This window comes from Agrobacterium salinitolerans (assembly GCF_002008225.1).
GTDB classification, from domain to species: Bacteria; Pseudomonadota; Alphaproteobacteria; order Rhizobiales; family Rhizobiaceae; genus Agrobacterium; species Agrobacterium salinitolerans.
This window is the reverse complement of the sequence record NZ_MRDH01000013.1, coordinates 57,672-115,342: the sequence shown is the minus strand read 5'-3', so window position 1 is coordinate 115,342 and position 57,671 is coordinate 57,672. Positions and strand designations below refer to the sequence as shown.

The 57,671-nt window shown below is 59.4% G+C and carries 51 protein-coding genes and 1 tRNA gene; 39 read left to right on the top strand and 13 right to left on the bottom strand.

Going from position 1 to position 57,671, the window contains the following annotated elements; translation table 11 throughout:
* Positions 1-275 precede the first annotated feature (275 nt).
* From BS627_RS11700 to BS627_RS11620, 17 genes are all read left to right on the top strand, one after another.
* Positions 276-947 (top strand): response regulator transcription factor, encoded by a 672-nt coding sequence (locus BS627_RS11700; RefSeq protein ID WP_046800597.1) that lies wholly within the window; start codon positions 276-278, stop codon positions 945-947.
* A 105-nt stretch (positions 948-1,052) separates the two neighbouring features.
* Positions 1,053-2,333 carry a flagellar hook protein FlgE gene (locus BS627_RS11695; protein ID WP_077983396.1) on the top strand — a complete coding sequence of 427 codons (1,281 nt, stop codon included), beginning with the start codon at positions 1,053-1,055 and terminating at the stop codon, positions 2,331-2,333.
* Between the two features lie 22 nt (positions 2,334-2,355).
* Entirely contained in the window at positions 2,356-3,834 is a 1,479-nt protein-coding gene (flgK, locus tag BS627_RS11690) for a flagellar hook-associated protein FlgK (protein WP_077983395.1), read from the top strand.
* A gap of 3 nt (positions 3,835-3,837) precedes the next feature.
* Positions 3,838-4,941 (top strand): flagellar hook-associated family protein, encoded by a 1,104-nt coding sequence (locus BS627_RS11685; protein WP_077983394.1) that lies wholly within the window; start codon positions 3,838-3,840, stop codon positions 4,939-4,941.
* A 34-nt stretch (positions 4,942-4,975) separates the two neighbouring features.
* Positions 4,976-5,320, top strand: a complete 345-nt coding sequence (gene flaF, locus BS627_RS11680) for a flagellar biosynthesis regulator FlaF (protein WP_063949721.1) — start codon at positions 4,976-4,978, stop codon at positions 5,318-5,320.
* Positions 5,317-5,766, top strand: coding sequence for a flagellar biosynthesis repressor FlbT (gene flbT, locus BS627_RS11675; protein WP_004432543.1), 450 nt, complete (start codon positions 5,317-5,319; stop codon positions 5,764-5,766). Before flaF ends, flbT begins: the two co-directional genes overlap by 4 nt.
* On the top strand, positions 5,757-6,227 hold the full coding sequence (flgD, locus tag BS627_RS11670) for a flagellar hook assembly protein FlgD (protein WP_077983393.1): 471 nt from the start codon (positions 5,757-5,759) through the stop codon (positions 6,225-6,227). The genes flbT and flgD overlap by 10 nt, the downstream gene beginning before the upstream one ends.
* A gap of 48 nt (positions 6,228-6,275) precedes the next feature.
* Positions 6,276-6,542 carry a flagellar biosynthesis protein FliQ gene (gene fliQ / locus BS627_RS11665; RefSeq protein ID WP_077983392.1) on the top strand — a complete coding sequence of 89 codons (267 nt, stop codon included), beginning with the start codon at positions 6,276-6,278 and terminating at the stop codon, positions 6,540-6,542.
* Between the two features lie 158 nt (positions 6,543-6,700).
* Positions 6,701-8,788 (top strand): flagellar biosynthesis protein FlhA, encoded by a 2,088-nt coding sequence (gene flhA, locus BS627_RS11660; protein WP_077983433.1) that lies wholly within the window; start codon positions 6,701-6,703, stop codon positions 8,786-8,788.
* Positions 8,785-9,540 (top strand): flagellar biosynthetic protein FliR, encoded by a 756-nt coding sequence (gene fliR / locus BS627_RS11655; RefSeq protein ID WP_077983391.1) that lies wholly within the window; start codon positions 8,785-8,787, stop codon positions 9,538-9,540. Before flhA ends, fliR begins: the two co-directional genes overlap by 4 nt.
* 15 nt (positions 9,541-9,555) lie before the next feature.
* Positions 9,556-9,975 (top strand): hypothetical protein, encoded by a 420-nt coding sequence (locus BS627_RS11650; protein ID WP_077983390.1) that lies wholly within the window; start codon positions 9,556-9,558, stop codon positions 9,973-9,975.
* A 114-nt stretch (positions 9,976-10,089) separates the two neighbouring features.
* Positions 10,090-10,647 carry a rod-binding protein gene (locus BS627_RS11645; protein ID WP_003503348.1) on the top strand — a complete coding sequence of 186 codons (558 nt, stop codon included), beginning with the start codon at positions 10,090-10,092 and terminating at the stop codon, positions 10,645-10,647.
* A gap of 29 nt (positions 10,648-10,676) precedes the next feature.
* A complete protein-coding gene (locus BS627_RS11640) occupies positions 10,677-11,045 on the top strand; it encodes a hypothetical protein (RefSeq protein WP_077983432.1) in 369 nt (122 codons plus the stop codon).
* Positions 11,045-11,578, top strand: a complete 534-nt coding sequence (locus tag BS627_RS11635) for a flagellar basal body-associated FliL family protein (protein ID WP_077983389.1) — start codon at positions 11,045-11,047, stop codon at positions 11,576-11,578. Before BS627_RS11640 ends, BS627_RS11635 begins: the two co-directional genes overlap by 1 nt.
* Before the next feature lie 202 nt (positions 11,579-11,780).
* Positions 11,781-12,455, top strand: a complete 675-nt coding sequence (locus tag BS627_RS11630; protein ID WP_077983388.1) for a WecB/TagA/CpsF family glycosyltransferase — start codon at positions 11,781-11,783, stop codon at positions 12,453-12,455.
* Positions 12,456-12,569: 114 nt separating this feature from the next.
* Positions 12,570-14,345 carry a GumC domain-containing protein gene (locus BS627_RS11625; protein ID WP_077983431.1) on the top strand — a complete coding sequence of 592 codons (1,776 nt, stop codon included), beginning with the start codon at positions 12,570-12,572 and terminating at the stop codon, positions 14,343-14,345.
* Positions 14,346-14,422: 77 nt separating this feature from the next.
* Complete coding sequence (locus BS627_RS11620) at positions 14,423-15,322, top strand: bifunctional methylenetetrahydrofolate dehydrogenase/methenyltetrahydrofolate cyclohydrolase (protein WP_077983387.1); 900 nt, start codon at positions 14,423-14,425, stop codon at positions 15,320-15,322.
* An 18-nt stretch (positions 15,323-15,340) separates the two neighbouring features.
* On the opposite strand, the gene BS627_RS11615 is transcribed toward BS627_RS11620, so the two are convergent.
* Entirely contained in the window at positions 15,341-16,366 is a 1,026-nt protein-coding gene (locus tag BS627_RS11615; protein ID WP_077983430.1) for a LacI family DNA-binding transcriptional regulator, read from the bottom strand.
* A 274-nt stretch (positions 16,367-16,640) separates the two neighbouring features.
* On the opposite strand from BS627_RS11615, the gene BS627_RS11610 reads away from it, so the two are divergent.
* The 8 genes from BS627_RS11610 to BS627_RS11575 all read left to right on the top strand — a co-directional run bounded on the left by BS627_RS11610 (position 16,641) and on the right by BS627_RS11575 (position 24,364).
* On the top strand, positions 16,641-18,002 hold the full coding sequence (locus BS627_RS11610; protein WP_077983386.1) for an ABC transporter substrate-binding protein: 1,362 nt from the start codon (positions 16,641-16,643) through the stop codon (positions 18,000-18,002).
* Positions 18,003-18,104: 102 nt separating this feature from the next.
* Complete coding sequence (locus BS627_RS11605; protein WP_077983385.1) at positions 18,105-19,118, top strand: carbohydrate ABC transporter permease; 1,014 nt, start codon at positions 18,105-18,107, stop codon at positions 19,116-19,118.
* Position 19,119: 1 nt separating this feature from the next.
* Entirely contained in the window at positions 19,120-20,280 is a 1,161-nt protein-coding gene (locus BS627_RS11600) for a carbohydrate ABC transporter permease (RefSeq protein WP_077983384.1), read from the top strand.
* 37 nt (positions 20,281-20,317) lie between these two features.
* Positions 20,318-21,973 (top strand): beta-galactosidase BglA, encoded by a 1,656-nt coding sequence (gene bglA / locus BS627_RS11595; RefSeq protein WP_077983383.1) that lies wholly within the window; start codon positions 20,318-20,320, stop codon positions 21,971-21,973.
* Between the two features lie 20 nt (positions 21,974-21,993).
* Positions 21,994-23,082 (top strand): ABC transporter ATP-binding protein, encoded by a 1,089-nt coding sequence (locus BS627_RS11590; RefSeq protein ID WP_077983382.1) that lies wholly within the window; start codon positions 21,994-21,996, stop codon positions 23,080-23,082.
* A gap of 237 nt (positions 23,083-23,319) precedes the next feature.
* Entirely contained in the window at positions 23,320-23,676 is a 357-nt protein-coding gene (locus tag BS627_RS11585; RefSeq protein ID WP_162520486.1) for a hypothetical protein, read from the top strand.
* Positions 23,677-23,801: 125 nt separating this feature from the next.
* Positions 23,802-24,065, top strand: a complete 264-nt coding sequence (locus BS627_RS11580; RefSeq protein ID WP_077983381.1) for a type II toxin-antitoxin system ParD family antitoxin — start codon at positions 23,802-23,804, stop codon at positions 24,063-24,065.
* Positions 24,062-24,364, top strand: a complete 303-nt coding sequence (locus BS627_RS11575) for a type II toxin-antitoxin system RelE/ParE family toxin (protein ID WP_077983380.1) — start codon at positions 24,062-24,064, stop codon at positions 24,362-24,364. The genes BS627_RS11580 and BS627_RS11575 overlap by 4 nt, the downstream gene beginning before the upstream one ends.
* Before the next feature lie 84 nt (positions 24,365-24,448).
* On the opposite strand, the gene BS627_RS11570 is transcribed toward BS627_RS11575, so the two are convergent.
* The 7 genes from BS627_RS11570 to BS627_RS11540 form a co-directional block, all read right to left on the bottom strand.
* Positions 24,449-25,813, bottom strand: coding sequence for a metallophosphoesterase (locus tag BS627_RS11570; RefSeq protein ID WP_077983379.1), 1,365 nt, complete (start codon positions 25,811-25,813; stop codon positions 24,449-24,451).
* Positions 25,814-26,010: 197 nt separating this feature from the next.
* Positions 26,011-27,831 carry a phosphogluconate dehydratase gene (gene edd / locus BS627_RS11565; protein ID WP_077983378.1) on the bottom strand — a complete coding sequence of 607 codons (1,821 nt, stop codon included), beginning with the start codon at positions 27,829-27,831 and terminating at the stop codon, positions 26,011-26,013.
* Between the two features lie 125 nt (positions 27,832-27,956).
* Complete coding sequence (gene pgl / locus BS627_RS11560; protein ID WP_077983428.1) at positions 27,957-28,655, bottom strand: 6-phosphogluconolactonase; 699 nt, start codon at positions 28,653-28,655, stop codon at positions 27,957-27,959.
* A 10-nt stretch (positions 28,656-28,665) separates the two neighbouring features.
* The gene (gene zwf / locus BS627_RS11555; protein WP_077983427.1) at positions 28,666-30,141 is read right to left on the bottom strand and encodes a glucose-6-phosphate dehydrogenase; all 1,476 of its coding nucleotides are present in this window, start codon (positions 30,139-30,141) and stop codon (positions 28,666-28,668) included.
* A 78-nt stretch (positions 30,142-30,219) separates the two neighbouring features.
* The gene (locus BS627_RS11550) at positions 30,220-30,606 is read right to left on the bottom strand and encodes a hypothetical protein (protein ID WP_077983376.1); all 387 of its coding nucleotides are present in this window, start codon (positions 30,604-30,606) and stop codon (positions 30,220-30,222) included.
* A gap of 27 nt (positions 30,607-30,633) precedes the next feature.
* On the bottom strand, positions 30,634-31,920 hold the full coding sequence (locus BS627_RS11545; protein WP_077983375.1) for an NAD(P)/FAD-dependent oxidoreductase: 1,287 nt from the start codon (positions 31,918-31,920) through the stop codon (positions 30,634-30,636).
* Positions 31,921-31,932: 12 nt separating this feature from the next.
* On the bottom strand, positions 31,933-33,372 hold the full coding sequence (locus BS627_RS11540; RefSeq protein WP_077983374.1) for a glutamine synthetase family protein: 1,440 nt from the start codon (positions 33,370-33,372) through the stop codon (positions 31,933-31,935).
* Positions 33,373-33,495: 123 nt separating this feature from the next.
* On the opposite strand from BS627_RS11540, the gene BS627_RS11535 reads away from it, so the two are divergent.
* The 3 genes from BS627_RS11535 to BS627_RS11525 all read left to right on the top strand — a co-directional run bounded on the left by BS627_RS11535 (position 33,496) and on the right by BS627_RS11525 (position 36,098).
* Positions 33,496-34,680, top strand: a complete 1,185-nt coding sequence (locus BS627_RS11535; protein ID WP_077983373.1) for a BaiN/RdsA family NAD(P)/FAD-dependent oxidoreductase — start codon at positions 33,496-33,498, stop codon at positions 34,678-34,680.
* A 155-nt stretch (positions 34,681-34,835) separates the two neighbouring features.
* The gene (locus tag BS627_RS24955) at positions 34,836-34,970 is read left to right on the top strand and encodes a hypothetical protein (protein WP_276327083.1); all 135 of its coding nucleotides are present in this window, start codon (positions 34,836-34,838) and stop codon (positions 34,968-34,970) included.
* Between the two features lie 255 nt (positions 34,971-35,225).
* Positions 35,226-36,098 (top strand): LysR family transcriptional regulator, encoded by an 873-nt coding sequence (locus BS627_RS11525; RefSeq protein WP_077983371.1) that lies wholly within the window; start codon positions 35,226-35,228, stop codon positions 36,096-36,098.
* A 15-nt stretch (positions 36,099-36,113) separates the two neighbouring features.
* Here BS627_RS11525 and BS627_RS11520 read toward each other — a convergent pair whose 3' ends face one another.
* Complete coding sequence (locus BS627_RS11520; RefSeq protein ID WP_003493954.1) at positions 36,114-36,371, bottom strand: SMc00767 family acetate metabolism repressor; 258 nt, start codon at positions 36,369-36,371, stop codon at positions 36,114-36,116.
* 84 nt (positions 36,372-36,455) lie between these two features.
* Positions 36,456-37,745 carry an isocitrate lyase gene (aceA, locus tag BS627_RS11515; protein ID WP_077983370.1) on the bottom strand — a complete coding sequence of 430 codons (1,290 nt, stop codon included), beginning with the start codon at positions 37,743-37,745 and terminating at the stop codon, positions 36,456-36,458.
* A 253-nt stretch (positions 37,746-37,998) separates the two neighbouring features.
* Between aceA and BS627_RS11510 the strand changes: the two genes are divergently transcribed.
* The 5 genes from BS627_RS11510 to BS627_RS11490 all read left to right on the top strand — a co-directional run bounded on the left by BS627_RS11510 (position 37,999) and on the right by BS627_RS11490 (position 43,799).
* Positions 37,999-39,414 (top strand): helix-turn-helix domain-containing protein, encoded by a 1,416-nt coding sequence (locus BS627_RS11510; RefSeq protein WP_077983369.1) that lies wholly within the window; start codon positions 37,999-38,001, stop codon positions 39,412-39,414.
* A gap of 152 nt (positions 39,415-39,566) precedes the next feature.
* Positions 39,567-40,664, top strand: coding sequence for a polyamine ABC transporter substrate-binding protein (locus BS627_RS11505; protein WP_077983368.1), 1,098 nt, complete (start codon positions 39,567-39,569; stop codon positions 40,662-40,664).
* Between the two features lie 240 nt (positions 40,665-40,904).
* Positions 40,905-42,062, top strand: coding sequence for an ABC transporter ATP-binding protein (locus tag BS627_RS11500; RefSeq protein ID WP_077983367.1), 1,158 nt, complete (start codon positions 40,905-40,907; stop codon positions 42,060-42,062).
* 11 nt (positions 42,063-42,073) lie between these two features.
* A complete protein-coding gene (locus BS627_RS11495; RefSeq protein ID WP_077983366.1) occupies positions 42,074-42,982 on the top strand; it encodes an ABC transporter permease subunit in 909 nt (302 codons plus the stop codon).
* A 4-nt stretch (positions 42,983-42,986) separates the two neighbouring features.
* On the top strand, positions 42,987-43,799 hold the full coding sequence (locus BS627_RS11490) for an ABC transporter permease (protein ID WP_004432617.1): 813 nt from the start codon (positions 42,987-42,989) through the stop codon (positions 43,797-43,799).
* A gap of 310 nt (positions 43,800-44,109) precedes the next feature.
* Here the strand turns inward: BS627_RS11490 and BS627_RS11485 are convergent, their stop codons facing one another.
* On the bottom strand, positions 44,110-45,774 hold the full coding sequence (locus BS627_RS11485; protein WP_165691230.1) for an ABC transporter permease: 1,665 nt from the start codon (positions 45,772-45,774) through the stop codon (positions 44,110-44,112).
* A gap of 78 nt (positions 45,775-45,852) precedes the next feature.
* The gene (locus tag BS627_RS11480) at positions 45,853-49,626 is read right to left on the bottom strand and encodes an ATP-binding protein (protein WP_077983365.1); all 3,774 of its coding nucleotides are present in this window, start codon (positions 49,624-49,626) and stop codon (positions 45,853-45,855) included.
* Between the two features lie 315 nt (positions 49,627-49,941).
* Here BS627_RS11480 and BS627_RS11475 point away from each other — a divergent pair.
* The 3 genes from BS627_RS11475 to BS627_RS11465 all read left to right on the top strand — a co-directional run bounded on the left by BS627_RS11475 (position 49,942) and on the right by BS627_RS11465 (position 52,646).
* Positions 49,942-50,018: transfer RNA gene (locus BS627_RS11475), tRNA-His, on the top strand.
* Between the two features lie 277 nt (positions 50,019-50,295).
* Complete coding sequence (locus tag BS627_RS11470) at positions 50,296-51,909, top strand: Ppx/GppA phosphatase family protein (RefSeq protein WP_165691229.1); 1,614 nt, start codon at positions 50,296-50,298, stop codon at positions 51,907-51,909.
* Complete coding sequence (locus tag BS627_RS11465) at positions 51,906-52,646, top strand: RlmE family RNA methyltransferase (RefSeq protein ID WP_077983363.1); 741 nt, start codon at positions 51,906-51,908, stop codon at positions 52,644-52,646. Before BS627_RS11470 ends, BS627_RS11465 begins: the two co-directional genes overlap by 4 nt.
* 107 nt (positions 52,647-52,753) lie before the next feature.
* On the opposite strand, the gene BS627_RS11460 is transcribed toward BS627_RS11465, so the two are convergent.
* Complete coding sequence (locus tag BS627_RS11460; protein ID WP_077983362.1) at positions 52,754-54,151, bottom strand: MDR family MFS transporter; 1,398 nt, start codon at positions 54,149-54,151, stop codon at positions 52,754-52,756.
* A 210-nt stretch (positions 54,152-54,361) separates the two neighbouring features.
* On the opposite strand from BS627_RS11460, the gene BS627_RS11455 reads away from it, so the two are divergent.
* From BS627_RS11455 to BS627_RS11440, 3 genes are all read left to right on the top strand, one after another.
* Positions 54,362-55,363, top strand: a complete 1,002-nt coding sequence (locus tag BS627_RS11455) for an MBL fold metallo-hydrolase (protein ID WP_165691228.1) — start codon at positions 54,362-54,364, stop codon at positions 55,361-55,363.
* A gap of 284 nt (positions 55,364-55,647) precedes the next feature.
* Entirely contained in the window at positions 55,648-57,153 is a 1,506-nt protein-coding gene (gene guaB, locus BS627_RS11445; RefSeq protein WP_077983358.1) for an IMP dehydrogenase, read from the top strand.
* A 112-nt stretch (positions 57,154-57,265) separates the two neighbouring features.
* Positions 57,266-57,667, top strand: coding sequence for an MAPEG family protein (locus tag BS627_RS11440; protein ID WP_165691233.1), 402 nt, complete (start codon positions 57,266-57,268; stop codon positions 57,665-57,667).
* The last annotated feature ends 4 nt before the right edge of the window (positions 57,668-57,671 follow it).

Genomic DNA, 57,671 nt, shown 5'->3' with positions numbered 1-57,671 from the left:
AAATTGCCTTCAGACGTTGCGGGACTCGTATTTCGAAATGTGGCGATAGATTGATCGAAAAAAGGCGCTTCAAGCGATTTTTTCGGAATTTTGAAATTTCTACACAAAAATTTTGTGCCATATATGGTTAATACCCACTATATATAGATCAAATCGGCACAAAATGGTTAATCAATTATTAATATCTATCGATGATTTTCTACAGTTGTTCGTGAATCCCCCGATTCGTACCAATGCCACATTGGAAAACACCACACTGATTCGGAGGCGGACGAATGATCGTAGTGGTTGATGAGCGCGAGCTCGTTAAAGACGGCTATACATCTCTATTTGGGCGTGAGGGCATTCCCTCGACCGGGTTCGATCCGGTCGAATTCGGGGAGTGGGTCTCGACGGCGGCGGAAAGCGATCTTGCGGCTGTTGAAGCCTTCCTGATCGGCCAGGGCGACCGGAGCTTTTCTTTGCCGAAGGCGATCAGGGATCGCACGACGGCCCCGGTGATCGCGGTCAGCGACCAGCCCTCGCTGGAATCGACGCTGGCGCTTTTCGACAGCGGCGTTGACGATGTCGTGCGCAAGCCGGTGCACCCCCGTGAGATCCTTGCGCGTGCAGCGGCGATCCGTCGCCGATTGCAGGTCATCTCGAATTTCACCGATGCGGGACCGATCCGGGTTTTCTCTGATGGCCGCGACCCGGAGGTGGGTGGTGAAGTGTTCCCCTTGCCGCGCCGTGAGCGCCGCATCCTCGAATACTTGATCGCCAATCGCGGACGCCGCGTTTCCAAGACGCAGATTTTCAATGCCATCTACGGCATCTTCGATGACGACGTCGAAGAGAACGTCGTCGAAAGCCATATCAGCAAGCTGCGCAAGAAGCTGCGCAAGAAGCTTGGCTACGATCCGGTCGATTCCAAGCGGTTCCTCGGCTACAGCATCGACTGGCAGTGATTTTCATTGACCCGCGTGGTCTTTTTCAAACGCGGTATTTCAGACAGCTTCACGCAAGCCAAACGCTTTACCTTCTCCCTGAAAGATGACCACGAGGGTTTTTGAATGAGTATTTTCGGCACTATGCGAACCGGTGTGTCCGGCATGAATGCACAGGCGAACAAGCTGGGCACCGTGGGCGATAACATCGCCAATGCGAGCACCACCGGTTACAAGCGCGCATCGACGTCATTCTCTTCGCTCGTTCTGCCCTCCTCGTCGGGCAGCTATGCGTCCGGCGGCGTGCAGTCCAACGTTCGCTACAGCATTTCGGAGCAGGGCAACCTCTCCTACACCACCTCGAGCACCGACCTTGCCGTTCAGGGCAACGGCTTTTTCGTGGTTCAGGACGGCGCAGGTACGCCCTATCTCACGCGTGCCGGCTCTTTCGTGAAGAACTCGGAAGGCTATCTGGAAAACGCGGCTGGTTTTCAGCTGATGGGTTATCCTTACGGTTCCAATCCGCCGGCGGCTGTCGTTAACGGCTTTACGGGTCTTGAGGCCATCAACGTCAATAATTTCGGCCTGACGGCATCGCCCTCCACGCAGGGCAGTTTCCCGGCCAATCTTAACCGTGACGATACGGCTGTGGCGGCTGCGTCGCTTCCAAGCACCAACTCCGCGACTGCGACGTTCGGCAACAAGACTTCGTTGACGGCATTCGATAGCGGCGGTGCGAAGGTACTTTACGATTTCTATTACACGAAGACCGCAGACAATACCTGGGAAGTTGCGGTTTATCGTCAGGATCAGTCGACGAATGGCGGATTCCCCTACACGGCAACTGCGCCTGCGACGCTTGTCCAGGAAACTGTGACCCTCACTTTCGATCCCGCCACCAACAAGCTCACGACCACGTCGCCCACGTCAATCACGATTAATGACAGCAACAGCGGTGTGGCGCAGGCGATCAACATTGATCTGTCTGAAATGACGCAATTCTCGACCAAGTTTACGCCTGGCACCGCAATTCTGGACGGCAACGGCCCAAGCCAGATCAAGGATGTGGAAATCGGCAAGGATGGCGTGGTAACGGCGGTCTATCAGGATGGTGGTCGCCGCAACATTTACCAGCTGGCGCTGGCCACGGTACCGAGCGTCGACAATCTCAGCCCGCAGAACGGCAACGTCTATCTGCCGAGCAACGAGTCGGGCGTCGTCACCATTGGCTTCCCGCAATCGGGCAGCTTCGGTTACATCCAAAAGGGTGCGCTGGAAGGCTCGAACGTCGATATCGCCAGCGAACTCACCGACATGATTGAATCCCAGCGTATCTACACAGCGAATTCGAAAGTCTTCCAGACTGGATCGGATTTGATGGACGTCCTGATCAATCTGAAGAGATAATACTTCTCACGAGGACAGATGAATGTCGCTCACGTCAGCAATGAATACTGCGCAATCGATTTTCAATAACACAGGTAAGCAGACCGACGTTACTTCGAAAAACATTGCCAATGTCGGTAATGCGAATTACGTCAAGCGAACCGCCATTCTTGGCACGACCATGGCCGGAGCGAGTATCGTCTCCAATGGCCGTGCCCAGAATGAAAGTCTTTTCAGGCAGACGATTTCCACTTCTTCTCTCGCTTCCGGCCAGAATACGGTTCTGACCGGTCTTGAGGAAATGAAGAGCATTTTCGGCGGCAACGATTATGAGAGTTCGCCGGCCACCTATATGAAGGAACTGCTGAAGAGCCTGGACGCTTACGCCGCCAAGCCGAGCGATGCCGCTCTGGCCGCAACGGCGGTCACCTCGGCTATTGATGTCGCCAGTTCCCTGAACAAGGCCTCGAGCGAATTGCAGTCGATGCGTCTGCGCGCCGACAAGGAAATCGCCCTTCAGGTCGACAAGTTGAACGGGCTGCTTGCAAAGTTCGAGGAAGCCAATAACGAGGTCAAGGCGCAGACGGCGATCGGCGGCGATCCAAGTGACGCACTCGACCAGCGCGAGACGCTTCTCAAGGATATTTCCTCCATTATCGGCATCAATGTCGTCAATCGTCCCAACAACGATGTAGCGCTTTATACGACGGATGGCGCGACGCTGTTCGAAATCGTGCCGCGCAGCGTCACTTTCAAAACGCAGCCGGGCTATGATGCGACGACCACGGGCAACGCAATCTATGTCGATGGCGTAGCGCTGAAGGCTGGCAGCGGCAGCAACACGACGGCGGAGGGGTCGCTTCAGGGCCTGATGCAGGTTCGTGACGATCTGGCTCCGACGATGCAGAGCCAGCTCGATGAAATCGCCCGAGGCCTCATTACCATGTTTGCGGAAAAGCCGGCGGATTCCACCAGCGGCCTGCCGGACATGCCGGGTCTCTTCACTTACGGCTCGCCGGCGGCGACCACCATTCCGGCAGACGGGATTGTCTCTCCTGGGCTCGCAGCGAGCATTACCGTCAACCCGGCGTTAATTATTTCCAAAGGTGGCAATCCGGAATTGTTGCGTGACGGCGGTATCAACGGTACCGATTACGTGATCAATACCGCAACCTCGGGGGGAACCGGCTTCTCCGAGCTGATCCGCAGCTATGTTACTGCTTTTGACGCGCCCATGAATTTTGCCGCGTCGACGCGTATCGATACGAATACCAGCATCCTGAAATACGGCACCAACTCGATGGGGTGGCTTGAACAGGAACGTTCCGGTGCGACTTCGGCGAACGAAGCGAAAAGCGCGCTTTATGAGCGCTCCGCCACGTCCTATTCGAACAACACGGCGGTCAGCCTGGATGAGGAGCTCTCGCTGCTCATGGATATCGAGCAATCCTACAAGGCCGCGACCAAACTGGTGACGACCGTTGATGAAATGCTCAAGTCCCTGATGGACATGGTGAGGTAAACGATGAAAACGTCATTCATTTCATCGCTGGCGATGCAGAACAGCATGCGCAGCACCATCCTCAAGGCTCAGCTTGAGATGACCAATCTCAATACCGAGTTGACGACGGGCAAGCATGCCGATCTTGGCGTGACACTGGGCGCCAACACCGCCCGCAGCCTCGATCTCAATCGCGATATCGACCGCATTACCTCGCTGGTCAGCGTCAATTCGATTGCAACACAACGCCTCAAATCCTCGCAGACGGCGCTGGACGGTATGGCGAAGGCCGCGCAGGAGATTCAGAAGGTTCTGGTCCCCAATACCAGCAGTGAAGCACCGACGCTGTCGACGGTTGCCCAGACCATCTCGAATGCGTTCAACAACTTCACCAGCTTCGCCAATACGGCGGTCAATGGCGAATATCTGTTCTCCGGCATCAATACGGATGTGAAGCCCGTCGATGACTATTTCGCAGATGGATCTCCGCTGAAGGAAGCCTATGAGACGGAACTGAACGCGTTCATGGCGGCGCAGACGCCGCCGGTGGGTGATTTCGCCAGCCTGTCGAAAACACAGGTCGAAGCCTTCATGACGCATATCGAAGGCGTGTTCAATGGTACGACCACGGTCACGAACCCGCCACACAGCAGCCTGACGGCCGGCCAGAACTATGATTTCTGGACGACCTTCGGTTCGAAGGCGAGCGACACCAACATGACGAGCCGCATCAGCCAGAACGAGGTTGTCGAAACGTCGAGCAACAGCAACTCGCAGGGCATGCGTTATTTCGCCTTGACCGCGATGACGTCAATGACCTTCCTCGACGCGAAGGTGGACAGCGGCGTCCGCGAAATGGTGGCGATGAAGTCGGTGACCAATATCGGCACCGCCATCAACGGTCTGAACCAGCAGCAAAGCCAGCTCGGTCTTTCCGAAAGCCGTGTCTCGAAAGCCAATGATTCGCTGGAGGCCCAGAAAAAGATCATCGAAACGCATCTCTTGGATATCGAGGGGATCGATACCTATGAGGCGAAGACACGCCTCGACCTGCTGCAGCAGCAGATTGAAATCGCATACAGCCTCACGTCGCGTCTGCAAAAAATGAGTCTGGTCAACTACCTCTGATGATCAGGGGTGGCGGCAGATAAAGGATACATGAATGTACCAGTTTTCCTACGCCGAAATCATGGAGGATGGTGTCGCCAACGCGAAAGATCGCGAGCGGCAGGCGTTGACCAAATCGATCGAACTTCTGGTGGAGGCGAGGGACTCCTCCTCGCAGCGGCCGACGATTGAGGCACTTTTTTACACTCGCCGTGTCTGGATACGCTTCATTGAAGATCTCAAACAGCCGGACAACCAGCTTGCCATCGAGCTCAGAGCCAATCTGATCTCCATCGCGATCTGGATTTTGAAAGAGTGCGAACTGATCCGGAAACGTCAGTCGACGAATTTCCAGGGCATAATTGACGTGACAACCATCATCAGGGATGGACTGAAATGAAAAGTACACTTCGGATTTCGCTGAAATCGGGCGAAAAGATCTTCATCAACGGCGCAGTTCTGCGTGTGGATCGCAAGGTAGCGCTCGAATTCCTGAACGATGTCACGTTCCTGCTCGAAAACCACGTTCTGCAGCCCGATCAGGCGACGACGCCGCTCAGACAGCTGTATTTCATCGCGCAGATGATCCTCATCAACCCGGAAGGGCGCGAGCAGTCCACCAACATGTTCCGCAAGTCGGTCAGCATGCTCTTGAACTGCTTCCAGCACGACGAGGTTCTGGCGGAACTGAAGCGGATCGACGGGCTTGTCGCATCCGGCAAGGCTTTCGAAGCGCTGAAAGCCATTCGCGGTCTCTACCCGATCGAGGAGAAAATCCTCAACAATCAGGAAATGACCCCCGCAACGATCGAACAGATTCGCAAGGAGATCGCACCATGGCGGTAGATGCAGTCAATTCGGCAGCGGCAAACCCCTGGGCGAATGCCGGCGCCAGCAGCAGCGACAAGAACGCGGCTTCGCTGAACTATGACAGCTTCCTGAAGCTCCTCATCGCGCAGATGAAGAACCAGGATCCGACCAGCCCGATGGACGCCGGCGAGCAGATGTCGCAGCTGGCAAGCTTCTCGCAGGTCGAGCAGACGATCAAGACCAACACCCATCTGAAGAGCATGCTGCAGGCGGAAGCCCTGACGCGCGCCTCCGATCTGGTTGGCAAGACGGTCAAGAGCGCCGACGACACCGTCACCGGCGTGGTGAAGGAAGTCGAGGTCTATTCGGACGGTGTTGTGGCCATCACCGAAGCTGGTGACAAGGTGCTGCTGCAGGCTGGCGTGACCTTCTCCAATGGCCCGATTACGAGTACATCTGATAGCGGAACCGATTCGGATAGCGCGACTGGTTCCTGACATTGAAGAGGCGGTATGACGCCGCCTTTATGAAACAAGGATGCGACGATGAACGAGGCCGATGCGCTTGATATCATGCAGGCGGCAGTCTGGACCGTTCTCGTCGCGGCCGGTCCGGCGGTTCTCGCCGCCATGATCGTCGGTGTCGTCATCGCCTTTATTCAGGCCCTGACCCAGGTTCAGGAAATGACGCTGACCTTCGTTCCCAAAATCGTAACGATCATGATCGTTCTCGGCGTCGCCGCCCCCTTTGTGGGCGCGCAGATATCGCTCTTTTCCAATCTCGTCTTTTCCCGCATCCAGTCCGGCTTCTGACCTCCGTTCGATCCCGATGCCACCCTCGCGCAAGCTTCAGCGGCTAGGGATAGGCGCGAAGCATCGGTCCGGATTGTGTGCGCTTTTCGAAAACCGGTGCTTCGGAACCGTGCGGCGGCTTTTCCGTCGCCCTTCTCATGAAGAGACAGGACGAAATCATGGCGCAACCACCAGTCATTTCCTTACCGAAGGTCAGTCCGAGCGCGCGTGATATCGGCTTCGCCCTCGGCATTGTGGCGATCCTCTGCGTCCTCTTCCTGCCCATTCCGGTCATGCTGGTCGATATTGGCCTTGCCTTTTCGATCGCGCTCTCGGTCCTTATCCTCATGGTGGCGCTCTGGATCCAGCGGCCCCTGGACTTCTCGTCTTTCCCGACCGTGCTGCTGATAGCGACCATGATTCGCCTGTCGCTGAACATCGCGACAACGCGCGTCATTCTCTCGCACGGCAGCGAGGGGCCGACGGCGGCCGGCGGCGTCATTGCGGGTTTCTCCAGTCTCGTCATGTCCGGCGATTTCGTGATCGGTCTGATCGTTTTCATGATCCTGATCACGGTCAACTTCATCGTCATTACCAAGGGTGCGACGCGTATCGCGGAAGTCGGCGCGCGCTTCACCCTCGACGCCATCCCCGGCAAGCAGATGTCGATCGACGCGGATCTCTCCGCCGGCATCATCGATGAAAAGGAAGCCCAGCGCCGCCGCCGCGAACTGGAAGAAGAAAGCTCCTTCTTCGGCTCGATGGACGGCGCCTCCAAGTTCGTTCGTGGCGACGCCATCGCCGGCCTCATCGTCACCGCGATCAATATCTTCGGCGGTATCATCATCGGTTATTTCCGCCACGGCATGCCCATCGGCGAAGCGGCCGACGTCTTCGTCAAACTTTCGGTCGGCGACGGTATTGTCTCGCAGATTCCGGCCCTGATCGTATCGCTCGCCGCCGGCCTTCTGGTCTCGCGCGGCGGCACCGCCGGCTCGACGGACCAGGCCGTTATCAATCAGCTGAGCGGCTATCCGCGTGCGTTGATGGTTTCAGCCATGCTGATGGGCCTGCTGGCCATCATTCCAGGCCTGCCGTTCCTGCCCTTCATCTTCCTTGGCGGCATCATGGCTTTTGGCAGCTGGTATATTCCACGCCAGGCCGAAGCCGAAAGCGCCCTTCGTCGGCAGGAAGAGGAGAACAAGGTTCTCCAGAACACCGAGGCGGAGAAGGATTCCGTCAAGCAGGTACTGAAGACCGCCGAGATCGAGCTCGCGCTTGGCAAGCAGGTTTCCACCCGCCTTCTTGGCGCGCATCAGGAACTGGCTTTCCGTGTCGGCAAGATGCGCAAGAAATTCGCGAGCCAGTATGGTTTCGTCGTGCCGGAGATCAAGGTCTCCGACGACATCATGATCCAGGAAAAAGCTTACCAGATCCGCGTCCATGGCACGACGATCGCCTCCAGCAACCTGCGTGTGGGGGATGTCCTCGTGGTGACTGGGGCAGGGCGCAAGCCGAGCATTCCCGGCGACGAAATCCGCGAACCCGCTTTCGGCATGCCTGCGGTCTCGATCCTCGAAACCTTCACCGAAGATCTCAAGCGCGAAGGCTTCCATCCGATCGATAACGTCTCCGTGGTGCTGACCCATCTGAGCGAGGTCATCCGCAACAACCTGCCGCAGCTTCTGTCTTACAAGGATGTCAAAATCCTCATCGACAGGCTCGACCCCGAATACAAAAAGCTGGCCGACGAGATCTGCTCGTCACACATGTCCTATTCCGGCCTGCAGGCGGTTCTGAAGCTGCTGCTCGCCGAACGCGTGTCGATCCGCAACCTGCATCTCATTCTCGAAGCGGTTGCAGAACTCGCGCCGCATGTGCGCAAGACGGAACAGATCGTCGAACATGTTCGGGTGCGCATGTCGCAGCAGCTCTGCGGCGATCTGGCCGACAATGGCGTGCTGCGCGTCCTGCGCCTCGGCAACAAATGGGACATGGTCTTCCATCAGGCGCTCAAGCGCGACCAGAAGGGCGAAATTGTCGAATTCGATATCGATCCCCGCCATCTCGAGGAGTTTTCCGAGCAGGCGTCGAAAGTTATCCGTGAATTCATGGATCGCGGCCTGCCCTTTGTCCTTGTAACCTCGCCGGAAACGCGGTCCTATGTGCGCATGATTATCGAGCGACTCTTTGCGACCCTGCCGGTTCTTTCGCATGTGGAACTGGCCAAGGGTCTCGAGATCAAGATTCTGGGCGCCATTTCATGATAACCGACCCGCAGGGGACAATCATTGCATTGTTCCTTGCCATCTGCCGTATCGGCGCATGCTTCATGACCATGCCGGGCTTTTCAAGCTCGCGCATTTCGCCGCAGATTCGCATGCTTCTGTGCGTTGCTGTGTCCATGGCGCTCCTGCCCGTGCTATGGGACACGATCTATCCGAAAGTTTCCGGCGCAAGCCAGGGCACGGTCGTCGGCCTCATCTTCACCGAGGTCGTCATCGGTTCGATGTATGGCCTGATCGCGCGGTTCTACACGCTCGGCTTCCAGTTTACCGGCGCGGTCATCGGCGCTTCCATTGGCCTCAGTGCGCCGGGTGGCGCCGATGTCATTGAAGACGTGCAGGAAAACCAGATATCCAATTTCATCACTTTCGGCGGCCTGCTGGTTCTGTTCATATTCGATTTCCACCATATCGTCCTCAAGGCGCTGGTGGATTCCTATACTGCCACACCGGTCGGCGCGCTGATCAGCGGCCAGAAAATGCTGATTACGCTGACCGACACGCTCAGGGCTTCCTTTTCCATCATGCTGCGCCTTGCCAGCCCCTTCGTGATCTATGGCTTGATGTTTAACGTCGCGGTCGGCCTCATCAACAAGCTCGCGCCGCAGATTCCGGTCTTCTTTATATCGACGCCCTTCGTTCTCGCGGGGGGTATTTTCATGCTGTACCTGTCGGTCGCAGCCCTTATCCGTCAGTTCGTGGATGGTTTCGGCCCCGTCTTTATCGGCTTTTGATCGGGAGAAGACGTTATGGCTTCGGACAAACGCTCGGAAAAACTCAAACGTCTGGTAACGGTTCAGCGGCACATGGAAAAAATGGCCGAGGTGGAGCTGGCCGATACCACCCGCGTGCGCAGCGAAGTGGCGCAATCCATGGAGAGCGTGCTGGAGGCCATGAGTTCCATGGAGCCGGTGCATCAGACATTCTCCCGGCACTATTCGGACCGCTACGGCCGTCTCGTCGTCCAGGACCGCCAGCTTGAGGGCGTTCAGCAATTTCAGGAAAACAAAGTTCTGAAGGAAAAGACCAAGGCAGACCGGCTGGAGGACAGGATGCACCTCGCGCGCGATCTTGAGCAGCGCGAGGCCGACGATAATGCAATCTATGATTTGTTAGAAATTACGAATGTTTCCCAGACACCAGCCTCCAGCAAGGTTGGCGATCCATAATCTGTCCCATTGTTGCATCGCGGGCGTTCTTGAGGACGTTTCCGGCGATGTTTCTTGATTGAGCGAATGCGTCGGCTTTTGCGCCGAGCATTCGTCAGCTCGGGAGATCTGGACGTGGCGATATCGGTGATAAGCGATCTGGTGATGGATGTGGTTCGCGCTGCGGACCCCCAGGAAGTTCAGGTCGCGCAGGAAAAACTCAAGGCGAACAAGGCGGCTTTTGCCGCAACCAGCCTTGCCGATGCCGGCAAGGGTTTCGGTGCCGCGGTCGATATGCTGGATGGCGCTTCCTCGAAGGCTGGCCTCGGCGACACCAATATTCGCGCGGCCCGCACCGAAATCCCGGAAACCTACCGCAAATATGAAGCCTCGGTACTCCAGACCTTCGTGGCCAACATGCTGCCGAAAGACAGCGAGGAAGTTTACGGCAAGGGCAATGCCGGCGAGATCTGGAAAAGCATGATGGCCGAACAGTTTGCTGACACGATCTCCAGGAATGGCGGCGTCGGCATTGCGGAGCAGGCTTACAAGGATGCGCTGCGGAAGGCCGAGAGCAAAGGCATTACCGACGTATCGATGAATGAAAAAGACCACAATGCTGCAATTCGGATGGTGGCGGAGTTCGAGCGGCAGGTCCTCGGCGTTTCCAATGAGAAAACGGACGAGGCTTGAGAATGAAAAACCCTAACGAGGAGACAAGCATGGACCTTATGTCGAACGACCACCGTATCCAATCCGTTCTCGGCCGCCTTGAGATGATCATCGACAATGAGAACGACAATATCGGTAAAGACCCCAAGTTCGACTTCAAGGTATCCAACGCGCACAAGAGCCGTTGCCTCTATGAGCTGACGATGCTGTTTCGCGATACGCCGCGCGAGGAAATCGCCGCCGGTTACATGGAACAGGTCAGGGGCATCAAGTCCAAGCTCGCCACCAATGCCAGCCGCGTCGAGGCGCATCTGAATGCGGTTCGCGCCGTTGCGGATTTGCTCAAGAACGCGCTCCAGGAAGCCGATACGGACGGCACCTATTCGCAGGAACAGTTCATGTACGGCGCAGCCTCCTGATGTTGAAGCTTCTTGTCACCGGCGTCTGGGTTTGCGCCGTCACGCTCGGCGCGGTGTATTTCTCCGTCCAGTTGGCGACGGCGCCCGCACCGGATGAGGCGGGGGCAAAAAAGGCCAATCTGCAACTGGTCAAGGGCGAAAGCATCACCATCCCCGTCATCAATGACGGCGGGGTGAACGGCTATTTCCTCAGCCGTATTTCGCTGCGCGTCGACAAGACCAAGATGGCGAAGATCGAGCTGCCGGCAACGCAGTTGATGACGGACGAACTGTTCACGCTGCTTGCGGGTTCTTCCATGGTCAATATCGCCAATATCTCCACCTTCGATCCCGAAGCCTTCAAGCAGCGCATCCGCGAGGGGCTGAACAAAAGGCTCGATGACGAGGTGGTCGAGGATGTGCTGATCGAACAGCTGGATTATCTGTCGAAAGCCGATATCCGCGAGCAGGACGGCAATGGCACGCCCCGTTCGGTCAAGCTCGTCGAGGGCGAGAAGGCCGAAGCCGGCAAAGAAGCGACGCCAAGCCACTGACGACCGGGGGGCGAGGGGCGTCGGCCAGATAGGGGATGTGGAGCATCCTTCTGGTTAATTGTCTCTTGCCGCATCCCCAGGCATTCGAGAGATTGCTTTCAGGCTAAATTCAACCAGTACCTGTATAACAAACCCATGAACCACCATCCCGCAGGCCATGCGTCGGATCGGTGGCGACGGCTTTGGCATTTGGGGGTTGGCAATGAGTTTCGCGTCAGGTCTCGCGCGGTCGGGATCGCAACGGAATATCCACGGACTGCGCGTCTGTGATCTCGATTGGAATGGGGCGCTGGAATTGATCAGCGGCAGGGCGTCTGCCTGTGAGGGGCATACGATGCTGTCCTTTCTCACCATCGAAAAGGTGAAGCTTTCGCTTAAGGACAACGCCTACCGGCAGATTCTTGAGAGCTGTCTGCTCTTGCCGCAGGGAAAGGCAATGAGGGCCGCTGCGCGCAACGAGAATGGCGAGCCTTTGTCTGCACCCATCGACGGCGTCGCCTTCACCATGGCGCTTCTGACCTATATGGCCGTGCCGAAGCGTATCGGTGTGGCGGGAGATGATTCGGCGCAGATCGGCGAGGTTCTCGCCAGGTTGCGGGCGCATGCGCCCTGGCACGATTTCGTCATGCTGAACCGCGATGCTTCGGCTGTTAAGGTGGATGTTCTGCTCGCGGGAATGTTGAAGGAAAACCAGGAAACATGGCTGCACCGCACCGTCAGCAGCGAGAATGCGCGGGTCACGATTGCGGTTGGGCAACTGTTCAAGGTCCTGTCTTCGGAAGTGGCCGGCATGCCGGAAATTTTCCGCAAGCTTCACATGAGCTGGCTCTACAGCCTTTGCGCCGAACCCTGGCACATCGCGCTCGGCAAGAGCTGAGGCCGTTCTTGCAGGCGCTGCGTTAACCATTTGTTTGCCACGATCCTTTAACCTCTCGTAAGGTTTTAACAGTCGCCCGTGGCGGGCGGCGCCGAGGGCGGCAGACGGCTTCAGATGGTTGATGACAATCCGGACATGATGGCGATCCGCCTTGACGAGGATGATGTCGCTACGCCCGTATCGCAATGGCGCAGACATTGCCGTCGGCTCATGACGTCCGGTTGCATCGCCGCCGCCGCCGTTGTCGGTGCTGCCCTTCCGCTTCTGCTCGTCGATTCGGGCTTTCGCGGTTATGTTTCGCAAGCCCGGATCGAGGTTATCCAGACCGCTTACGATGCCCCGGATGCCGTCCGCTTTCTGGCGATGGCGCGTCGTACGCTGCTTTCACCCTCCGGGCTCGACCGTATAACCGCCGATCTTAAGCTGAAGTTGGCCGATATGGTCGGCGTTCGCAATCAGGGCGAGCTTGGCCTGCTTTTCGACCTTCTGACCGGCGCGGATGCGCGCCCGTTATCCGAGCGGGAGGCGCTGAACGGTGCGGTGGGCGAAGCGATCCGGCTGGAACTGACCCCGGATGAAAACACGCTGATCGTGACCGGCAAGGCCGCGACGCCGGACGCCGCCATGCGACTGACCGATCATCTTTCGATGCGCGTCATCGCGGATGGCAAGGCCGGCACTATGACGCCCGCCATGCGCGAGACGGAAAGGGCGCGGGCAAGGCTCGATGAGGCGGAAGCGGCGCTGAACGGTTTCCAGATGCGCCACGGTGACGCGGTGATGGCCGAGGCGCAGCAACTTGAGCAGCAGCTGCGCGACGTAAACGACAGTTTGGCGCGTAGCACCCGGCAGCAACTGTCCATCCAGGCCGATCTGACAGCGGCTTCGGCCCTGAAGCCGAATGATGTATTTGCGAAGCCTTTGCCGGGCGGTACGGGTTTTTCGGTACTTGAGGATGTCAGGCAGAAGTATTCGACCGCCAGCATGGCGCTTGCTGCGGTTTCGGTCGATTACGGCCCGAAACATCCCCGCCGCATCGCCGCCCAGAATGCGGTGGATGCCGTACAGGCGCTTGCCGCCCCCGCCTTGCGGCAATTGCTGGAAGGCCTGCGGGCGGATGAAAAGCGCATCTCTCAGGAGATCGCGGCCGCCAATGGCGAGCAAAAGAAGTATCTCGACCGTCTTAATGAGCTGGGTGTCGCCCCCGGCGAGTTTTCCAGATTGCAGGGGGAACTGGACACGGCGCGAAATGCCTATCTGGAGGCAAGCGAACGCCGCGACCTCTCCGCATCCGCCACGCCCGCGCTCGAAACCCGTTTGACCAAGAAGGCCGCACCGGGCGAGTTGACCCGCGACCTGCCGCAGGCCGCCATGTTGGCGGGCGGCGGTGCATTGATCGGCCTGCTGGGCAGTCTCTATCTCCTGAGCTATCGTCGTCACGACGAGGAAGAGGAGGGTGCATTGCTCATCGAAGAGGGCGCGGAACATCCATCCTCCGTCGAGCCGTCGATTGAGTCTCTGCAGATTTCCGAATTCGAACCGATCGAACCGGCTGTGTTCGAGGATCTGCAGAATCTTGCCGCAGGGGACAAAATCGAGCCGGAGGAAGACGGCTTTGCCGACTATTACGGCGAGGCCGTCAATGACGACGACGACATGCCGCTGGACGAGCGCGTGCGGCAGGTGCTGATGGGCAACCGCACGGTCAGGAGTGCTGATCCGGCCCCTTACGGACTTCCGCCGCTTCTGGCTGACGCCCTTGCCGGGCACGTCGATCATGCCCAGGCCGAAGCAGAGGAACTGATGGAATTGCGACGCGAACTGGCGTTCCTGAGGGAGTGTCTTACCGATTACGCCGATCGCCGCGAAGACTACCGCAAAACAGCCTGAAAACGCCGCATTTTAGCTTGCATTCCTGTGGCGGGGGCACCATACGGAGCCGACGTAACCCAGCAGGAGCAGGACGCATGGCAGTTGTGATTGACGGGAAGGCGAAGGCGGCTTCGGTAACGGAGGCGGTCCGCAAATCGGCAGAAGCGCTTGAGGTGGAAAAGGGCGTAAAGCCTGGTCTCGCGGTTGTCATTGTCGGAAATGATCCGGCCAGCCATGCTTACGTGAACTCCAAGAGCAAGATGGCCAAGCAATGCGGTTTCAACTCCATCCAGCACACGCTGCCGGAAGAAACCACGCAAGCTGATCTCCTGAAGCTTGTCGGCGAACTGAACGCCGATGCCTCCATTCACGGTATTCTGGTGCAGCTGCCGCTGCCGAAACACTTCAATTCTGACGAGATCATCCAGTCGATCCTACCCGAAAAGGATGTCGATGGTCTGAGCGTGCTCAACGCCGGCAAGCTCGCGACCGGCGATCTCGCCACCGGCCTCATCTCCTGCACGCCCGCCGGTGCCATGCTGCTGGTACGCGGCATTCACGGCGACGACCTTTCCGGCCTCAACGCCGTCGTCATCGGCCGCTCCAACCTGTTCGGCAAGCCCATGGGCCAGCTTCTGCTGAATGCCAATGCCACGGTGACCATGGCGCATTCCCGCACCAAGGATCTGGCCGGCATCTGCAAGACGGCGGATATTCTCGTCGCGGCGGTCGGTCGCGCCGCAATGGTGAAGGGTGACTGGGTAAAATCGGGTGCGACCGTCATCGATGTCGGCATCAACCGCATCCCCGCGCCGGAAAAGGGCGAAGGCAAGTCGAAGCTGGTGGGCGATGTCGCTTATGACGAGGTGAGCGCGGTTGCTGCCGCCATCACGCCTGTTCCCGGCGGCGTCGGCCCGATGACCATCGCCATGCTGATGGCCAACACCGTCATCGCCGCCCATCGCGCGCTGGGCCTGACCGCGCCGAAATTCTAAGCGGTTGGAAACGGCCGGCTACACTTTCGGAGCCGGCCCCGTCGAGGCACGCACCACCAGTTCCGCCTTCCAGAGTTCCTGATGCGGTTCGGTCTGGTTGAGCTTGATCCGGTTGATCAGGCGCTGGCCCACCCGCACCCCCGCCGCCCGGAGCGACGAACGGGTGGTGGTCAGCGGCACGGAGAAATTATCCGGCTTCAAAAGCGGCAGCACGTCGTCATGGGCGATCAGCGAAATATCCTTGCCGGGTTTCAGGCCGCGCTGGTTGAGAGAACGGATCGCGCCGAGCGCAAGCGCGGTACTGGCACAGAGAATGGCGGTCGGCTTTTCCGGCCGTGACAGCAACGCTTCCATGCCGAGATAACCTTCCTCATCGGTCATGCTGCTGTGTCTCTTGTTGTTCGCATGCAATGTCAGGCCATGTGCCGAAAGCGCCTTTTCCACCCCGAGACAGCGCCGATAGGTGAAATCATAACCCTCCGGGCCGTTCAGCAGCCCGATCCGCGTGTGGCCAAGCTGGAGGAGAAGCTGGGTCGCATCGCGAAACGCGCCCTCATTGTCCACGTCGAGATAGGGATAGTCCTCCTCCACGCCGACGGAGCGGCCATGGACTAGGAAGGGCAGGGAGAGCGACTGCAACATGGCGATGCGCGGGTCGTTCTTCTTCATATAGGCGAGATAGATGCCATCGACGCTGCCGTTTGTGGCGAGCCCCCGCAGAGCTTCGCGCTCCTTTTCCGGCTCGGTGGGCATGATCACGAGATGAAAGCCGCTGCGCGACGCCTCTTCACCGAGGCCGCTCAGGAATTCGCCGAAATGCACGTCGGAACGGTGGTGTTCGCCAATCGGCATGACAAGTCCGATGGAGCCGACCTTGCCCGTCGCCAGCCGTTGCGCTGCCGCATTCGGGCGATATCCCGTCTTTTCGGCAGCGTCCATGACGCGGCGGCGCGTTTCGGCGCTGACCTCCGGATAGCCGTTGAGCGCCCTGCTGATGGTCGTCTGCGAAATGCCCAGCAGTTGCGACAACTGTTTCAGGTTCATGTCTATAATTTCCTCCATGCGCGCGCCTAAGAATACGGCAAAGCCTCTCCTCAATTCCCAAAGCGCTTTAGATTTTTACCAGCCTCCACTGCATTTCTCAATCGAAAAGGATAGCCGCCTTCCGAATTAAATATGACTATTTATGAGGCGCTGCAACGTTTCCGAACAAAGAGCCTCTTGACTCTGTCTTAATGACAATGAGATGAATAGGCAGCCAAAGCGCTTTGATTGGAGAGGACGCTTTGCGCCTTTTATGTGATGGGAGGTAAATCACATGCAGAAGACTCTTTTGGCGACAGCTGCCGTCATGGCTTTGCTGTCCGGTGCGGCCTTTGCCGCCGACCTTAAATTTGCACCCGGCGGCGACGCCAAGTTCAACTGGAAAAGCTACGAGGACTTCAAGGCGGCCCATGCCGACCTGAAAGGTCAGACGCTGACGATTTTCGGTCCGTGGCGTGGTGAAGACGAGGCCCTGTTCCAGTCGGTGCTTGCCTATTTCGCCGATGCGACCGGCGTGAATGTCCGTTATTCCTCGTCGGAAAACTACGAGCAGCAGATCGTCATCGATACGCAGGCGGGTTCGCCGCCCAATATTGCCATCCTGCCGCAGCCCGGTCTTCTGGCCGATCTGGCGGCTAAGGGCTTCCTCGTGCCGCTCGGCGACGAGACCGCCAATTGGGTCAAGGAAAATTACGGCGCCGGCCAGTCCTGGGTCGATCTCGGCAGCTACAAGGGCAAGGACGGCAACAAGGCCTATTTCGCTTTCCCCTTCAAGGCGGATGTGAAGTCGCTCGTCTGGTATGTGCCTGAGAACTTCGAGGAAGCGGGCTATAAAGTGCCCGAGACCATGGAAGACCTGTTCAAGCTGACGGACCAGATCGTTGCCGATGGCGGCACGCCCTGGTGCATCGGCCTCGGCTCCGGCGGCGCTACCGGCTGGCCAGCAACGGACTGGGTGGAAGACCTGATGCTGCGCACGCAGCCGCTCGACGTTTACCAGAAATGGACGACCAACGAGGTCAAGTTCACCGATCCGGCCGTGGTCGAGGCGATCAACGAATTCGGCAAATTCGCCAAGAACGAAAAATACGTCAGCGGCGGCGTCGCGGCCGTGGCCTCCACCGACTTCCGCGACAGCCCCAAGGGCCTCTTCGACATTCCGCCGAAGTGCTACCTGCACCATCAGGCGTCGTTCATTCCGTCCTTCTTCCCTGAGGGCACCAAGGTCGGCACGGATGCGGATTTCTTCTACATGCCGACTTACGCGTCCAAGCCTGACCTCGGCAAGCCGGTTCTCGGCGCCGGCACGCTCGTCACCATCACCAAGGAAGCGCCTGCCGCCAAGGCATTCGTTGAATTCCTGCAAACCCCGATTGCCCATGAAGTCTGGATGGCGCAGTCCAGCTTCCTGACGCCGTACAAAGGTGTGAATGTCGATGCCTATGCCAATGAGCAGATGAAGCGGCAGGGCGAAATCCTCACGACCGCGACCAGCTTCGGCTTCGATGGTTCCGACCTGATGCCCGGCAAAATCGGCGCCGGCGCGTTCTGGACCGGCATGATCGATTTCGTCGGCGGCAAGTCCGCCGATCAGGTCGCCGCCGAAATCCAGAAGGCCTGGGACGGCCTGAAGTAAAATCGGATCAGGCCCGGCGGTTTGCTGCCGGGCCTTAACCAACGGAACGGCCCCGACGACCGCATAAATCAGCGCGGCGCGGAGAGGATCAAGGGAGGGAACATGGCTCAACAACTCGTGTCAGCCATCGGCGTCATGGTGGCGGGCGTTTTTGCTTGCGCTGCCTATTATTGGCTATCCGACAAGGCGCTGCAGGCGATCTTTCCCGTCCGCTCGGGAGACGTCATTCACGCATCCCGCAATCTCAATCGCCGCGCCGCCGTCCGGCCTTGGCTGTTCATTGGCCCGGCGTTGATCCTTCTGCTGGTCTATCTGGTGTACCCTGTCATCGCCACGCTGATCCTGTCCTTTTATGATCGGACCGGCAGCGAATTCGTTGGGCTTGCCAATTATCGCTGGGCGATTTTCGATGCCGGTTTCCGCCAGTCGATCTTCAACAATATCCTCTGGCTCGCTGTCGTACCGGCCGCCTGCACCTTCTTCGGCCTCGTCATCGCTGTCATGACCGACCGCATCTGGTGGGGCAACATCGCCAAATCCATCGTTTTCATGCCGATGGCGATCTCCTTCGTCGGCGCGTCCGTCATCTGGAAATTCATCTACGAATACCGCGCCGAGGGGCAGGTGCAGATCGGCCTGCTCAACGCCGTCGTCGAATTTTTCGGCGGCAGCCCGGAAGTGTGGATTTCCATGCCCTTCTGGAACAATTTCTTCCTGATGGTGATCCTCATCTGGATTCAGACCGGTTTCGCCATGGTCATCCTGTCCGCAGCCCTGCGCGGCATTCCCGAAGAAACCATCGAGGCCGCGGTGATCGACGGCGCCAATGGCTGGCAGATCTTCTGGAAGATCATGGTTCCGCAGATCTGGGGCACCATCGCCGTCGTCTGGACGACGATCACCATTCTTGTCCTCAAGGTCTTCGATATCGTGCTCACCATGACCAACGGCCAGTGGAACACGATGGTTCTCGCCAATCTCATGTTCGACTGGATGTTCCGAGGCGGCGGAGACAGCGGCCGAAGTGCCGTCATCGCGCTCATCATCATGGCGGCCGTCACCCCGATCATGGTCTGGAACATCCGCCAGGCGAACCGCGAGATGGAGGGCCGCTGAGATGAATATCGTCAAACGTCTTCGCCGCGTCGGCCTGCCGCGCCTCATCGTCCACGCCAGCGTCCTCGTCGTCGTGCTTCTCTGGCTCCTGCCCACGCTCGGCATTCTCGTCAGCTCGCTGCGCGACAAGGACCAGATTACCGTATCCGGCTGGTGGACGGCCTTCTCCAGTTCCGAACAGACTTCTGCGGTTCGCCTCGCCGATGCTTCCGTGCAGAAGCAGGACGGTAGCCGCTACGTAATCTCCGGCAACGTCTTTGAAAACGGTCAGGGCGGCAAGGTCGCCGCCTTCGGCGTCCGTGTGCAGGAACCCACAGCCTTCAAAGCCGGGGAGGCTGCCGATATCGGTGATGGCGAGACACTTCTCGTCAATTCGGACGGCAGCTACGAATACAGCAAGGCCTCAAGCTTCGAGGGCTCTCGAGGCAAGCGCGTCTATATTTCCGTCGCCACGCCGCCGGTCTTCACGCTCGATAATTATCGCACGGTCCTGACCTCGGAAGGCATCGGTCAATCCTTCGTCAATTCGCTGACCGTGGCGGTGCCGGCAACCGTCATCCCGATCCTGATTGCCGCCTTTGCCGCCTATGCCCTGTCATGGATGAACTTTTCCGGCCGCAATCTCTTGATTGCCATGGTGGTGGGCCTCATCGTCGTGCCGTTGCAGATGTCGCTCATCCCGCTTTTGCGGCTCTATAACGAAATCGGCACCATCTTCGGCGTGCCGTCCAAGACCTATGCCGGCATCTGGCTGGCGCATACCGCCTTTGGCCTGCCGCTCGCCATTTATCTGCTGCGCAACTATATTTCCGGCCTGCCGAAGGAGATCATCGAAAGCGCGCGCGTGGATGGCGCGAGCGACTTTGAAATTTTCGTCAAGATCATCCTGCCGCTGTCCTTCCCGGCGCTCGCCTCCTTCGCCATATTCCAGTTCCTGTGGACCTGGAACGACCTGCTCGTCGCCATGGTCTTCCTTGGCACGCAGAAGAACGAACTCGTGCTGACGGGTGCGCTCAACGCGCTGCTCGGCTCGCGTGGCGGCAACTGGGAAATCCTTACCGCCTCGGCCTTTGTTACCATCATCGTGCCGCTTGGCGTTTTCTTTGCTCTTCAACGTTATCTCGTGCGTGGCCTGCTGGCAGGCTCCGTCAAGGGAGGCTGATCAATCCATGAACGCCCATACCTCACAGGACACTTCCATGACCGCTTCGGTGACTTCCGCTTTGACGCCCAACAAGGATTGGTGGCGCGGCGCCGTTATCTATCAGATCTACCCGCGCTCCTATCAGGACTCCAATGGTGACGGCATCGGCGATCTCAAGGGCATCACCGACCGGCTGGCGCATATCGCCAATCTGGGTGCCGATGCGATCTGGATTTCGCCCTTCTTCACCTCGCCGATGAAGGATTTCGGTTACGACGTCTCGAATTATGTCGATGTCGACCCGATGTTCGGCACGCTTGCCGATTTCGACGGGTTGATTGCCGAAGCCCACCGCCTCGGTATCCGCGTCATGATCGATCTCGTTCTGTCGCACACGTCCGACCAGCATCCGTGGTTCGTGGAAAGCCGCGCCAGCCGCAACAATCCGAAAGCGGACTGGTACGTCTGGTCTGACGCCAAACCGGATGGCACGCCGCCCAATAACTGGCTGTCGATTTTCGGCGGTTCGGGCTGGCAGTGGGACCCGACCCGCATGCAATATTACATGCACAACTTCCTGACCTCGCAGCCGGACCTCAACCTGCATAATCCGGAGGTGCAGGAAGAGCTGCTGAACATCACCCGTTTCTGGCTGAAGCGCGGCGTCGACGGTTTCCGCCTCGACACCATCAACTTCTATTTCCACGACCTTGAACTGCGCGACAATCCCGCACTGGCGCCGGAGCGCCGCAATGCCTCCACGGCCCCTGCGGTCAATCCCTACAATTTCCAGGAACATCTCTACGACAAGAATCGCCCGGAAAATATCGCGTTCCTGAAGCGCTTCCGCGCGGTGCTGGACGAATTCCCTGACATCGCCGCTGTGGGTGAAGTCGGCGATAGCCAGCGCGGTCTCGAAATCGTCGGCGAATATACGTCGGGCGATGACAAGATGCAGATGTGCTACGCCTTCGAATTCCTCGCACCGGACGCGCTCACCCCGCAGCGCGTCGCCGATGTGCAGGCGGATTTTGCGAGAGCCGCGCCGGAAGGCTGGGCTTGCTGGGCCTTCTCCAACCACGATGTCGTGCGCCATGTCAGCCGTTGGGGCGAGCATGTCGAAGATAAGGACGCCTTTGCCAAGGTGCTTTCGGCGCTGCTGATGACGCAGCGCGGTTCCGTCTGCATCTATGAGGGCGAAGAACTCGGCCTCACCGAAGCCGATATCGCTTTCGAGGATTTGCAGGATCCCTATGGCATCCAGTTCTGGCCGGAATTCAAGGGCCGCGACGGTTGCCGCACGCCGATGGTATGGGATGCGGGCCATGCGCAGGCCGGCTTCTCGACCGCCGACAGGACGTGGCTGCCCATTCCGGCCGAGCATAAGCAGCGCGCCGTCAGTGCCCAGCAGGGCAATGAAGCATCAGTGCTTGAGCACTATCGCCGTTTTCTGGCTTTCCGCAAAAAACACCCCGCTTTTGCCAAGGGCGGTATCGAATTCCAGCCGGTTGAGGGCGAAGTGCTGAGCTACACCCGCACGCTCGGCAACGAAACCGTGCTATGCCTCTTCAATCTCGCCGCAACGCCGGCAAAGGCCACGTTGCCGGAAGGGAACTGGGAGGTTCTTGAAGGCCACGGCTTTGCAAGCGGTCTTGAAGGCAGAAGCGTAGAACTTCCGGCATGGGGCGCATTCTTCGCCCGTTACGCCTGACAGATGAGGGAGGAACACCCATGACAAGTCTCGTTCTCAAGGATATCCGCAAATCATATGGGCAGGTGAAAGTCCTGCACGGCATCGATCTTTCGATCGAACAGGGCGAATTCATCGTTTTCGTCGGTCCGTCCGGCTGCGGAAAATCGACGCTGCTGCGCATGATCGCCGGGCTGGAGGAAATCACCGGCGGCGAGATGTTTATCGACGGCCAGCTCGTCAACGAAATCCCGCCCTCGCGCCGGGGCATTGCCATGGTGTTCCAGTCCTATGCGCTCTATCCGCATATGACAGTTTACGACAACATGGCCTTCGGCATGAAGATCGCCAAGGAAAACAAGCAGGAAATCGACCGCCGCGTTCGCGCCGCCGCCGAAATCCTGCAGCTGACGCAATATCTGGAGCGTCTGCCAAAGGCACTCTCCGGTGGCCAGCGACAGCGTGTCGCCATCGGCCGCGCCATCTGCCGCAATCCGAAAGTCTTCCTGTTCGATGAGCCGCTCTCGAATCTCGATGCGGCGCTGCGTGTCGCCACGCGCATTGAAATCGCCAAGCTCAACGAGCAGATGGCCGATACGACGATGATCTACGTCACCCATGACCAGGTGGAGGCGATGACGCTGGCTGACCGTATCGTGGTTCTGAATGCCGGCCGCGTGGAGCAGGTCGGGGCGCCGCTCGAACTTTACGAGAACCCGGCCAATCTCTTCGTGGCGAAATTCATCGGCTCGCCGGCCATGAACATCATCGAGGGGAAGATCGTCGGGACTGGCGAGCGGACGTCGATCGAGCTGGCCGGCGGCAAGACGCTTGCCGTCAATGTTCCAACCCCCGCATCCGAACAGGGCAAGGCCGCAAGCTTCGGTGTGCGGCCGGAAGATCTGAGCATCGTCACCGGTGATGATTATCTTTTCGAAGGGAAAGTGTCGATTGTCGAGGCTCTGGGCGAGGTGACGCTTCTGTATCTCGAAGCGCCGAAGGGCCAGGAGCCCATCATCGTCAAGGCACCGGGCATTGTCTCGGTCGCCAAGGGGCAAACCCTGCGTTTCGCCGCGCCGCAGGAAAAGCTTCACCTCTTTAATGCCGAGGGCAAGACCTACCGCGTCTGATTGCAGTCGACCCCCAAAAACCCCGGAACGTCCTCGTTCCGGGTTTTTTGCGGAGCTTTTTACGGCTGTGGAAAAATAACGGAAATGTCCCGCTCTCGGTCTGTTTAAGCCTGCGCTGATATGAATTGTTAAAGACTATGACCTAGTCTCGATCCATTGATCGAGCATGGGAGTCTGGACGTGCAGAGCGGTACGGGTGTCATCAGGAACCATTACCTGAGCAAGGAAGAATCCTTCATGTATGACCGCGAAAACCGGTTCCGCATGGAAGATACCATGAATGCGGCACGCATCGAATATACCGAAAAGGCCGTGATGCACATGGCGGCGCGCCGCTGCGATGTCATCCGCATCTCCCAGACCGAAGCGGTGCTGGCGCTGCTGACGAAATACAATCTGCCGAACCAGTTCTATCTCGATATTCCCGACGCTCGCATCACCAAGATCGGCTGCGTGATGTTGCGCGTCAACGCCAATAACACGATCCACGTCCGCTTCCTGCGCATGCTGACACAGAAGGAACTGGACCGCATTTTCGTGTTCAGCACACATCCCGCACACAGGGAACGCAAGCTCGATATCAGGTCGTTCTGAGACCATCTGCGGATCGGCGAAAATGGTTTAACCGGCTGTTTCGACCCTCCGCATCACCCCGTGTCATATCCAGCCGTTGCTAACTATTATCACGGGATGATATAGGTGGTGGAAAGGATATGGCTATGGCAAGCAGTGCAAATCTCGGTCGTCATCTGGAAACTTATGTTTCAGACCTTGTGAAGTCGGGGCTTTATAATTCTCGCAGCGAGGTGTTGCGGGAGGGTGTTCGGCTGGTGGAAGAGCGTGAGAAGAAACTCGCCGCTCTTGATCTGGCAATTGCGCGCGGACTTGCAGACGCAGATGCGGGACGCGTGACGCCAATCAAGGACGTTGCATCGCAACTTAGCGCGAAGTACCGAAAAATTGCGGAAGAAAGCGGGCTGTGATCGTCGTTCTCACCGACGAGGCCAAGGCAGACCTTGACCGCATCGGTGATTTTATTGCGGCTGATAATCCGCGACGCGCAGAAACATTCGTTGTCGAATTGCTGGACCGATGTTCAAGGCTGGTGGAGATGCCTCGTGCTTATCCGCTGGTGGCCCGTTACGAGCAAACCGGTGTTCGTCGCCGTCCTTATATGAAAACTACCTTGTTTTTTTATCGTGTTACCGGAACACGGGTTGAAATTCTGCACATTCTGAACGGTGCACAGGATCACGAACCCATCCTCTTCCCGCAAGACTGATTCACACATCGATCCCGAAAACGCGGCATGAATCAAGAATTTGCAGGCTCTTGCCGACTGTCTCTGCCTTCGATGCCTGTGAGCTTAAGAAAGCCCGCCCAGAACCGTCTGCTTCAGTTTCACATCCGGCACCTCGGTGAAGGTCAGGTCGCCGCGGCCGAAATAGGATTTCTGGTTGGTCGCGGACCAGTCGTTGCAGACCAGCTTGTAGCGCCCTTTCTTCTCCGGCTTTTCCGGCATGGCGTAGAGATAGTCGCCGGTGCGCGCTGTGAGCGGGATGTCGCCATCCTGGTTGCATCGCTTGAGGATTTGCGCTAGCGCCTCGCCGTCCACTTCCGTCACCATCAGCTTGCCGTCGAAACGCAGCGAGGCGTTGAAATCGTAACGGCGAATCTCGCCCTCGGGCAGGCCCGCACCGAAGGAGGTGTGGCCGACGAAGCCGACATCCGCGCCAGTTTTGGCGGCAATAAGCTGCGCCACATGGCGGCCCGCCTCGTCGACGGTCATCGCCTTCGCCGATTTGCCGACAACTTCCCGTTCTTCCGCAGTCAGGTGTTTATCAAGCGTCTGCTCGATCAGGGCCTTGAGGGCAGGGGATGCGGGAGCGCCGCGATCGATGGAGATCGTCTCGATGGCCGCAGCCTTGCCGGGAGCCGAAATGGTCGCCACCGTCATGGAGGTGCACCATGAGCCGGTATGGACATAGCGGGTGGCGCCCTGTTCATGCACGAAGCTCAGATGGTCATGGCCGCCGACAAGCAGGGTGCCATCCGGGAGCAGCGGCAGGATATCGCGGTCTGCGACGACGCCGGCATGGCTGAGAACAATGTTGATCGCACCGGGTTTGACGATGTCAGGAAGATTGGCCTTGGCCCATTCCACGGGCTGCGGAATGTCGAGCATTTCGCGCGTGGCCTTCGGGTAGGTGTTGATCGCATTGGTGGCGAAGCCCGCCACGACGACCCGCTGCTCAGCGACGCTCACCTCGGCGCTATCAGCCGCATAGAGTTTGCCGCTGCGCTTGTCGATGATGTTGGAAAGCACGGTTATGCCGAGCGCCTGGGCGCGGCTGACGAAATTGGCAAGATCATTGTCGATATCGGGTTCATGATTGCCGATATTGATGACCGTGGGGGCAAGCTTGGCGAGCGTCGCAAGGAAGGTCCATTCGATTTCGCCGGCCGAACGTGTGGCCACAGCGTTGCCGAGTTCGAAAAGATCGCCATTCAACAGGATGATGTGGGGCGTCTTGTCGGCGGCGATACGCGTTTCAATGGCCGCGAGAAGCTGGCCGATACGCTCATAGGCCGAATGCAGGTCGGAGATGACGATGGCGCGAAGGGCTACATCCTGCGCCATAACGGGCGTGGCCGCCACCAGGAGCGGCAGCATGGCGGTGCCTGCCATAAGCTTCAGCACGTCGCGGCGTTTGCTTGAAAAAATCGTCATGTCATTGCCCCATCATCCGAAACTGCGCCGTCGTCCCACGGTCGGCTGGAGAAGGCCCTATAGGGCGATCGTCACAGCCGCATGACAAGTCTGATGTTTAGGATGTGGGAAATAAAGCGGATTCTGTCGGTATCCCGGCGACACCGCAAAGCAGGGTTGAAAGGCGAAAGCCGCATCCGGCCTTCGCCTCCACAAAATCAATGGAAGAGCACGCTGGCGCCCTGATCGGCCGGGCCGGCATTGCGGCGGAAGGGGGCGAAAAGTTCGCGACCCATGCCCCATTCATTGCCGGAAAGATCGGCCCGCGCCGGTTCGCGTTTTGCCAGCTCGGCGGCGGAAACCAGCACCTCGAGCGAGCCGGAAATGGCGTCGAGACGGATGATATCGCCGTCGCGGATGAGCGAGATCGGGCCGCAATCGGAAGCCTCAGGCGTGACATGGATGGCGGCAGGCACCTTGCCGGAGGCGCCGGACATGCGCCCGTCGGTCACCAGCGCCACCTTGAAGCCGCGATCCTGCAGCACGCCAAGCGGCGGTGTCAGGCGGTGAAGCTCCGGCATGCCGTTGGCCTTCGGTCCCTGGAAGCGGACGACGGCGATGAAATCGCGGTTGAGCTTGCCGTCCTTGAAGGCGTCCTGAAGTTCCTGTTGGTCGTGGAAAACGATCGCCGGTGCTTCGATGATGTGGCGTTCCGGCTTGACGGCGGAAATCTTGATGACCGATTTGCCGAGATTGCCCGTCAGCATCTTCAGGCCGCCCGTTGGCTGGAACGGGGTTTCGATGCTGGAAAGAACCTTCGGGTCGTGGCTCTGTTCGGGTGAGGGCTGGCGGGTGACGGCGCCCTTCTCGTCCAGCAGGGCATCCACGGTGTAGGCTGCAAGCCCCTGTCCGAAGACTGTGCGAACATCGTCATGCACGAAGCCCTGCTTCAGGAGCTGCTTGATGAGGAAGCCCATGCCGCCGGCGGCGTGGAAATGGTTCACATCCGCAAGACCGTTGGGATAGACGCGGGCGAGCAGCGGCACGATGTCCGAAAGATCGGAAATATCCTGCCAGGTGAGGATGATGCCGGCGGCACGCGCCATGGCGATCAGATGCATGGTGTGGTTGGTGGAGCCGCCCGTCGCATGCAGGCCGACGACACCGTTGACGACCGACCGCTCGTCGATCATCTCGCCAGCGGGCGTGAATTCATTGCCCTGCGCGGTGATGGCGAGAGCTCGCTTGGTGGCCTCGCGGGTCAGCGCGTCACGCAGTGGCGTGCCGGGATTGATGAAGGACGAACCAGGCATGTGGAAGCCCATGATTTCCATCAGCATCTGGTTGGAATTGGCGGTGCCGTAGAAGGTGCAGGTGCCGGGGCCGTGGTAGGATTTGGATTCCGCTTCGAGCAGCTCGGCGCGACCGACCTTGCCTTCGGCATAGAGCTGACGAATACGCGACTTCTCGTCATTCGGCAGGCCTGACGTCATCGGGCCGGCGGGAACGAAGACCGCGGGCAGGTGACCGAAGGCGAGGGCCGCGATCACGAGGCCGGGCACGATCTTGTCGCATACGCCGAGATAGAGAGCCGCATCGAACATGTTGTGCGACAGACCGATACCGGCAGCCATGGCGATTGCATCGCGGGAAAACAGCGAAAGCTCCATGCCGGGCTGCCCCTGGGTCACGCCATCGCACATGGCGGGAACCGCGCCTGCCACCTGCGCTATGCCGCCTGCTTCCCTGGCCGCATCACGGATGATCGCCGGGAAGGTCTCATAGGGCTGGTGAGCCGACAGCATGTCGTTATAGGCGGTGATGATGCCGAGATTGGGAACCCGGTCGCCGGCAAGGATGTCCTTGTCGGCGGGGGAACAGACGGCAAATCCATGTGCAAGATTGCCGCAGGAAAGCACGGAACGGTGAACGCCTTTGGAAACCTGCAGCCGCAGCCGCTCGAGATAGGTCTCGCGGTAGGGCTTGGAACGTTCGACGATGCGGGCGGTAATGGCCTGAATGCGGGAATCGGCGGACATGGGCGTTCATCCTGTTCGTTGGTCGGCAACCGGCGTTCCGGGAGGTGAGCGGCCGGTTGTCGTGGTTCAGTCTTCATGTCTTCGGGGCGCGTGTCGCGGGCCGCAGAGGCGGCAACCGCACTGGCTCATGGCGCCCAGTATATATCCACGGGCGTTTCCGCCCGGTTCAGCACGGCACGGATCGGCATTTCATCCTCATCCTCACCGGACTGCGCTTTCTCCAGCGTCGCCTTCTTGGCTGCACCTTCGATATGAAGCACCAGAAAGCCGGCATCGTGCAGGCTGGAGAAGTTGAAGGTCAACCGCTTCTCGCCGGCATTTTCCGCCGCCATGGTCAGGACGCCGCGCGGTTCATCGAGATCGAGCGCTTCGTAGAGATTATCTCCACCGGGGAAGAACGATGCCGTGTGGCCATCCGTTCCCATGCCGAGAATGACGACATCGAAGGGATCGCAGATCGCTTCGGTCTTGACCGTCGCAAGGGTTGCGGCATCTTCCGGCGAGGCCGCCGGCTGGAACAGCGGCACGAAATAAGCCGCCTTCGCCTTGTCCTGCAAAAGGTTTTCGGCGACGAGACGATGGTTCGACCGGTCGCTTTCCGGTGGCACGAAACGCTCGTCCACCAGCGTCACGCTGATATTGGGCCAGTCGAGATCGTGTTTGGAAAGCGCCTGAAAAAACAGCTTCGGTGTCGACCCGCCGGAGACCGCAATGCTCGCGGTCCCCCGTTCCCTGGTTGCCGCATCAAGGCGTTTGGCAACCTCCGCCGCAAGCGCGGTGGCCAGCGCGGGGGCGGTGTCGAAGACGTGAATGGTTTCGCTCATCGCGCGGCCCTCAGTCGGCATCGTGCCAAGTGCGGCCGTCGCGCTCGATCAGTGCGATCGAGCCGCTCGGACCCCAGGTGCCGGCCGTGTAACCCTGTACGCCCTGGCCAAGCTCTTCCCAGCTCTTGAGGATCGGATCGACCCAGTCCCAGGCGGCCTCGACTTCGTCGCGGCGCATGAACAGCGTCTGGTTGGAACGGATGGTATCCATCAACAGCCGTTCATAGGCATCGGGGCTGCGCACGTTGAAGGCTTCCGCAAAGCTCATGTCCAGCGAAACCTGACGCAGGCGCATGCCGCCCGGACCGGGATCCTTGATGAGGAGCGACTGCTTGACGCCTTCATCCGGCTGCAGGCGAATGACCAGCTTGTTGGCTTCGATCTTGCCGGCCGCATCGTCGAAGATCGAATGCGGAATCTGCTTGAAGGTGACGACGATTTCCGAAACACGGGTCGCGAGGCGTTTTCCCGTGCGGATGTAGAAGGGAACGCCCGCCCAGCGCCAGTTGGCGATTTCAGCCTTGATGGCGACGAAGGTTTCGGTGTTGGAAACGCCGCCTTCCAGCTCTTCCAGATAGCCTTTGACCGGACCACCGGCGGAAGCACCGGCGCGGTACTGGCCGCGAACGGTCAGCTTTTCGACATTGCTGGTATCGATCGGCTTCAGCGAACGCAGAACCTTCAGCTTTTCGTCGCGCACCGCTTCCGATTTCATCGAAGCGGGTGGCTCCATGGCCACGAGGCAAAGCAGCTGAAGGATATGGTTCTGCACCATGTCGCGCAGCGCCCCGGCCTTGTCATAATACCCGGCGCGGCCTTCCAGACCGACCGCTTCGGCAACCGTGATCTGAACGTGGTCGATATGGGCGGAATTCCACAGCGGCTCGTAAAGCGCATTGGCGAAACGCAACGCCATCAGGTTCTGCACCGTCTCCTTGCCGAGATAGTGGTCGATACGAAAGATCTGCTCTTCCTTGAAGACGTGGCCGATGGTGTCGTTGAGTTCCTGGGCGGAGGCGAGATCGCGGCCGATCGGCTTTTCCACGACGATGCGGGTCGAACGGGTGATCAGCTTGTGCTCACGGATCTTGTCGGCGATATCGCCGAAAATGCCCGGCGCTACGGCCAGATAGAAGGCGCGCACGCGCTCCTTGCCCTCGTCCAGCAGCTTCTTCAGCACATCCCAGCCATTGTTGCCCTTGGCATCAACGGGCACATAAAAAAGCCTGTTCAGGAACACGGCAACCTGCGCGTCGTCATATTCGCCGGCCTTCAGGTGCTCCTTCAGCGCGTCCTGCGCGAATTTGCGATATTCCTCATGGGTCATAACCGAACGCGATGCGCCGATGATGCGGGTCGGCTCCGTGAACTGACCTTCGACCTGCCGGTGATAGAGGGCTGGCAGAAGCTTGCGCTCGGCAAGATCGCCCGTGCCGCCGAAAACGACACAATCAAAAGGTTCAACAGGAATGATCTGACTGCTCATATCGATTCTCTCGATCTTCAAAGGTTGGGGCATCAATAATCTAATCGATTTAAAAATGCCAGACTCAGTTATGTGAAATTATGAATTTTGGTTCGGCCGTAGGCCGTAAGTGGAATGGGTTGCGTTTCGGAAGATGCCTTTTGCCGGCGGCGGCACCGAAAAGAAGAACAGTACCATGAGAGCGGCAATCCCCCGCCAGAACGGATGGATGGAGTCCGTCCTTCCGTGGTCGTGGCTTTGCTCGATGCTATCCAATAACATCTGCGCTTCCTCGACTTGTCGTGCAGCTACGCGAATTTCTATTCCACCGAGAGCGACAGTGTAATGCCAGAATATCGAGGCGAAGTGGCTCGGCAGCGCAAGCGTTGGCACTCCATATGCCCGCAGGAAAGACGCCGTCACTACGGTTTCTGCTAGCCCGTAGCCTGTTGCAACAGTGACAAGCCCGTCATCCGCTCTTTGCATCGAACCTCCTTGTTTCATACTGAAGGATCAGAACCTGTCCCGCAACGCGAACCACGACAACGCCAGAAAGAGCAGCGGCGCGCGGAGCGACGCCCCACCGGGGAAGGCGGGCACTTTCAGCCGCGCGAAGGGCGCCAGCATGTCCTTTTTACCGAGGACCAGATCGGCATAAAGCTTGCCACAATAATTCGACAGCATCACCCCGTGGCCGGAATATCCGCCGATGGAGGTGACGCCGGGCATGACCTCGCGTACGAAGACCGACCGTGGAAGTGTGATGCCGACGGAGCCGCCCCAGGAATGGGTGACTTCGACGGCCTTCAGCTCGGGATAGATTTCAGCGATCTGCCGACGGATATGGCTTGAAATATCGCGCGGCGCATCGGCCGTATAGGCCTCGCGCCCGCCGAACAGCAACCGGTTGTCGGCCGTCTTGCGGAAGTAGCGCACCACGAAACGGGAGTCGGCCACGGCCTCCCGGTCGGGAATGATGTCAGGAAACGCATCCAGCGGCGCGGTGGCGCCGATAAAGGAACGGATCGGCATTATATGGGCGGCTGTTACCGGTTCCAGATTGCCGATATAGGCATTGGTCGCAATCAACACCCGTGGCGCGGTGATCGTACCGAAAGGGGTTTCGATGATGGCCTTGCCGCCCACTTGCCGGATGGATTTCGCCGGCGTCATTTCATAAATGTCGGCGCCGGCATCTTTCGCCGCCTTAGCCAGCCCCACCAGCAGCTTCAGCGGGTGGATATGGCCGGTGCCGGTATCGCGCGTGCCGCCGAAGTAATGGGTGGAGCCGACGCGTTTGCGTGCTTCTGCGCGTTCCATATAGGAAACATGCGGATAGCCGTAGCGATTGTTCATCGCATCGACACTTCGGCGATAATCATCCTCGTAGGCGGCCTTGTGCGCCACATAGAGCTGCCCGGGAAGATATTCCATGTCGATGCCGCGGCTGACGGCGAAGCCGCGCAGGTAGTTTTTGGCGTCCTCGGCAATGTCGAACAGCAGCTTCGATTGCTCGAAACCGATCTCTTCTTCCATCTCGTCGGGGAAGGAACGCTGGCCGGTGCCGAACTGCCCGCCATTGCGGCCCGAAGCGCCATCGCCGAAACGATGCGCTTCGATGAGGGCGACGGAGACACCGTTTTCGGCGAGGTTACAGGCGGCCTGAAGGCCGGTATAGCCGCCGCCGATGATCGCGACATCCACCTGCTTCGACCCGTCGAGGGTGGGATAGTCAGGCCGCTCGCCGACGGTTGCCTGATACCAAGATAGTCCCGGCGCAATCGGGCTTTGCCATGTCATGCTCGTGGTTCCTCACACGTTGAGAAGCAGAAACTCGCGCTCCCAGGGGCTGATGACCTGCATGAAGGTCTCGAATTCCCCGCGTTTCAGGCCGGCATAAAGGCCCACGAATTCATGGCCGAAAACCCGGTCGAACTGCTCCTCGCCTTCCAGCAGGGCAACGGCTTCAAGCAGGCCGCGCGGCAGGTCGATGGAGCCTTCATTTGCCGTATCGGCAGTCGGTTCGGTCGGCTCGATATTGTTGACGATGCCGAGCCAGCCGCAGCCGAGCGAGGCGGCAAGCGCTAGATAGGGGTTGGCGTCCGAGCTCGGCAGTCGGTTTTCGACACGCCGCGCCTGCGGGCCGGAAATCGGCACCCGGAAAGCCGTGGTGCGGTTGTCGTAACCCCAGGCATTGTTGACCGGGCAGGCCATGTCGGGCGTCAGGCGGCGATAGGAGTTCACATAGGGCGCCAGCATGACGAGAGCGTTCGGAACATAACGCTGCATGCCGCCCACGAAGGAGAAGAATTCTTTCGAGGGGCTGCCATCAGGATTGGAAAAGATGTTGCGGCCGCTGTCGATTTCCACCACCGATTGGTGGATATGCATGGCCGAACCCGGCTGGCCCTGCATGGGCTTGGCCATGAAGGTGGCGTAGATGCCGTGCTTCAGCGCCGCCTCGCGAATGGTGCGCTTGAACAGGAATACCTGGTCGGCAAGCTCGATCGGATCGCCATGGCGCAGGTTGATTTCCAGCTGCGCCGGACCTTCCTCATGGATCAGCGTATCGATCTCGAGGCCCTGTTTTTCGGAGAAATGGTAGATATCGTCGATCAGCTCGTCGAATTCGTTGATGCCGGCGATGGAATAGCTCTGACCGCCAACGATGGAGCGTCCGGACCGGCCCTTCGGCGGATGCAGCGGATAGTCAGGGTCGTCATTCATGGCGACGAGGTAGAATTCGATTTCCGGTGCGACGACCGGCTTCCAGCCCTTTTCGGTATAGAGCGAAAGCACGTTCTTCAAAACGTTGCGCGGCGTGTAGGGAACGAAATTGCCCTCGGCATCGACAACGTCGCAGATCACCTGCGCGGTTGGATCGCTTTCCCAAGGCACGACGGACAGCGTCGAAAGATCCGGCACCAGTTTCAGGTCGCTGTCGCGTGGCTCGTAGCGGAAGTTCGCCGTCTCATCAGGATATTCGCCTGATATCGTGTGGCGGTAGAGCGCGGACGGCAGGGCGAGCGAGGTGTCGCCCGTGAATTTCGCCGTCGGCATCATCTTGCCGCGCGCAACCCCGGCAAGGTCTGGCGTGATGCATTCGATGTCTTCGATCCCGCGCGCGCGCAGCCATTGCGCGGCTTCGCGCCAGGAGGAAACGCCACGGGTGGAGGAAAGATCGAGGGGAGGGGACTTCTTTGCCATGGTTGCCTGTTTCTTCGGGCGGAGCATGGTTTTTTTGGCGGGCATGTATCACCGGGTCTGTGTTTCTGGTGGAGCCATCATAACCGTAGTTTGGCAATTGGCGAGGGGGAAAGCGCCATTGACAAGCGGCGGCACTTGGAAAAGAGGAAAGGAAACGGATCGGATGGAATGATGGCAGAGAAATGTGACGTGCTGATTTTGGGGGCGGGCGCCGCCGGCATGATGTGCGCCATCCGCGCCGGCCAGCGCGGCCGCTCCGTCGTCATTCTCGACCATGCCAGGGCGCCGGGCGAAAAGATTCGCATCTCCGGCGGCGGCCGCTGCAACTTCACCAACATCCATGCCGGGCCGAAGAATTATCTGTCCGCCAATCCGCATTTCGCCAAATCCGCGCTCGCTCGTTATACGCCGCGCGATTTCCTTGCCCTTGTCGAAAAACACCGCATCGGCTGGCATGAAAAGACGCTCGGCCAGCTTTTTTGTGACGACAGCGCCAAGGACATCATCCGCATGCTGCTTGGCGAAATGCAGGCAGTGAATGCGAAGCTGCGGCTCGAAACCGCCGTCTCTGATGTCACCCATGATGGCGCCCGTTTTCGCGTTGCGACATCCGGGGGCGTCATCGAGGCCGAAAGCCTTGTCGTCGCGACGGGCGGCAAGTCCATCCCGAAAATGGGCGCGACCGGTTTTGCCTATCAGATCGCCGAACAATTCGGCCTCAAGCTCATCGAAACGCGCCCCGGCCTCGTACCTCTGACGCTCGATCCCGCTTCGTTGGAAAAGCTCAGCCCGCTTGCCGGCGTCGCGGTTCCGGCCGAGATTTTCCACGGCAAGACCTCGTTTGAGGAGGCGTTGCTGTTCACCCATCGCGGTTTGAGCGGCCCGTCGATCCTGCAAATCTCCTCCTACTGGCGTGAAGGCGATGCCATCCGTCTGAAACTGGAGCCGGCGCGCGATATCCTCGCCTTGCTAAAGGAGGCGAAACAGAAGAACGGTCGCCAGTCGGCCCAGACCGCTCTGGCGGAAATCCTGCCGAAACGGCTCGCCCAACATGTGGTCGAACAATCCGGCATCACCGGCAATCTCGCCGATATGTCCGAAAAGGTTCTCGCAAAGCTGGTGGCGCAGGTTGAGGACTGGCAGATCAAGCCCGCCGGCTCAGAGGGGTATCGCACGGCGGAAGTCACGCTTGGTGGTGTGGACACGACCGGCCTCGATTCCCGCAGCATGGCGGCAAAATCCGTGCCCGGCCTCTACTTCATCGGCGAATGTGTTGATGTTACCGGCTGGCTCGGCGGTTATAATTTCCAGTGGGCCTGGGCCTCCGGGCAGGCGGCTGGCGAATTCGCCTGAGATCGCCTGCCTTAAGGCCTTGTTAAGGTGCATGGAGTCATCCTGATAAAATGCCAGCAAGGCAGGATCACCCCGTGATCCCGCTGCACATGATGTCCTGCTGGAGGCTCTTAACAGGGCATGGGTCGGTTGAGTTTTTTGTCAGGAGCCCGCGCATGAACAGATCTGCACATCGCCGTCCTCACGCCATCGCCATTGCCCGCGCCGAAAGCGAGAGCCGGCAGCTGGCCTTCCGCCTCAGCATCATCGCCGCCGGCGCTCTCGCGACCCTGATCGCTCTCTTGTACTGATCGGCGGCTTCTTGCCTTCGCAAGGTCGATAAGCGCGCTGAAAAGCCGCGACATGCGCGATGCCTCGGCCATATCCTTATAAAACTGTTCTTCCTGCAGAATGGCTTCGCGCCGCGTGCGCGGCTTCTGATTGTCAATGATGGCCCGTGCTGCAAAAATCGCGTGCATGTTCGCTCTCCTTCTCACTGCGGAGGGCCATGATGCACGCCGTTTTTTGATTTATCTGCGCAAGAAAATGCGCTACGTTTTTCACCGATGAAAAACGTCACCTGGGATTCCTACCAGCTTTTTCTCGATGTATCACGCAGCGGTGGCCTGACGGGGGCTGCCGCGTTGACGGGTTTAAGCCCGGCAACTGTCGGGCGGCGCATGGTCGAGCTGGAGGAGCGCATCGGCAAGGCCCTGTTCCAGCGCAGCCAGACCGGATACGCCCTGACGGCGGATGGCCGCGCGTTGTTCGACCGGCTTCAGGCGATGGAGAATGCAGCCAAGGACATCGAGGGATGGCAGAAGGCGTCGTTGGCGTCTTCCATCGTTCGTATTGCCGTCGGTACCTGGAATGCCTGGCTGCTGGCAGTGAATTTCTCCGCCATCTGCACGGATCGCGATGATTTCCGCATCGATCTTTTCATTGCCGAACAGCGGGCCTCTCTGGCGCATCGCGAAAACGACATCGGCATCCGCGCCTTTGAGCCGCAGGAGCGTAACCTTGCCGCCATCAAGACGGGGGAGGTGGCCTATGCGCCCTACAGGTTGCGCAATGCTGCCGCCACTGTAACCGACCGTTGGTTGGCGGTGGCGGAAGAGAGCGCCATTTCCACCTATCTGCGCTGGCCGCATGAAAACCGCCGCAACGATATTGCCGTGACGGTGAACCGGCCGGTGGCGCTGCTCGATCTGGTGCTGGCCGGGGCCGGGGTCGCCGTGCTTCCCTGTTTCGTCGGCGATGCGGATGCGCGGCTTCTTCGTGAAGGCGGCGAAATAGAACCGCTCCGCCACAATCAATGGATCGTCATGAATAATGACGATCGCCACCGCCGCGATATCAGGACGGTGGCGGATCGGATGACCCGTCTCATCAAGGGGCATTCCGATCTATATGCCGGACGCAAGAGCCGCCCGGCATGAAAGAATGGCTACCGGTCAGGCGGCGGCACTTCCCTGCGCAACGATGACCGGGATCAGCAGATCGCCCCAGTTGCCGCCGCCGCCATGGTGGCGGGCCGAGCGGACGAGCTCGACGGAAACACCGGCCTCGACGGCTTTCATGACGGCCTGGTTGAGGCGGTGCAGATCATTGGCCAGCATGCGGATGGCTGCCTGCTGATCCTGCGTCATGGCGGAGGATTGCTCCTCGGCGCGTTCCTTGACGTGGGTCTTGATGGGGTTGTGGGCATTCATGGCATTTCTCCTCTCATTATTGTCAGGGGTTTTTGATCCGGTTTGCAAGCCCTTCCCGATATCGGGAAGGGCCGTTTTGCTTGTTTATTCGGCCGCCGGGCGGAACTGGTCGTGCTCGGTGGATTCCTTCATGGCTGTCGTGGACGACGTGCCGCCGGAAATGGCGAGCGATACGGCGTCGAAATAGCCGGTGCCGACTTCGCGCTGGTGCTTGGTGGCGGTGTAACCGTTCACTTCCGCTGCGAATTCCGCTTCCTGAAGCTCCGAATAGGCCGCCATCTGCCGGTCCTTGTAACCGCGCGCCAGTTCGAACATGCCGAAATTCAGCTGATGGAAGCCGGCAAGCGTGATGAACTGGAACTTGTAGCCCATCGCGCCGAGTTCCCGCTGGAACCTGGCGATCGTTGCGTCGTCGAGGTTCTTTTTCCAGTTGAACGACGGCGAGCAATTGTAAGCCAGCTTCTTGCCGGGATGCACCTTGTGCACGCCTTCCGCAAACCGGCGCGCCTGTTCGAGATCCGGCTTTGACGTTTCGCACCAGATCAGGTCGCAATAGGGCGCATAAGCAACGGCGCGGGCGATGCAGGGCTCAAGACCGTTCTTGACCTGATAAAAGCCCTCGACGGTGCGCCCGGCATCGTAATCCACGAAGGGACGGTCGCGCTCATCGATATCGGAGGTCAGAAGCTTGGCGGCCTCCGCATCCGTGCGGGCGATAACCAGCGTCGGCACACCCATGACATCAGCCGCAAGCCGCGCCGCCGTCAGGTTGCGGATATGTGCCGCCGTCGGTATCAGCACCTTGCCGCCGAGATGCCCGCATTTCTTTTCCGATGCCAGCTGGTCTTCATAATGAACACCCGCCGCACCCGCTTCGATAAAGGCCTTCATGATCTCGAAGGCGTTGAGCGGCCCGCCGAAACCGGCCTCCGCATCGGCAACGATCGGCGCAAACCAGGTATCGACCGAAAGTCCCTTGCCCTCCGCCGTCTCGATCTGGTCGGCGCGCTGCAAGGTGCGGTTAATGCGCTTTGCCAGCTCCGGCGCCGCATTGGCGGGGTAAAGCGACTGGTCGGGATACATGGCCGATGCCGTGTTGGCGTCCGCCGCAACCTGCCAGCCCGAGAGATAGATCGCCTTCAGGCCGGCGCGAACCATCTGCATGGCCTGGTTGCCGGAAAGCGCGCCGAGCGCATTGACGAAATTTTCCTCGTTGATCAGCTTCCACAGCCGGTTCGCACCCATTTCGGCCAGCGAATGCCGGATGTCGACGGAGCCGCGCAGCCGCTCCACATCGGCGGCGGTATAGGTACGCTCGATGCCGTCAAAACGTCCCTGCGGTGCACCCGGAACAAGCTTGTAAAAATCAGTCATACTTCTCTCTCCCAAGATAAATATAGTTTCAAGAACGGGCGACTGTGCATTGCGTGCGCCGCCGTTCGATGTGACTACATTTACATTTTTGGAGATTTGAACGCCAGAACAAACATAAAAACAGTGACTTGAAAGAGGTTATCCTGTAGGATGCGTGACAGGGTGGAGCTGTAAAATCGTAAATTTTGTAAAAGACTTTGGCCCCACGAGTTTGTAACAGACTTGTATGAGTCGCGGATGGGGAGGTGAGGCTGTGTCGGAAAACAAGATTTTTGCCGGGCCGCGTGTGCGCCGCATTCGCAACGGTCTGGCGTTGACGCAAACGGCGATGGCCGAGGCGCTGGCGATCTCGCCATCTTATCTCAACCTCATCGAGCGCAACCAGCGGCCGCTCACCGTGCAGCTGCTTTTGAAGCTTGCCTCCGTCTACAAGGTCGATCTGGATGACCTGCAGGGAGAGAGTGCCGGTTCCGCCGGGCAGCTGCGCGAGGTCTTTGCCGATCCGCTGCTTGCGGGCGAGGTGCCGTCGCCGCAGGAACTGATCGAGGTTGCCGATGCCGCGCCCAATGCGGCAAGCGGTGTCCTCAAGCTTTACCGGGCCTACCGGGAACAGGCGCAGCGCCTTTCCGATCTCTCCGATCTTCTGGCGCGGGAAGGGCATGAGACGGCGCTTTCCTCCACCCGCCTGCCGATCGACGAGGTACGGCATGTCTTTGAAAACCGGCCGGCCTATTTCCACACCATCGATGCGGCGGCCGAAGAACTCCACAAACACCTGTCGGCGGGCGACGATCTGGCTTCGGGGCTGAGGGCATGGCTTCAGAAAAACCATGGCATCGTGGTCCGCACTCTGCCGGTTCATGCCATGCCGAACCTCAGGCGGCGTTATGACCGCCATTCGATGCGGCTGTTTTTATCCGAACGCCTGTCCCAGCCGGATCAGCTGAGGGAAATGGCCATGGAGACCTGTCTTCTGGCGCTTCGCGAAGAAATCGGCAGGGAACTAGAGGCGCTGAGCCTGAAAGGGGAAGAGGCAAGGCGCATCGCCCGCTTCGAACTGGCGCGTTACGCCGCCCATGCGTTGATGATGCCCTATGGCGCGTTCCTGAACGCCGCCCAGCGGGCGAAATACGATCTCGAGGTTTTGCGGTCGCGCTTCAACGTTTCTTTCGAACAGGCGGCAAACCGTCTTGTCAGCCTGCAACGGCCGTCAGCAGCGGCGATCCCGTTTTTCCTGATGGAAATCGACAATGCCGGCAACCGTTTCCGCCTTGCAGGGGCCAGCGGTTTTCCACGGGCGCGTTTTGGCGGCCTCTGTCCGCGGCTCAACATCCATGCCGCCTTCGCACAGCCGGGACAGGTGCTGGTGGAAGCAGTTGAGATGCCGGATGGCGACGCGTTCCTCACTGTGTCGCGCACGCTGGAAGGCCCGCAGGCGGGTTTCGGCGAAAGGGTGCGACGAACGGCCGTGCTTCTCGGCTGCGATCTCGCCCAGGCCGGAGACACCGTCTATGGCCCGGCCGCCTCGGGTGCTGCGCCGGTCGCCGTCGGGCCTTCGTGCCGGCTGTGCGAAAGGCAGGGCTGTCTGTCGCGGGCGGAAGCGCCGCTGACGCGGCCGCTGGGGCTCGATGAAATGGTCACCGGTCTTAGTGTTTTCGACTTCCAGTAGGTGTTTCCATTCGCATTTTTGCAGCCGGAACACATTTGGTTGAAAATGCTGTGCTGCACATTTCCCGCTTGCTCCCTTTTGTTTTCCTTTCTAGTCTCTCCAAAAAAAGGGGATCACGCTTCCACCGTGAGGATGCGTTAACAGGAGACATCATGAAAAACCGTTCTCTCCGTCTGACCTTGGCTCTCACCACCGCGCTCGTTGCAGCAGGCTCGGCAATGGCCCAGGAGAAGGTCGTCCACGTCTATAACTGGTCGGATTATATCGACGAATCGATCCTTACCGATTTCACCAAGGAAACCGGTATCAAGGTCGTCTATGACGTTTTCGACAGCAACGAGCTTGTGGAAACCAAGCTTCTGGCCGGCAGCTCCGGTTATGATGTCGTGGTGCCCACCGGCCCCTTCCTCGCCCGCCAGATCAATGCCGGCGTGTTCCAGAAACTCGACAAGTCCAAGTTGCCGAATCTGAAGAACATGTGGCCCGAGGTTTCCGAGCGTCTGGCCAAATACGACCCCGGCAACGAATATGCCGTGAACTACATGTGGGGCACCACCGGCATCGGCTATAATGTCGCCAAGGTGAAGGCGGCGCTCGGCGATGTTCCGGTCGACAGCTGGGATATTCTCTTCAAGCCGGAAAATGCTGAAAAGCTGAAATCCTGCGGCATCAATATTCTCGATGCGTCGGACGAGACCTTCGCCATCGCCATGAACTATCTCGGCAAGAATCCGGATAGCAAGGAAACCGCCGATCTCGAGGCGGGCGGCGACGTCTACATGAAGATCCGCCCCTATGTGAAGACCTTCAATTCCTCGGCCTATATCGATGAACTGGCGAACGGCGACAGCTGCATCACCATCGGCTGGTCGGGCGATATCCTGCAGGCGAAGAGCCGCGCCGAGGAAGCCAAGAACGGCGTCGAGGTGAACTACGTCATTCCGAAGGAAGGCACCTACATGTGGTTCGACAACCTTGCCATCCCGGCGGATGCCAAGAATGTCGAGGAAGCCCACGCCTTCATCAACTATCTGATGCGGCCGGAAGTCATCGCCAAGGCCTCCAACTATGTTCAGTATGCGAATGGCAATCTCGCGGCGCAGGCGGTGATGGATGAGTCCGTCGTCAAGAACCCGGCGGTCTATCCCGATGCCGAGACGCTGAAGAAGCTCTTCACCATCTCGCCCTATGGACCGAAGGAACAGCGTGTCCTGAACCGCGTCTGGACGCAGATAAAGACCGGTAGCTAAGCAGATTTGGGATGGGGTGGATTCTATCCACCCCCATTCCTGTGCTTGCCACAGTTGCCAGCGACCTGACGTCTGTCAGGTCAGATGAAGTCTTTTCAGCCCAAGGACTTGGGTTGGCTGGTTCCCTGTGACATCCTCGGGTTTGTTCCGGGGAACAGGAATGAAGACAGTGGAATGGCATCGATACGGCCTCCTGGTCGTATAGGTTGTCGATGGGTTCTTGGGTGAAACGGGGCGGGCATGGCAAAGACACTTGGACCGGTCAAACGCAAATTTAGCCCTTGGGACAATCCCGATGCGGTGCCCTTCATCCGCTTTGAAAACGTCACCAAACGTTTTGGCGATTTCGTCGCCGTCAACAATCTGACGCTGGATATCTATGAACGCGAGTTCTTCTCGCTGCTCGGCCCCTCCGGCTGCGGCAAGACCACGCTGATGCGCATGCTGGCCGGTTTCGAGGAACCGACCGAGGGCCGCATCCTGCTGCAGGGCAAGGATATTTCCGGCGTTCCGCCCTATAAGCGGCCCACCAACATGATGTTCCAGTCCTACGCGCTGTTCCCGCATATGTCGGTGGAAAAGAACGTCGCTTTCGGTCTGGAGCAGGACGGCCTGCCCAAGGCGGACATTTCCGCCCGCGTCGAGGAAATGCTGCGGCTCGTCAAACTCAGTGAATTTGCCAAACGCAAGCCAAGCCAGCTGTCCGGTGGCCAGCGCCAGCGTGTGGCGCTTGCCCGCTCGCTTGCCAAGCGGCCCAAGGTGCTTCTGCTGGATGAACCGCTCGGTGCGCTCGACAAGAAGCTGCGCGAGGAAACGCAATTCGAACTGATGGACATCCAGACCAATCTCGGCCTTACCTTCCTCATCGTCACCCACGATCAGGAAGAAGCGATGACGGTCTCGGACCGCATCGCGGTCATGGACAAGGGCAATGTCGTGCAGGTGGCGACACCGGCCGAGATTTATGAAGCGCCGAATAGCCGCTATGTGGCGGATTTCATCGGCGATATCAATATTTTTGACGCCAATGTCGTCGCCAATGCCTCCGATATCGGCAAGCCCGGCCCGGTGACGCTGGATTGCGAAGGGCTGAAGGTGGCGGTGGAGCAGGAATGTGCTGCCGCGATCGGCAGTCAGGTGGCTTTCGCCATCCGCCCCGAAAAAGTCCGCATCTCGCTCGACCAGCCCGCCGATAGCAGCGTCAATTCCGCCTATGGCGAGGTCTGGGATATCGGTTATCTCGGCGACTTCTCCGTCTTCATCGTCAAGCTTGCCGATGGCCGCGTCATCCGCGCCGCGCAGGCGAATGTCTCGCGTCTCGTGGATCGCCCGATCACCTTTGGCGATATGGTGTGGCTGAACTGGAAGCCGGATTCCGGCCTCGTCCTGACGCGCTGAGGGAGGTTTCGATGGCGATCACCACTCCTGAAAACCGGCAAAGCCTCTGGCGCTGGCTGGTCGTCGCGGTTCCCTATGTCTGGCTGCTGCTGTTTTTCGCAGCGCCCTTTTTCATCATCTTCAAAATCTCGCTGTCGGATACGGCAATCTCCATGCCGCCCTATACGCCGGTCTTCGAAGGATTTTCGAAGCTCGGCGCGTTTTTCTCGCAGTTGGATTTCGAAAACTACCTGTTTCTGACGGAAGACCCGCTCTATATCGACGCTTATCTTTCGTCGTTGCGCATCGCACTCATCTCCACCTTCCTGTTGTTGCTGATCGGTTATCCCATGGCGCTTGCCATGGCGCGTTCGCCATCATCCGTCCGCCCGACGCTGGTAATGCTGGTTATCCTGCCGTTCTGGACCTCGTTCCTGATCCGCGTTTACGCCTGGATCGGTATTCTGAAGCCCGAAGGTCTACTGACGGTGCTGTTTCAGTGGCTCGGGTTTCTGGGGCCGGACCAGCAGGTCAACATCTTCCGCACCGAGACGGCGATCTTCATCGGCATCGTTTATTCCTATCTGCCCTTCATGGTGCTGCCGCTCTATTCGGCGCTGGAAAAGCTCGACAATACGCTGCTGGAAGCGGCGGCCGATCTCGGTTGCCCGCCATGGAAAGCTTTCTGGAAAATTACCTTCCCGCTGTCGCTGCCGGGCGTCGTGGCCGGATCGATGATCTGCTTCATTCCGATAACAGGGGAATTCGTCATCCCCGATCTGCTTGGCGGCGCCCAGACGCTGATGATCGGCAAGACGTTGTGGACGGAATTCTTCGGCAACCGCGACTGGCCCTTGGCATCCGCCGTCGCCGTGCTGCTTCTCATCTTGCTGGTGGTGCCCATCGCCATCTTCCAGAACCAGCAGAAGAAGGCGGGGTGAGGCCATGAAGCGTGGAAAATTCGACATTACCGTCCTCACCCTCGGTTTCGCCTTTCTTTATATCCCGATCATCATCCTGATCGTTTATTCCTTCAACGCCTCGAAGCTCGTCACCGTCTGGGGCGGCTTTTCGCTGCAATGGTATCGCTCCATGTGGTCGAACCAGGGGCTGATGGATGCGGCCTGGGTGACGTTGCGCGTCGGTATCCTCAGCGCCACCATCGGCACAATTCTCGGAACGCTTGCGGCGCTGTCGTTGACGCGGTTCGCGCGGTTTCCGGGCCGGGTGCTGTTTTCCGGCATGATCTATGCGCCGCTCGTCATGCCAGAAGTGATCACCGGCCTGTCGCTCCTGTTGCTCTTCGTGGCCGTCGGGGTGGATCGCGGTTTCTGGACGGTGGTTATAGCCCATACGACTTTCACCATGTGTTACGTGGCGATTGTCGTGCAGTCGCGGCTCCTGACCTTCGATCGCAGTCTTGAGGAAGCAGCGCTCGATCTTGGCTGCCCACCGGTCAAGACCTTCTTCCGCATCACCCTGCCGCTCATTTTTCCCGCTGTCATCGCCGGCTGGATGCTGGCCTTCACGCTGTCGCTGGACGATCTGGTGATCGCCAGCTTCGCCACCGGCCCCGGCGCAACCACGCTGCCGATCAAGATCTATTCGCAGGTTCGCCTCGGCGTAACGCCGGAAATCAACGCCATCTGCACGATCCTGATCGGGCTCGTCACCATCGGCGTGATTGTCGCCTCCATCGCTTCCAAACGCACGGAATTGCAGCGGATGCGGGATGAACATGCGGCGGCACGGAACTGATCGAATATCCTGCGTCAATTTTTACGCGTTACTGTTGAAATCGCGAGAAAAGTAGAAGCTGTTAATTTAGTTTCGGCGTTTTACGGTCTCAGAATAGGAATTTTCGTGGGTAATTGATCGATTTTGGTTTTAACCGCTTGTTAATAGGAGTTGGCGGAAAGTAAACCCAACGCAGGGCCGTCAAATTTTTGATAGCCGGGACTGATAATTTCCATATGGCGAGATTGTCCCCCTTTCTCTCGTTGAAAAGCACAACTCATTCAGGCGGCCGCAAGGCCGCCTTTCTTTTTGCCGCAAAGGCTCGCGCCACTCAGCGATTTTCGGGATGATCCATGGATTTCGATACGAGAAGCACGGGAATAAGTCCGGCAATGATGATGATGATCGCTGGCACGGCCGCATCCTGCACCCTTGCGCGCGACGCATCCTCATAAACCAGCGTGGCCAGCGTGTTGAAGCCGAAAGGCCGGAGCAGGATGGTGGCCGGCAGTTCCTTCATGGATTCGATCAGGACGAGCAGAAAAGCCGTCAGCGCTGCGGGCCGCATGTTGGGCAACAGCACCTTGAACAGCGTCTGTGTCCGGTTGCGCCCAAGCGTCCGCGAGGCCATGTCGATATGCGGAGAGAGCTTGTGGAAACCGGCATCGAGCGTACCCTCCGCCATGGTCATGAAGCGCACGGCATGGGCGTAAATGATGGCGAAGGCGGTGCCGGAGAGCAGCAGCCCGGTGGAAAAGCCGAAATGTGCACGTATGAAGCTGTCGACGCCATTGTCGAGGCTGGCCAGCGGAATGAGGACGCCGATGGCAAGCACGGTTCCCGGCGCGCCATATCCCATGGAGCCGAGGCGCGCCGCCACTTTTGAGAGGCGCGAGCGCTCGGTGCGGATGGCATAGGAAAACACAAAAGCGGCAATCAGGGTCACGAAGGCGGCAGAAAGTGAGACTTCGAGACTGTGTCCAAGTGCTTTCAGAAGCTTCGGCGCAAACAGCGCATCGAGCCTTCTGGCGGCGTAACCGCCCAGCACGATGACGGGAATCAAAAAGCCGCTCGCCACGGGAACGAAGCATAGAAGGCTCGCGCCCCAGCGCCGCCAGCCGGCAAGCACCTTCAGCCGGTGGCGCTGCGCCATGCTTGTCGCTTTCGGCGCGCCGAAACGCTGCTTTTCCCGCGCATTGCGTTCGATGACGATCAGCGCACCGACGATGACGAGGATGACGGCGGCGATCTGCGTCGCATTGGCGAGGTTGCCGCGATTGAGCCAGGTTTCGTAGATGGTGAAAGTCAGCGTCTGAACGCCGAGATATTCAACCGCGCCGATATCGTTCAGCGTTTCCATCAGGACCAGAGAAAGCCCGATGGCGATGGCCGGCCGGGCCATCGGCAATTGCACGGAGAAGAACACGTTCAGCGGTTTTGCGCCAAGCGTGCGGGCCGCTTCGGCCGCAAACCGTCCCTGCATGGAAAAGGCGGCGCGGGCCGAGAGATAAACGTAAGGGTAGAGGACCGAGCTCAGGACGATCACGGCACCGCCAAGCGATCGTATGTCCGGAAACCAGTAATCGCGGATGCTGTGATACCCGAAAGCGGCGCGCAACGCGCTCTGCACCGGGCCGGTAAAGTCGAGAAACTCGCCAAACGCATAGGCGGCGAGATAGGAAGGGATGGCGAGCGGCAGGACGAGCGCCGCGGACAATAACCGCCGCAGTGGAAATTCGAAGGTGGTGACAAGCCAGGCGCAGACGATGCCGAAGAAAGCCGTCGTCGCGGCCGTCATCCCCAAGAGCAGGAAGGTGCGAAACCCGGCGCGCGGCAGGACATTGACGAGAAGATGCTGCCATCCCTCCGTGTTGCCCGTCAGCGCCAGCCAGAAGATCGCCAGAATGGGCATGGCGGCAATGGCCGCGACGATGACCGCCGTGATGGGCAACACCGAGAAGCGTCTTGTTGCCGGAAGGGAAACCGTCATGGACATGCCAGTCTACTGTCGTTCAAAGGCCTCAACCGGCGACCATGGTGCCGGCGGCTCTCGCATTGCTACGCCCGCATGGCCTCAGTTGGCAAGAACCCGCTGCGACGGAAAGGTAATTTCCACCAGCGTGCCTTCATTCGGCGTGGAGGTGATGGAGAAATTCGCCCGGTTGGCGTCCACCATGGCTTTGGTCAGCGGCAGGCCGAGTCCGGTGCCGTCACCGCGTACACGCTTGCCGGACGAAGCCACTTGCCGGAACGGCTTCATCGCCTGTTCCAGTTCCGCCCGGGTCATGCCGATGCCGGTGTCGCGAATGCGCAGCGACACGCTGCCATTGGCCTCATAGGCGGTGGACACCACGATCTGGCCGCCGGAAGGCGTGAAGCGGATGGCGTTGGACAGGATGTTCAGCACGATCTGCTTGATCGAGCGCAGGTCGGCGACGATTTGCGGTACGGATTGCGCAAGCGCGGTGCGGATGATGACGCGCTGGTTATTGGCCTGCGGCTGCACCAGCGAGACCGCCTCGGCCACCGTTTCATTAAGCGGCACGGCAATGAAATCCACATCCATCTGCCCGGCCTCGATCTTGGAGATATCGAGCAGATCGTTGACGATGTCGAGCACATGCCGGCCCGAACGGCCGATATCATTGGCATATTCCACATAACGCGGATTGCCGATCGGCCCGAAACGCTCGGTCGCCATCATGTCGGAGAAACCGATGATGGCGTTGAGCGGCGTGCGGATTTCATGGCTGACGCGCGCCAGGAAATCAGTCTTGTGGGCATTGGCGGTTTCCGCAGCCCGCTTGGCGTTGCGCAGTTCTTCTTCCGTGCGCTTCCACTGGGTGATATCGCGGATAACCACGCAATAGCCATGCGAGGATTTTAGCCGGCCGATGGTCATGAACAGCGGCAGGAAGCCGCCGGAGGCTTCGCGGCCGATCACTTCGCGGCCGTCGTTCAGCACGCTGGCGACACCGTTATTGGCAAGGCCGGAGAGATAATCCAGCACGGCGCGCTGGCTCTCATGGGCAAAGAGGGTGACGAAAGGCTTGCCGGCGATTTCAGCGTTGTCATAGTTGAACAGCGCGCTGGCGGAACGGTTGAGCGAGCGGATTTCGCCTTCGTCTCCCAGAAGCACAACCCCGTCGGTGGCTGTTTCCAGAATGGAATGCAGCTCCTCCACTTCCCCCTGCAACAGGGAGAGGCTGCCTGCTTCCGCACCTTCGACATCGCCAGTGGCAATATTTTCGTTGGCTGCTGCAACCGGCGCCTGCTTTTCCTCAAGCGGCACCAAAGACAGCATCAGCGCCTTGGTCTCTTCCCAGCGGATAGACTGCAACCGCGCCTTGACGGGAATGATGTCGTTTTCGGCGCTCACGACCACCATGCCGCCTTCATTGTCCGGCATTTCTTCCAGCTCCTGCCGCTGCAGCAGCGCTTCCAGACCCCCCACCTCTTCGAGTTCGTCGAGAGAACCATAGCCTGTCAAGCGCAGGAAATCCGGATTGGCGTGGATCAGCCTGTCGCCGGCATGCACCAGAAGCGCCACGGGCATCTGGTCCAGCGTCTCGGCCGTCAAGGCATTCGTGGGACGAACGGACGGGCTGACCATGGCGGCGGCCATATCGGCAGCCGGCCGCTCGTCAGCCGCAGGTTCCTGCTTTTCGTCGGAACCGCTTTCATCCGCGGATGCACGAATGGCCGCAGGCTGCTCGCCACGAACATAATCGGCGAAAAGATCGTCTTCCTCTGCGGGCTCGGTTTTATTGCCGTCATTTTCCGTTTCGGAGGGCGCGCTTTCCGAAGCATCCGCATCGATATCCCGCTGGATATCCTGCATGATCGGCTCAGCGGAAATGGCCTCCTCATCCGTTTCCCGGTCTTTTTCGCAAGCAGCATCCGCCGGCGCAAGGGCTCTGCCGATTTCGCGGAAGGCGGCCTGCTCGCCTGCGGTCAGCCCCTCGCGGGAGCGCGAGCGGCGCTCCTCCAGATGGACGACCTTGTCGGAATAGTCCGGTTCCAGAGCGGGCGCCGCAACCGGCGCTTCGAATTCCGGCGGGGTATAATCATGGTGCTGTTCTTCTGCCGAAACCACGTCCGATGCACCATCCGCCGCATCGGCTTGCGTTACCGGGGCCTCATCATCAGCGATCGAACTTGCGTCTTGCGCCGCGTCGTCATCCTCATCGATAAAGGCCAGCAATTCGTGGCTTTCATCCTCGATGGCGTGCTGCGGCAGGGCTTCCGCGGGATCTGCCTCTTCGCCGTTGAGGAAGGTCAGGCCGGTGGCATGCGGGTCTTCGGCGGCGTCGGCAAGCCGCACGATGCCGAAACCGCGGAAACCGTCGAATTCGCGGGAGCGCGTATAGGTGGGCAGGGCGGCAAGATCGATCGGCACCATCAGCGATGTGCCTTCCACCGGCCAGTAGATCGTCTTGCCCGACCATGTGTCGCGTCGGCCGAGAAGCTCGCGGATCTTGCCGTCCGGATCGAGATTGAACAGGGCCGCGACATCGGCAAAGCCCATGCCTTCAACGGCAGCCGCCTTGGCGCCCACCGCCTCCGCGAATTCATGCGAGATCGAACTGAAGCGTCCTTCCGCATCGATTTTCCAGACGAAACGGGAAGCGCGCGCACCGGCATTGAAAACAAAAGGCTGCGCTTCTGCGCCAGCGCCGACATCCGTCTCTTCGGTCTCCGTCTCCGCCGCTACCTCCTCATCCGCCGCAGGAGCAGCTTCTAAGGGCGCGGTTTCGACGATTTCATCGTCCGCGACTGCGTTTTCTTCGGCTTGAGCCTCTTCCGCAGGGGCATCGGCGATTGCCCGCTCGGTTAAGGGCGCTTCTGCTTCATCCTCATCGAGTTCGAAAAGATCGGCGATGTCGTCCGTCATCGCCACATTCGCAGCGGTGTCGGCGTCCTGCGCGGAAAGCGCCGCCGGGGTTTCCGTTTCGTCTTCCGGCAGGGACAGGACGCTGTCGTCATCCTGCTGCGCTGGCGCTTCTTCTTCGGGATCGACCGGCAGTTCCTGTACCTCTTCCACATCCTCGATGCCGGCAACAGCGTCGAGCACGGAATCGAAGGAGGTTGCAGCGGCAACAGTCTTGGTCTCCGCAACCGGCAGGGCTGGCGCTTCCTGCGGCCTGTCTTCGAAAAAACCATTGACGGGATCGAGTGTGCCCAGCGCGGTTTCGACCACGAACATCAGGTTCAGTTCGGGCGATGTCGCGATCTGGCCGGTGGCCGCGGGCAGATAACCCTTGCCGGTCGGCACCGGCCGCTTGACGAGATGGCCGGGCTGTCCGGCCGCCATCTTCACCAGCGTCCGCGCTGTGTGGGGCGTAATACCGAGAGAAGAAAAGCCGGGGGAAGCAGCGACAATCTCGTTCTCGCCGTTCAGAACCGCCATATGGATATCGGGGTCGTCGAACCCTTCGATCATGCGCCGGGCGCATTCCGCCGTGTCGGGTGCGGCCTGATCGGTGAGGGCGGAAAACAGGATGGCGGGCTGGCCGGGTTCGGCCTCGATGACTTCCGCGCGCGCGGTAACGGCAAGGCTGCGGAAACCCGAGGTGATGCGAATGGTAAACGGCAGGCTGTCGCCCGCTTTGGAAAGCCGCGCCGCCGCGGCCGCCAGTTGCCGGAAGGTCACGTCCTGCGGTTTCGGGCCCTGTTCCAGAAAATCATAGACCATCGGCGTGCCAAACAGCGCCGCACCCCGGCCATTGGCCCAAAGGGCGTTTTTAAGGTCGAGCGAGAACAACGCCATGGCCTCGCCGCGCCCGAAACCGTCACGCACCCGTTCATGTACTGCGATATCGATAAAGGGATACTGGACGGCGGGCATGTCGAAACCTATTCTGGCACTACCGGACCTCGCGGGCTTTCGGCTTCCTCATGAAGCTCTAAACGTAAACCCGCCGAGGCATCACGTTAACAGAATTTTAAATAACTTCACAGGGCGATCCGGTCCACCATCCGCCGGATGAATCGCCAAATAGAGTTAACGTCAACAGGCCGCCGCGGCCTCTTAATGACAATCCGGCCCATTGAAAAGAGCTTGCCTTTCTTCGCCTTTTTTCGCAAAATTCGAACAGGCACTTGCAAATGGGCAAAACACCTTTTATGTCACCCCCCGTGACGCCGCTTCGGCGTTTCATGTGCGGTTGTAGCTCAGTTGGTTAGAGCGCAGGTTTGTGGCACCTGAGGTCGGTGGTTCGACCCCACTCAACCGTACCATTCCCCTCTCCCAGTAAGTTTATATGTCACAAGGACTTACCGGGAGAGGGGAGTATTTTCTCCACATTGGTGCCCTTTCATGACTTGTGGGTGTCCGCGCAAGGCCCGGCGACGAGCTGACCTGCCTTCCGATTTCGAAAGCATCCGGAAATCATAGCCGCGATCGTGACGATGCTCGCCCAGTCTTGGCGAGGCATCAGCCCTTCCCACAAGACGCCTGCCAAAAACCATTTGGCTAAAATCGCTTGCGCTGGTATTGTCGGCCCAACGAAACCTTATGAAAGCCAGCAGCATAGCGTCTACGCTTGTGCGCGGCGAAATGGACAAGACAGTGATCGACCCCGGAAACGGCCCAAAGCCGTCGGAACAAGGGGCGTCGGTGGCGAACAAAGGGAAAGCGAAGCGATCCCGTCGTGGCAAGAAACACAAGCGTGACGGTCAGCCCCGTGACGCTGCTGTGCTGTCGCATGATGTTGCCGCAGATGTTCCGGCCGGTTCCTCCTACGTATCGGCTCTTGAGCCGGATGCCGAGCCGCGCAAGAGAAAGCGTCGCAGGCGCTCTCGCGGCAAGGGTGCTTCTCAGCAGGCTGCCCCAGCTTCCACCGTGCAGACGCAGGGTTCAGCTGCAACAGATGCTGCCAATCCATCCTCCATGCCGCCGGGCGCAGGGCGAAAGTCGCGCCACCGCAAGCGTGGTCATCGCGATCCACAGGGTCGTCCGCTGGTTCCCACCCATGCGCCGAAACACGTTGGCAAGCAGAACGGCCGGGCAGGAGGGGGCGGGCAGGACCCGCATCGGCAATCCGAACTATCCGCCCGCAATGCCGGTCGCCAGCACGAGCATGGCCAAGAGCCGCCGGCGGATATGTATGCGGCGCTCGATCTCGGCACCAATAATTGCCGGCTTCTAATCGCGCAGCCGACGAGGCCCGGCCAGTTTCGGGTCGTCGACGCCTTTTCGCGCATCGTCCGGCTGGGCGAGGGGCTGGTGTCGAGCGGCCGGCTTTCCGACGACGCCATGGATCGAGCTGTCGAGGCGCTGAAAGTCTGCTCCGCGAAGCTTTCCGGTCGTCCGATCAGGCGCATGCGGCTCATTGCCACCGAGGCCTGCCGCGCTGCGTCGAATGGCGAGGAGTTTCTGGCGCGAGTTACGCGGGAGACGGGACTGAAGCTCGAAATCATCAGCCGCGAGACTGAAGCTCGCCTTGCGGTGTCCGGCTGCGCCTCGCTTGTCGGGCGTGAAGCGCGCTCTGTCGTGCTGTTCGATATTGGTGGCGGATCGTCGGAAATCGCCGTTATCAAGGTCGGGGAAAATCGCTCGAACCGGCTCGCCAATCACATCACCCACTGGACCTCGTTGCCGGTCGGTGTCGTCACGCTTTCGGAACGTCATGGCGGGCGCGATGTGACGCCGGATGTTTTCGCCGCCATGGTGGGGGAAGTCGAAGGGCTGCTCGACGCCTTCCACTGCCCGCCTCTCGCGCCGCAGACCCATCACGAGGATTTTCACCTGATCGGGACCTCGGGCACCGTGACGACGCTTGCCGGCGTCCATCTCGATCTGCCACGCTATGACCGCCGCAAGGTGGATGGCCTCTGGCTTTCCGATGCCGAGGTGACGGCCATGCAGGACAAGCTTCTGGCATGGGATTTCGCGGGCCGCGCTGCCAATGCCTGCATCGGGCCTGACAGGGCCGATCTGGTTCTGGCCGGCTGCGCCATCCTTGAGGCCATTCGCCGCCGCTGGCCGGCGCGGCGCATGCGCGTGGCGGATCGCGGCCTTCGCGAAGGCCTGCTGACGGATATGATGGCGGATGACGGCGCATGGCGGCGCAACCGGATAAGGCGCATGCAGATGGCACGGCAGGACAGGACGGAAGGTTTGACATGAGCAAGGCGCCGACAAGCAACAACCGCACCGGCCGCAAGATCGGCCAGAAGGTCAAGAAGACCAAGCTAAAGGCCTCGTCGCGCCGCTGGCTGGAACGTCATATCAATGACCCTTATGTGCAGCGCGCCAGGCTTGAGGGCTATCGCGCCCGCGCCGCCTTCAAGCTGTTGGAAATCAACGACAAGCATGAGATTCTGAAGGGCGCACGCCGCATCATCGATCTCGGCGCCGCACCCGGCAGCTGGTCGCAGATCGCCTCAAAGGTGACGGATTCGACAGAAGATGACATTCGCGTTGCGGCCATCGATTTCCTCGAGATCGATCCTATTCCCGGCGTGAAAATCCTGCAGCTGGACTTCCTCGATCCGAGCGCGCCGGAAAAGCTGATGGAGGCCGTCGGCGGTACGCCTGATCTGGTGCTGTCGGATATGGCCGCGCCCACCACCGGGCACCAGAAGACCGACCACATCCGCACCATGCATCTGTGCGAAGTCGCGGCCGATTTTGCCGTTCAGGTGCTGGCGGAGGGCGGGCACTTCCTTGCCAAGACCTTCCAGGGCGGCACGGAAAAGCAGCTGCTGGACATGCTCAAGAAGAACTTCAAGCAAGTCTTGCATATCAAACCGGCCTCGTCACGTTCGGAGTCGGTGGAAATGTTCCTGCTTGCCAAACACTTCAAGGGCCGCAAGAACGCGCCGCAGGTCGATATGGAGGCCGGAGAGGCTTCCGAAGACTAGCGCATCGGACAGAAAGCCATATTCGATTTTTGTCCGTAACGGTGCCCAGATTCAAAGAGTTAAAGCGTCCTTTGTACGCCCAAACGGGCGCACAAAGGACGCTTTAATCACTCCGCCGGTTGCGAGACCTTGCCGCGGTGGCCGGAGACGGCCGCCCCGGCATTGCCGTCCATGCGGATGATCGGCACTATGGCGAACAGCGATACCAGTGCGACGATAGTGAAAGCGATGTGGAAATCGGCGAGCTGCAGGTGCGTGCCGGACATCGTGCTGCTGACTTCCAGAATGGAGGCGGCGAAAGCCACGCCCAGCGCGAGGCTGATCTGCTGCAACACCGACGCCATCGAGGTCGCCTGGCTGGCCTGCCTGTCCTCGATATCGGAATAGCTGAGCGCATTCGACCCGGTGAAGAAGAAGGACCGGGCAAATCCTGCCGTCACCAGAAAGATCATGATGAGCGGATAGGGTGTTTCAGGCGTGAAAAAGCTGTTGGCAAGCGTCGTGAACGCGCCGACGATGCCGGCCCCGATCAGCGTCGAGCGAAATCCGGTTGCCGCAAACACTCGCTTGGCCATGAATTTCGTGGTGATCGCGCCGATTGCGCCGGCAAAGGTGATCATGCCCGACTGGAACGGGTTCAGCCCGAAACCGATCTGCAGCATCAGCGGCATCAGGAAGGGTATGGCGCCCGTGGAAATGCGGAAAACGGTGCCGCCGACGGAAGCCGCCCGGAAGGTCGCGTTCTGAAAGATGCGAAAATCCAGAATGGGGGCAGGGTGGCGCGCGGCGTGGCGCAGATAAAGAAAACCGCAGATGAAACCGATGATGGTCGAGGCGATGCCGATTGCCGGCGGCAGCGCGGGCAGGCTGACGACGGAGAGGCCGAACACCACGCCGGAGGCGGCGATGCCTGAAAGCACGAAGCCCTTGCCGTCCATCGGCGGCGGATTTGTCGTTTCGATTTCCGGCAGGAAGATCGTCGACAGCCAGATGCCAATGATACCGATCGGCACGTTGATGAGGAAAATCCAGTGCCATGAAAAATAGGTGGTAATGAAACCGCCGATGGGCGGTCCGGTGAGCGGTCCGACGAGTCCGGGGATCGTCAGCAGCGCCATGGCGGAGACGAGTTCGCTGCGCTTGGTCGTGCGCAAAAGCACGAGACGTCCGACGGGCGTCATCATGGCCCCGCCCATGCCCTGCAAAAAACGCGAAAGTACGAATTCGAACACCGAGGACGACACCGCGCAGCAGATCGACCCCACCACAAAAACGCCGATGGCGAAACGGAAGATTTTCTTCGCGCCATATTTGTCGGCCATCCAGCCGCTGATGGGAATGAAGATCGCTAGCGCCACCATATAGGCCGTCAATGCGAGCTTGAGCGTGATCGGGCCGACATGAAGATCGGCGGCAATTGCCGGCAGCGAGGTGGCGATGACGGTGGAGTCCATCTGCTCCATAAAGAGAGCGACTGCCAGGATGAGTGGAATGATGCGGTTCATTGAGGCTGCCTGCGGCTTTCCGCTGCGACAAAGGATATCGCCGTTCCTCCTACGCCTGATAACCCGGCTTGCCAACACGTTAATTATCAATTTCTCAAGTTCCGATCAAACCTGCGTGAGGCCGGTTTTCTTGCAACTTTCTCGCTCTATTGTCCGTTGGGTGAGTTCAGTTGGCAATCACGGCCAGTTGGCGATATCGGGAGTAAGATAATGACCAAATCCTTCAGCATGAGCAGACGTGGCCTCATCGGTGCGGCGGGCGCAAGCGTTCTCGGTGCGCCAATTTTGATGGCGCGCAGCGCAAATGCCCAGACCAGCCAGCCGCAGACTTCCATGGAGATAGAACACGCGATGCCACCTGAAACCAACCGCTTCAAACTCGGCAATTTCGAAGTGCTGGTGGTGAAGGATGGCGCACGCGCGGCCCCCAATCCCGGCGAGACCTTCGGCACGGATCAATCGCCCGAGACGGTTGGAAAATTGCTGGAAGACAATTTTCTGCCGAAAGAGCAATTCGTCAATTCCTTCTCGCCGGTCCTCGTCAATACCGGCACCGATCTCGTGCTGTTCGATACCGGTTTCGGTGAAGCCGGGCGCGGTGCGGGCAATGGCCGGTTGATCGAGGGCATGGCGGCCGCCGGTTATACGCCGGAAGATGTGACCGTGGTGGTGCTGACCCATATGCATGGCGATCATATTGGCGGGCTGATGGAGAAGGGCGTACCGGCTTTTTCCAAGGCCCGCTATGTGTTCGGCCAGGTGGAATATGATTTCTGGACAGACGACAAGCGCGTCGGCACGCCGGCGGAAGGCGGTCACAAGGGCGTTCTTACAAACGTCAAGCCGCTGGCGGAAAAGGCGAGCTTCATTGGCGACGGCGCCAGCGTCGTATCCGGGATTACCGGCGTGGCGGCCTTCGGTCACTCACCGGGGCACATGATCTTCCGTGTCGAATCGGAAGGCAAACAACTCATCCTGACGGCGGATACCGCCAACCATTTCGTCCTTTCCCTGCAAAAGCCGGACTGGGAGGTGAAGTTCGACATGGACAAAGCGGCAGCCGCTGCGACCCGCAAGAAGGTCTATGACATGATCGCCACTGACCGCTTGCCTTTCCTTGGGTATCACATGCCTTTCCCGGCGGTCGGTTACGCGGAAAAGCTGGATACGGGCTATCGTTTCGTGCCGAAATCCTATCAGTTCGACATCTAATGCATGTCGCGCAAAAGTGTTCAGCGGTTTTGCGATAACGACATGCATAAAAACAAGCAGTTATAGCGCGTCGTGTGGGGCAAGGACCCACACGACGCGCTATAACGTCTGCTGCAACGCAGCAACAGAGAAAGCCCGGGAGGTTATTCCGGGTTTTTTCTATTCCCTTCCTGTCATGAACGTGTTACCAGCCCTCGCCAACTTCCAAGCAATCCTTGCAGGGCGCCGGGGTGAACTTTTCGTTCCGGAACGGCCACGCATTTTCAGTATGAAGGAATTTGGTAATGGCACGCATCATTCAAACACCCACTGGTTTGGACGCTCTCACATTTGACGATGTGTTGCTGCAACCCGGACATTCCGAGGTTATGCCGGGACAGACGAATATCGCCACCCGCATTGCCCGCGATATCGATCTGAACCTGCCTATCCTCTCTTCCGCCATGGATACGGTGACCGAAGGCCGTCTTGCCATCGCCATGGCCCAGGCCGGCGGCATCGGCGTCATCCACCGCAACCTGACCCCCATCGAACAGGCCGAAGAAGTCCGGCAGGTGAAGAAGTTCGAAAGCGGTATGGTCGTCAACCCGGTCACCATCGGCCCGGATGCGACGCTTGCAGAAGCACAGGCCTTGATGAAGGCGCACGGCATTTCCGGTATTCCGGTGGTTGAAAACGGCGGGTCCGGCGGCCACAAGAACGGTCGCCTCGTCGGCATTCTGACCAACCGCGACGTGCGCTTCGCCTCCGATCCGCAGCAGAAGATTTACGAACTGATGACCCGCGAAAATCTGGTCACGGTCAAGGAAAGCAGCGTCGATCAGCAGGAAGCGCGCCGCCTGCTGCACAAGCACCGCATCGAAAAGCTGCTGGTGGTGGATGGAAAAGGCAATTGCGTCGGCCTCATCACCGTCAAGGATATCGAGAAGTCGCAGTTGAACCCCAACGCCACCAAGGATGCGCAGGGCCGTCTTCGAGCTGCCGCTGCCATCAGCGTTGGTGCCGATGCCATCGAGCGCGCGGAGCGCCTCATCGATGCCGGCGTCGACCTTCTGGTCGTCGATACCGCGCACGGCCATTCGCAGCGCGTGCTGGATGCCGTTTCGCTCGTCAAGAAGATGTCGAACTCGGTTCGCATCATCGCCGGCAATGTCGCGACAGCCGACGGCACCAAGGCGCTGATCGATGCCGGCGCCGATGGCGTCAAGGTCGGTATCGGCCCCGGCTCCATCTGCACCACCCGCATCGTCGCCGGCGTCGGCGTTCCACAGCTTGCGGCCATCATGTCGTCGGTTGAAGTCGCCAATGCCGCTGATATTCCTGTTATCGCCGATGGCGGCATCAAGTTCTCGGGCGATCTGGCCAAGGCGATCGCTGCTGGCGCTTCCGCCGTCATGATCGGCTCGCTGCTTGCCGGCACGGATGAAAGCCCGGGTGAAGTGTTCCTCTATCAGGGCCGTTCCTTCAAGGCCTACCGCGGCATGGGCTCCGTTGGCGCTATGGCGCGCGGCTCGGCTGACCGTTATTTCCAGGCGGAAGTGCGCGATACACTGAAGCTCGTGCCTGAAGGCATCGAAGGTCAGGTTCCCTACAAGGGCCCGGTTTCCGGCGTCCTGCACCAGCTGGCCGGTGGCCTGAAGGCCGCCATGGGTTATGTCGGCGGCAGCAACATCAAGGAATTCCAGGAACGCGCCACCTTCGTTCGCATCTCCAGCGCGGGCCTGCGCGAAAGCCACGCCCATGACGTGACGATCACCCGCGAAAGCCCGAACTACCCCGGCGCGGTTTGATCTTTCGAGGCGAATCCGTAAAAGGATACTGAGTATTTGGCGCTCCCCGATTCATGCCGGATCGGGGAGCGTTTTGATGATTGGAGAAGAAAGCATGTCACCCACGACCGCAATGTTCTGGCCGATGATCGCCCATGTCTTTCTGGTCTTCTGGCTTTACGCGCTCCTGATCGTCCGGCGTAACAAATACACCTTCAAGGATCGCGAATCCGCGATCAAGCTGCGCGACCGCGGCGAGGAAGCGCGCGAAAGCTATCTGGTGAACCGCAATATTGCCAACCAGTTCGAGCTGCCGGTCCTGTTCCACATTGCGTGCCTGCTACTTTACATCACGGATGCGGACAATATCGTCACCGTCGTTCTGGCATGGCTGTTCGTGCTCTCGCGTTATGCTCATTCCTATGTCCATGTCACCAGCAATCGCCTGCGTCAGCGCGGCGCGTTGTTCGGCATCGGCTTTGCGCTGGTCGTCTGCCTGTGGGTATGGCTCGCCATATGGTTGGCACTGGAATAAATCA

Coding starts and splice junctions, on each gene's coding strand:
- BS627_RS11460 (WP_077983362.1), bottom strand. CDS start 54,151: ATGAACCGCATCATTCCACTCATCCTGGCAGTCGCTCTCTTTATGGAG.
- BS627_RS11635 (WP_077983389.1), top strand. CDS start 11,045: ATGTTGAAGCTTCTTGTCACCGGCGTCTGGGTTTGCGCCGTCACGCTC.
- flgK (WP_077983395.1), top strand. CDS start 2,356: ATGTCGCTCACGTCAGCAATGAATACTGCGCAATCGATTTTCAATAAC.
- bglA (WP_077983383.1), top strand. CDS start 20,318: ATGACCGCTTCGGTGACTTCCGCTTTGACGCCCAACAAGGATTGGTGG.
- BS627_RS11520 (WP_003493954.1), bottom strand. CDS start 36,371: ATGAATGCCCACAACCCCATCAAGACCCACGTCAAGGAACGCGCCGAG.
- BS627_RS11465 (WP_077983363.1), top strand. CDS start 51,906: ATGAGCAAGGCGCCGACAAGCAACAACCGCACCGGCCGCAAGATCGGC.
- pgl (WP_077983428.1), bottom strand. CDS start 28,655: ATGAGCGAAACCATTCACGTCTTCGACACCGCCCCCGCGCTGGCCACC.
- BS627_RS11505 (WP_077983368.1), top strand. CDS start 39,567: ATGAAAAACCGTTCTCTCCGTCTGACCTTGGCTCTCACCACCGCGCTC.
- BS627_RS11685 (WP_077983394.1), top strand. CDS start 3,838: ATGAAAACGTCATTCATTTCATCGCTGGCGATGCAGAACAGCATGCGC.
- BS627_RS11535 (WP_077983373.1), top strand. CDS start 33,496: ATGATGGCAGAGAAATGTGACGTGCTGATTTTGGGGGCGGGCGCCGCC.
- BS627_RS11550 (WP_077983376.1), bottom strand. CDS start 30,606: ATGCAAAGAGCGGATGACGGGCTTGTCACTGTTGCAACAGGCTACGGG.
- BS627_RS11610 (WP_077983386.1), top strand. CDS start 16,641: ATGCAGAAGACTCTTTTGGCGACAGCTGCCGTCATGGCTTTGCTGTCC.
- BS627_RS11540 (WP_077983374.1), bottom strand. CDS start 33,372: ATGCCCGCCAAAAAAACCATGCTCCGCCCGAAGAAACAGGCAACCATG.
- BS627_RS11500 (WP_077983367.1), top strand. CDS start 40,905: ATGGCAAAGACACTTGGACCGGTCAAACGCAAATTTAGCCCTTGGGAC.
- BS627_RS11545 (WP_077983375.1), bottom strand. CDS start 31,920: ATGACATGGCAAAGCCCGATTGCGCCGGGACTATCTTGGTATCAGGCA.
- BS627_RS11630 (WP_077983388.1), top strand. CDS start 11,781: ATGAGTTTCGCGTCAGGTCTCGCGCGGTCGGGATCGCAACGGAATATC.
- BS627_RS11700 (WP_046800597.1), top strand. CDS start 276: ATGATCGTAGTGGTTGATGAGCGCGAGCTCGTTAAAGACGGCTATACA.
- flbT (WP_004432543.1), top strand. CDS start 5,317: ATGAAAAGTACACTTCGGATTTCGCTGAAATCGGGCGAAAAGATCTTC.
- BS627_RS11495 (WP_077983366.1), top strand. CDS start 42,074: ATGGCGATCACCACTCCTGAAAACCGGCAAAGCCTCTGGCGCTGGCTG.
- BS627_RS11625 (WP_077983431.1), top strand. CDS start 12,570: ATGGTTGATGACAATCCGGACATGATGGCGATCCGCCTTGACGAGGAT.
- BS627_RS11585 (WP_162520486.1), top strand. CDS start 23,320: ATGTATGACCGCGAAAACCGGTTCCGCATGGAAGATACCATGAATGCG.
- BS627_RS24955 (WP_276327083.1), top strand. CDS start 34,836: ATGAACAGATCTGCACATCGCCGTCCTCACGCCATCGCCATTGCCCGC.
- guaB (WP_077983358.1), top strand. CDS start 55,648: ATGGCACGCATCATTCAAACACCCACTGGTTTGGACGCTCTCACATTT.
- BS627_RS11695 (WP_077983396.1), top strand. CDS start 1,053: ATGAGTATTTTCGGCACTATGCGAACCGGTGTGTCCGGCATGAATGCA.
- BS627_RS11480 (WP_077983365.1), bottom strand. CDS start 49,626: ATGCCCGCCGTCCAGTATCCCTTTATCGATATCGCAGTACATGAACGG.
- BS627_RS11470 (WP_165691229.1), top strand. CDS start 50,296: ATGAAAGCCAGCAGCATAGCGTCTACGCTTGTGCGCGGCGAAATGGAC.
- fliR (WP_077983391.1), top strand. CDS start 8,785: ATGATAACCGACCCGCAGGGGACAATCATTGCATTGTTCCTTGCCATC.
- BS627_RS11650 (WP_077983390.1), top strand. CDS start 9,556: ATGGCTTCGGACAAACGCTCGGAAAAACTCAAACGTCTGGTAACGGTT.
- edd (WP_077983378.1), bottom strand. CDS start 27,831: ATGTCCGCCGATTCCCGCATTCAGGCCATTACCGCCCGCATCGTCGAA.
- BS627_RS11640 (WP_077983432.1), top strand. CDS start 10,677: ATGGACCTTATGTCGAACGACCACCGTATCCAATCCGTTCTCGGCCGC.
- BS627_RS11615 (WP_077983430.1), bottom strand. CDS start 16,366: ATGAACCTGAAACAGTTGTCGCAACTGCTGGGCATTTCGCAGACGACC.
- BS627_RS11580 (WP_077983381.1), top strand. CDS start 23,802: ATGGCAAGCAGTGCAAATCTCGGTCGTCATCTGGAAACTTATGTTTCA.
- BS627_RS11485 (WP_165691230.1), bottom strand. CDS start 45,774: ATGTCCATGACGGTTTCCCTTCCGGCAACAAGACGCTTCTCGGTGTTG.
- BS627_RS11455 (WP_165691228.1), top strand. CDS start 54,362: ATGACCAAATCCTTCAGCATGAGCAGACGTGGCCTCATCGGTGCGGCG.
- flaF (WP_063949721.1), top strand. CDS start 4,976: ATGTACCAGTTTTCCTACGCCGAAATCATGGAGGATGGTGTCGCCAAC.
- BS627_RS11440 (WP_165691233.1), top strand. CDS start 57,266: ATGTTCTGGCCGATGATCGCCCATGTCTTTCTGGTCTTCTGGCTTTAC.
- BS627_RS11600 (WP_077983384.1), top strand. CDS start 19,120: ATGAATATCGTCAAACGTCTTCGCCGCGTCGGCCTGCCGCGCCTCATC.
- BS627_RS11590 (WP_077983382.1), top strand. CDS start 21,994: ATGACAAGTCTCGTTCTCAAGGATATCCGCAAATCATATGGGCAGGTG.
- BS627_RS11570 (WP_077983379.1), bottom strand. CDS start 25,813: ATGACGATTTTTTCAAGCAAACGCCGCGACGTGCTGAAGCTTATGGCA.
- BS627_RS11620 (WP_077983387.1), top strand. CDS start 14,423: ATGGCAGTTGTGATTGACGGGAAGGCGAAGGCGGCTTCGGTAACGGAG.
- BS627_RS11525 (WP_077983371.1), top strand. CDS start 35,226: ATGAAAAACGTCACCTGGGATTCCTACCAGCTTTTTCTCGATGTATCA.
- flgD (WP_077983393.1), top strand. CDS start 5,757: ATGGCGGTAGATGCAGTCAATTCGGCAGCGGCAAACCCCTGGGCGAAT.
- BS627_RS11605 (WP_077983385.1), top strand. CDS start 18,105: ATGGCTCAACAACTCGTGTCAGCCATCGGCGTCATGGTGGCGGGCGTT.
- fliQ (WP_077983392.1), top strand. CDS start 6,276: ATGAACGAGGCCGATGCGCTTGATATCATGCAGGCGGCAGTCTGGACC.
- zwf (WP_077983427.1), bottom strand. CDS start 30,141: ATGAGCAGTCAGATCATTCCTGTTGAACCTTTTGATTGTGTCGTTTTC.
- flhA (WP_077983433.1), top strand. CDS start 6,701: ATGGCGCAACCACCAGTCATTTCCTTACCGAAGGTCAGTCCGAGCGCG.
- BS627_RS11490 (WP_004432617.1), top strand. CDS start 42,987: ATGAAGCGTGGAAAATTCGACATTACCGTCCTCACCCTCGGTTTCGCC.
- aceA (WP_077983370.1), bottom strand. CDS start 37,745: ATGACTGATTTTTACAAGCTTGTTCCGGGTGCACCGCAGGGACGTTTT.